The 55,455-nt window shown below is 62.1% G+C and carries 57 protein-coding genes and 1 pseudogene (2 of these 58 running past the window's edge); 31 read left to right on the top strand and 27 right to left on the bottom strand.

Annotation, left to right across the window (positions count from 1 at the left end; genetic code table 11):
* The 3 genes in view from AC1RTP_RS10460 to yjgA are tightly spaced (each overlapping or abutting the next) and all read right to left on the bottom strand, a layout consistent with a single transcriptional unit that may run on beyond the window.
* On the bottom strand, positions 1–394 hold the 5' portion of the coding sequence (locus tag AC1RTP_RS10460; RefSeq protein ID WP_498607262.1) for an alpha/beta hydrolase. Its footprint begins 275 nt before the window's first position; the window shows 394 of its 669 coding nt (coding positions 1–394); it begins with the start codon at positions 392–394; its stop codon lies beyond the left edge, outside the window.
* Positions 391–999, bottom strand: coding sequence for a molybdopterin adenylyltransferase (gene mog, locus AC1RTP_RS10465; RefSeq protein ID WP_498607264.1), 609 nt, complete (start codon positions 997–999; stop codon positions 391–393). Before mog ends, AC1RTP_RS10460 begins: the two co-directional genes overlap by 4 nt.
* On the bottom strand, positions 992–1,600 hold the full coding sequence (gene yjgA, locus AC1RTP_RS10470; protein WP_498607266.1) for a ribosome biogenesis factor YjgA: 609 nt from the start codon (positions 1,598–1,600) through the stop codon (positions 992–994). Before yjgA ends, mog begins: the two co-directional genes overlap by 8 nt.
* 94 nt (positions 1,601–1,694) lie before the next feature.
* Between yjgA and pmbA the strand changes: the two genes are divergently transcribed.
* Together pmbA and AC1RTP_RS10480 are read left to right on the top strand one after the other, a co-directional pair.
* Positions 1,695–3,047, top strand: coding sequence for a metalloprotease PmbA (pmbA, locus tag AC1RTP_RS10475; protein ID WP_498607268.1), 1,353 nt, complete (start codon positions 1,695–1,697; stop codon positions 3,045–3,047).
* 47 nt (positions 3,048–3,094) lie between these two features.
* Positions 3,095–4,183, top strand: a complete 1,089-nt coding sequence (locus AC1RTP_RS10480; RefSeq protein ID WP_498607269.1) for a TRAP transporter substrate-binding protein — start codon at positions 3,095–3,097, stop codon at positions 4,181–4,183.
* Between the two features lie 55 nt (positions 4,184–4,238).
* On the opposite strand, the gene AC1RTP_RS10485 is transcribed toward AC1RTP_RS10480, so the two are convergent.
* From AC1RTP_RS10485 to AC1RTP_RS10495, 3 genes are all read right to left on the bottom strand, one after another.
* Positions 4,239–4,625: a hypothetical protein gene (locus AC1RTP_RS10485; RefSeq protein WP_498607271.1), complete on the bottom strand. Its 387-nt coding sequence runs from the start codon at positions 4,623–4,625 to the stop codon at positions 4,239–4,241.
* 45 nt (positions 4,626–4,670) lie between these two features.
* A complete protein-coding gene (locus AC1RTP_RS10490) occupies positions 4,671–5,117 on the bottom strand; it encodes a hypothetical protein (RefSeq protein ID WP_498607273.1) in 447 nt (148 codons plus the stop codon).
* Positions 5,118–5,413: 296 nt separating this feature from the next.
* Positions 5,414–6,313 (bottom strand): LysR family transcriptional regulator, encoded by a 900-nt coding sequence (locus AC1RTP_RS10495; RefSeq protein WP_498607274.1) that lies wholly within the window; start codon positions 6,311–6,313, stop codon positions 5,414–5,416.
* Between the two features lie 97 nt (positions 6,314–6,410).
* On the opposite strand from AC1RTP_RS10495, the gene AC1RTP_RS10500 reads away from it, so the two are divergent.
* The 4 genes from AC1RTP_RS10500 to AC1RTP_RS10515 all read left to right on the top strand — a co-directional run bounded on the left by AC1RTP_RS10500 (position 6,411) and on the right by AC1RTP_RS10515 (position 8,771).
* A complete protein-coding gene (locus tag AC1RTP_RS10500) occupies positions 6,411–7,250 on the top strand; it encodes a type 1 glutamine amidotransferase domain-containing protein (RefSeq protein WP_498607276.1) in 840 nt (279 codons plus the stop codon).
* A gap of 12 nt (positions 7,251–7,262) precedes the next feature.
* Entirely contained in the window at positions 7,263–7,832 is a 570-nt protein-coding gene (locus tag AC1RTP_RS10505) for a DUF4241 domain-containing protein (RefSeq protein WP_498607277.1), read from the top strand.
* Positions 7,833–7,877: 45 nt separating this feature from the next.
* The gene (locus AC1RTP_RS10510) at positions 7,878–8,435 is read left to right on the top strand and encodes a PH domain-containing protein (RefSeq protein WP_498607279.1); all 558 of its coding nucleotides are present in this window, start codon (positions 7,878–7,880) and stop codon (positions 8,433–8,435) included.
* A gap of 156 nt (positions 8,436–8,591) precedes the next feature.
* Positions 8,592–8,771 carry a hypothetical protein gene (locus tag AC1RTP_RS10515; RefSeq protein WP_498607281.1) on the top strand — a complete coding sequence of 60 codons (180 nt, stop codon included), beginning with the start codon at positions 8,592–8,594 and terminating at the stop codon, positions 8,769–8,771.
* Here the strand turns inward: AC1RTP_RS10515 and AC1RTP_RS10520 are convergent, their stop codons facing one another.
* Positions 8,772–9,548: a DUF2145 domain-containing protein gene (locus AC1RTP_RS10520; RefSeq protein WP_498607283.1), complete on the bottom strand. Its 777-nt coding sequence runs from the start codon at positions 9,546–9,548 to the stop codon at positions 8,772–8,774.
* A gap of 3 nt (positions 9,549–9,551) precedes the next feature.
* Positions 9,552–9,950 (bottom strand): hypothetical protein, encoded by a 399-nt coding sequence (locus AC1RTP_RS10525; RefSeq protein WP_498607285.1) that lies wholly within the window; start codon positions 9,948–9,950, stop codon positions 9,552–9,554.
* Positions 9,951–10,080: 130 nt separating this feature from the next.
* Between AC1RTP_RS10525 and AC1RTP_RS10530 the strand changes: the two genes are divergently transcribed.
* A complete protein-coding gene (locus AC1RTP_RS10530; RefSeq protein WP_498607287.1) occupies positions 10,081–10,815 on the top strand; it encodes a helix-turn-helix domain-containing protein in 735 nt (244 codons plus the stop codon).
* 3 nt (positions 10,816–10,818) lie between these two features.
* Here AC1RTP_RS10530 and AC1RTP_RS10535 read toward each other — a convergent pair whose 3' ends face one another.
* From AC1RTP_RS10535 to paaX, 3 genes are all read right to left on the bottom strand, one after another.
* A complete protein-coding gene (locus tag AC1RTP_RS10535) occupies positions 10,819–11,946 on the bottom strand; it encodes a M14 family metallopeptidase (RefSeq protein ID WP_498607288.1) in 1,128 nt (375 codons plus the stop codon).
* Positions 11,947–12,011: 65 nt separating this feature from the next.
* Positions 12,012–12,998 carry an ABC transporter substrate-binding protein gene (locus AC1RTP_RS10540; protein ID WP_498607290.1) on the bottom strand — a complete coding sequence of 329 codons (987 nt, stop codon included), beginning with the start codon at positions 12,996–12,998 and terminating at the stop codon, positions 12,012–12,014.
* Positions 12,999–13,097: 99 nt separating this feature from the next.
* Positions 13,098–14,030, bottom strand: coding sequence for a phenylacetic acid degradation operon negative regulatory protein PaaX (gene paaX / locus AC1RTP_RS10545; RefSeq protein ID WP_498607291.1), 933 nt, complete (start codon positions 14,028–14,030; stop codon positions 13,098–13,100).
* Between the two features lie 122 nt (positions 14,031–14,152).
* Here paaX and paaA point away from each other — a divergent pair, with 122 nt between their 5' ends.
* From paaA to paaZ, 12 genes are all read left to right on the top strand, one after another.
* The gene (paaA, locus tag AC1RTP_RS10550) at positions 14,153–15,142 is read left to right on the top strand and encodes a 1,2-phenylacetyl-CoA epoxidase subunit PaaA (protein ID WP_498607292.1); all 990 of its coding nucleotides are present in this window, start codon (positions 14,153–14,155) and stop codon (positions 15,140–15,142) included.
* Between the two features lie 11 nt (positions 15,143–15,153).
* Complete coding sequence (paaB, locus tag AC1RTP_RS10555) at positions 15,154–15,438, top strand: 1,2-phenylacetyl-CoA epoxidase subunit PaaB (protein ID WP_028101924.1); 285 nt, start codon at positions 15,154–15,156, stop codon at positions 15,436–15,438.
* Between the two features lie 9 nt (positions 15,439–15,447).
* Positions 15,448–16,200, top strand: a complete 753-nt coding sequence (gene paaC, locus AC1RTP_RS10560) for a 1,2-phenylacetyl-CoA epoxidase subunit PaaC (protein ID WP_498607294.1) — start codon at positions 15,448–15,450, stop codon at positions 16,198–16,200.
* The gene (gene paaD / locus AC1RTP_RS10565; RefSeq protein ID WP_498607296.1) at positions 16,200–16,745 is read left to right on the top strand and encodes a 1,2-phenylacetyl-CoA epoxidase subunit PaaD; all 546 of its coding nucleotides are present in this window, start codon (positions 16,200–16,202) and stop codon (positions 16,743–16,745) included. The genes paaC and paaD overlap by 1 nt, the downstream gene beginning before the upstream one ends.
* A gap of 4 nt (positions 16,746–16,749) precedes the next feature.
* Positions 16,750–17,826: a 1,2-phenylacetyl-CoA epoxidase subunit PaaE gene (gene paaE / locus AC1RTP_RS10570; protein ID WP_498607297.1), complete on the top strand. Its 1,077-nt coding sequence runs from the start codon at positions 16,750–16,752 to the stop codon at positions 17,824–17,826.
* A 116-nt stretch (positions 17,827–17,942) separates the two neighbouring features.
* The gene (gene paaG / locus AC1RTP_RS10575) at positions 17,943–18,734 is read left to right on the top strand and encodes a 2-(1,2-epoxy-1,2-dihydrophenyl)acetyl-CoA isomerase PaaG (RefSeq protein WP_498607299.1); all 792 of its coding nucleotides are present in this window, start codon (positions 17,943–17,945) and stop codon (positions 18,732–18,734) included.
* Between the two features lie 2 nt (positions 18,735–18,736).
* Positions 18,737–20,290: a 3-hydroxyacyl-CoA dehydrogenase PaaH gene (paaH, locus tag AC1RTP_RS10580; protein ID WP_498607301.1), complete on the top strand. Its 1,554-nt coding sequence runs from the start codon at positions 18,737–18,739 to the stop codon at positions 20,288–20,290.
* Positions 20,283–20,729 (top strand): hydroxyphenylacetyl-CoA thioesterase PaaI, encoded by a 447-nt coding sequence (gene paaI / locus AC1RTP_RS10585; RefSeq protein ID WP_498607303.1) that lies wholly within the window; start codon positions 20,283–20,285, stop codon positions 20,727–20,729. The genes paaH and paaI overlap by 8 nt, the downstream gene beginning before the upstream one ends.
* A gap of 18 nt (positions 20,730–20,747) precedes the next feature.
* Positions 20,748–22,064 carry a phenylacetate--CoA ligase PaaK gene (gene paaK, locus AC1RTP_RS10590; RefSeq protein WP_498607304.1) on the top strand — a complete coding sequence of 439 codons (1,317 nt, stop codon included), beginning with the start codon at positions 20,748–20,750 and terminating at the stop codon, positions 22,062–22,064.
* Positions 22,061–23,266: a 3-oxoadipyl-CoA thiolase gene (pcaF, locus tag AC1RTP_RS10595; protein WP_498607306.1), complete on the top strand. Its 1,206-nt coding sequence runs from the start codon at positions 22,061–22,063 to the stop codon at positions 23,264–23,266. Before paaK ends, pcaF begins: the two co-directional genes overlap by 4 nt.
* 2 nt (positions 23,267–23,268) lie before the next feature.
* Positions 23,269–23,883, top strand: coding sequence for a phenylacetic acid degradation protein PaaY (gene paaY, locus AC1RTP_RS10600; protein ID WP_498607308.1), 615 nt, complete (start codon positions 23,269–23,271; stop codon positions 23,881–23,883).
* A 14-nt stretch (positions 23,884–23,897) separates the two neighbouring features.
* Complete coding sequence (gene paaZ, locus AC1RTP_RS10605; RefSeq protein ID WP_498607310.1) at positions 23,898–25,943, top strand: phenylacetic acid degradation bifunctional protein PaaZ; 2,046 nt, start codon at positions 23,898–23,900, stop codon at positions 25,941–25,943.
* Here paaZ and AC1RTP_RS10610 read toward each other — a convergent pair.
* From AC1RTP_RS10610 to AC1RTP_RS10630, 5 genes are all read right to left on the bottom strand, one after another.
* Positions 25,907–26,335, bottom strand: coding sequence for a hypothetical protein (locus AC1RTP_RS10610; RefSeq protein ID WP_498607312.1), 429 nt, complete (start codon positions 26,333–26,335; stop codon positions 25,907–25,909). The genes paaZ and AC1RTP_RS10610 overlap by 37 nt on opposite strands.
* 56 nt (positions 26,336–26,391) lie before the next feature.
* Positions 26,392–26,673, bottom strand: coding sequence for a hypothetical protein (locus AC1RTP_RS10615; protein WP_498607313.1), 282 nt, complete (start codon positions 26,671–26,673; stop codon positions 26,392–26,394).
* Positions 26,648–27,070 carry a hypothetical protein gene (locus tag AC1RTP_RS10620; protein WP_498607315.1) on the bottom strand — a complete coding sequence of 141 codons (423 nt, stop codon included), beginning with the start codon at positions 27,068–27,070 and terminating at the stop codon, positions 26,648–26,650. Before AC1RTP_RS10620 ends, AC1RTP_RS10615 begins: the two co-directional genes overlap by 26 nt.
* Before the next feature lie 67 nt (positions 27,071–27,137).
* On the bottom strand, positions 27,138–28,358 hold the full coding sequence (locus tag AC1RTP_RS10625) for a hypothetical protein (RefSeq protein ID WP_498607317.1): 1,221 nt from the start codon (positions 28,356–28,358) through the stop codon (positions 27,138–27,140).
* Between the two features lie 4 nt (positions 28,359–28,362).
* Positions 28,363–31,179 carry a DUF3857 domain-containing protein gene (locus AC1RTP_RS10630; protein WP_498607319.1) on the bottom strand — a complete coding sequence of 939 codons (2,817 nt, stop codon included), beginning with the start codon at positions 31,177–31,179 and terminating at the stop codon, positions 28,363–28,365.
* Positions 31,180–31,277: 98 nt separating this feature from the next.
* Between AC1RTP_RS10630 and AC1RTP_RS10635 the strand changes: the two genes are divergently transcribed.
* Together AC1RTP_RS10635 and AC1RTP_RS10640 are read left to right on the top strand one after the other, a co-directional pair.
* A complete protein-coding gene (locus AC1RTP_RS10635; protein ID WP_498607321.1) occupies positions 31,278–32,126 on the top strand; it encodes a c-type cytochrome in 849 nt (282 codons plus the stop codon).
* Between the two features lie 61 nt (positions 32,127–32,187).
* A complete protein-coding gene (locus AC1RTP_RS10640) occupies positions 32,188–32,637 on the top strand; it encodes a DUF2846 domain-containing protein (RefSeq protein WP_498607323.1) in 450 nt (149 codons plus the stop codon).
* Position 32,638: 1 nt separating this feature from the next.
* Here the strand turns inward: AC1RTP_RS10640 and AC1RTP_RS10645 are convergent, their stop codons facing one another.
* The 3 genes from AC1RTP_RS10645 to AC1RTP_RS10655 form a co-directional block, all read right to left on the bottom strand.
* A complete protein-coding gene (locus tag AC1RTP_RS10645; RefSeq protein WP_498608045.1) occupies positions 32,639–33,865 on the bottom strand; it encodes a M24 family metallopeptidase in 1,227 nt (408 codons plus the stop codon).
* A 130-nt stretch (positions 33,866–33,995) separates the two neighbouring features.
* Positions 33,996–36,512 carry a M4 family metallopeptidase gene (locus AC1RTP_RS10650; RefSeq protein ID WP_498607325.1) on the bottom strand — a complete coding sequence of 839 codons (2,517 nt, stop codon included), beginning with the start codon at positions 36,510–36,512 and terminating at the stop codon, positions 33,996–33,998.
* A 203-nt stretch (positions 36,513–36,715) separates the two neighbouring features.
* Positions 36,716–39,229, bottom strand: coding sequence for a M4 family metallopeptidase (locus AC1RTP_RS10655; RefSeq protein WP_498607326.1), 2,514 nt, complete (start codon positions 39,227–39,229; stop codon positions 36,716–36,718).
* Positions 39,230–39,577: 348 nt separating this feature from the next.
* Between AC1RTP_RS10655 and AC1RTP_RS10660 the strand changes: the two genes are divergently transcribed.
* Positions 39,578–40,246 (top strand): hypothetical protein, encoded by a 669-nt coding sequence (locus AC1RTP_RS10660; protein ID WP_498607328.1) that lies wholly within the window; start codon positions 39,578–39,580, stop codon positions 40,244–40,246.
* Positions 40,247–40,288: 42 nt separating this feature from the next.
* Here the strand turns inward: AC1RTP_RS10660 and AC1RTP_RS10665 are convergent, their stop codons facing one another.
* Positions 40,289–40,699, bottom strand: a complete 411-nt coding sequence (locus AC1RTP_RS10665) for an STY0301 family protein (protein ID WP_498607330.1) — start codon at positions 40,697–40,699, stop codon at positions 40,289–40,291.
* 3 nt (positions 40,700–40,702) lie between these two features.
* Positions 40,703–41,085: pseudogene (locus AC1RTP_RS10670) on the bottom strand (BPSL0067 family protein).
* A gap of 194 nt (positions 41,086–41,279) precedes the next feature.
* Between AC1RTP_RS10670 and AC1RTP_RS10675 the strand changes: the two are divergent.
* Positions 41,280–41,660 carry a glyoxalase superfamily protein gene (locus AC1RTP_RS10675; protein ID WP_498607332.1) on the top strand — a complete coding sequence of 127 codons (381 nt, stop codon included), beginning with the start codon at positions 41,280–41,282 and terminating at the stop codon, positions 41,658–41,660.
* An 8-nt stretch (positions 41,661–41,668) separates the two neighbouring features.
* A complete protein-coding gene (locus tag AC1RTP_RS10680; RefSeq protein ID WP_498607333.1) occupies positions 41,669–42,154 on the top strand; it encodes a DUF4124 domain-containing protein in 486 nt (161 codons plus the stop codon).
* 36 nt (positions 42,155–42,190) lie between these two features.
* Here the strand turns inward: AC1RTP_RS10680 and AC1RTP_RS10685 are convergent, their stop codons facing one another.
* The 3 genes from AC1RTP_RS10685 to argH all read right to left on the bottom strand — a co-directional run bounded on the left by AC1RTP_RS10685 (position 42,191) and on the right by argH (position 45,972).
* Positions 42,191–43,891 carry a TRAP transporter large permease gene (locus AC1RTP_RS10685; protein WP_498607335.1) on the bottom strand — a complete coding sequence of 567 codons (1,701 nt, stop codon included), beginning with the start codon at positions 43,889–43,891 and terminating at the stop codon, positions 42,191–42,193.
* Positions 43,888–44,430, bottom strand: coding sequence for a TRAP transporter small permease subunit (locus AC1RTP_RS10690; RefSeq protein WP_498607337.1), 543 nt, complete (start codon positions 44,428–44,430; stop codon positions 43,888–43,890). The genes AC1RTP_RS10685 and AC1RTP_RS10690 overlap by 4 nt, the downstream gene beginning before the upstream one ends.
* A 147-nt stretch (positions 44,431–44,577) precedes the next feature.
* Positions 44,578–45,972 (bottom strand): argininosuccinate lyase, encoded by a 1,395-nt coding sequence (gene argH, locus AC1RTP_RS10695; protein WP_498607338.1) that lies wholly within the window; start codon positions 45,970–45,972, stop codon positions 44,578–44,580.
* Positions 45,973–46,034: 62 nt separating this feature from the next.
* Here argH and AC1RTP_RS10700 point away from each other — a divergent pair, with 62 nt between their 5' ends.
* The 6 genes from AC1RTP_RS10700 (at position 46,035) to AC1RTP_RS10725 (ending at position 52,173) form a co-directional block, all read left to right on the top strand.
* Complete coding sequence (locus AC1RTP_RS10700) at positions 46,035–46,550, top strand: hypothetical protein (protein WP_498607339.1); 516 nt, start codon at positions 46,035–46,037, stop codon at positions 46,548–46,550.
* A gap of 124 nt (positions 46,551–46,674) precedes the next feature.
* Entirely contained in the window at positions 46,675–48,102 is a 1,428-nt protein-coding gene (locus AC1RTP_RS10705) for a cyanophycinase (protein ID WP_498607341.1), read from the top strand.
* Positions 48,103–48,168: 66 nt separating this feature from the next.
* Positions 48,169–49,632, top strand: coding sequence for a DUF4331 domain-containing protein (locus AC1RTP_RS10710; RefSeq protein WP_498607343.1), 1,464 nt, complete (start codon positions 48,169–48,171; stop codon positions 49,630–49,632).
* Positions 49,633–49,644: 12 nt separating this feature from the next.
* Positions 49,645–49,902 carry a hypothetical protein gene (locus AC1RTP_RS10715; protein WP_498607345.1) on the top strand — a complete coding sequence of 86 codons (258 nt, stop codon included), beginning with the start codon at positions 49,645–49,647 and terminating at the stop codon, positions 49,900–49,902.
* A gap of 7 nt (positions 49,903–49,909) precedes the next feature.
* Entirely contained in the window at positions 49,910–51,070 is a 1,161-nt protein-coding gene (locus AC1RTP_RS10720) for a hypothetical protein (RefSeq protein ID WP_498607346.1), read from the top strand.
* Positions 51,067–52,173, top strand: a complete 1,107-nt coding sequence (locus AC1RTP_RS10725; RefSeq protein WP_498607348.1) for a HupE/UreJ family protein — start codon at positions 51,067–51,069, stop codon at positions 52,171–52,173. Before AC1RTP_RS10720 ends, AC1RTP_RS10725 begins: the two co-directional genes overlap by 4 nt.
* Here the strand turns inward: AC1RTP_RS10725 and AC1RTP_RS10730 are convergent, their stop codons facing one another.
* The gene (locus tag AC1RTP_RS10730) at positions 52,174–52,860 is read right to left on the bottom strand and encodes an anti-sigma factor (protein ID WP_498607350.1); all 687 of its coding nucleotides are present in this window, start codon (positions 52,858–52,860) and stop codon (positions 52,174–52,176) included.
* Positions 52,857–53,417, bottom strand: a complete 561-nt coding sequence (locus AC1RTP_RS10735; RefSeq protein WP_498607352.1) for a sigma-70 family RNA polymerase sigma factor — start codon at positions 53,415–53,417, stop codon at positions 52,857–52,859. The genes AC1RTP_RS10730 and AC1RTP_RS10735 overlap by 4 nt, the downstream gene beginning before the upstream one ends.
* Before the next feature lie 92 nt (positions 53,418–53,509).
* On the opposite strand from AC1RTP_RS10735, the gene AC1RTP_RS10740 reads away from it, so the two are divergent.
* On the top strand, positions 53,510–54,916 hold the full coding sequence (locus AC1RTP_RS10740; protein WP_498607354.1) for an IgA Peptidase M64: 1,407 nt from the start codon (positions 53,510–53,512) through the stop codon (positions 54,914–54,916).
* A gap of 98 nt (positions 54,917–55,014) precedes the next feature.
* Here AC1RTP_RS10740 and parC read toward each other — a convergent pair whose 3' ends face one another.
* On the bottom strand, positions 55,015–55,455 hold the 3' end of the coding sequence (parC, locus tag AC1RTP_RS10745) for a DNA topoisomerase IV subunit A (protein WP_498607355.1). 1,902 nt of this gene lie beyond the right edge of the window; the window shows 441 of its 2,343 coding nt (coding positions 1,903–2,343); its start codon lies beyond the right edge, outside the window; its stop codon occupies positions 55,015–55,017.

The following is a 55,455-nucleotide window of genomic DNA, read 5'->3' on the forward strand; positions in this document are numbered from 1 at the left end:
GGAAGCGCAGGCCCGCCATCAGCGTCATGGCGCAACCTTGCGAGAAGCCGCCCAGCACGATGCGGTGGGCAGGAACGCCGCGCGCGATTTCACGCTCGATCAGCGCGTCGACCAGGATCTGCGATTCGCGCAGGCCTTTTTCGTCTTCCTGGCGACCCAGGTCGTTATGCACGATGTCGTACCACGAGCGCATGACGTAGCCGCCGTTGATCGACACCGGCATTGTGTTCGCATGCGGGAAGATGAAGCGGATGCCCGGCAGGCCGGCCAAATCCAGCTCGTTGACGATAGGCGCCCAGCCTTCGCCGCTATCGCCCAGGCCGTGCATCCAGATGACGGAAACTTCAGGATTCGGTGCGGTGTCGATGACGATGGAGTCCAGCAGGTGGGTCATGCGTTGTCCTTCTTGCGAATAGCGGATTTAGGGCGGAATGCCTTGCACACCGCATAGTTGGTTTCGGCGTAAGGGCCGCCGATCAAGTCGATGCAGTATGGGACGGCGGCGAAGACGCCGCCGACGATCTGCTTGCCGTCGGCGTCTTTCAGGCCTTCCAGGGTTTCCTTGATGGCTTTCGGCTGGCCGGGCAGGTTGATCACCAGCGCAGCATGATCGGCGCTCTCGCGGATCACGGCGACCTGGCGCGACAGGATGGCGGTCGGCACAAAGGCCAGGCTGACCTGGCGCATTTGCTCGCCGAAGCCCGGCATTTCCTTGGTGGCGATGGCCAGCGTGGCTTCCGGCGTCACGTCGCGGCGCGCCGGGCCGGTGCCGCCGGTGGTCAGCACCAGGTGGCAGTGCGCGTTATCGACCAGGTCCACCAGGGTGGACTCGATTTGCGGGCGTTCGTCGGGGATCAGGCGGGTTTCGAAACGCACCGGCGTCGTCAGGGCGCTGCGCAGCCACTCTTCCAGGGCAGGGATGCCCTGGTCCTGGTACACGCCGCCGCTGGCGCGGTCGGAGATGGAAACCAGGCCAACGACGAGGGTTTCGTCACTCATGGTCTTCGTCGTCCGGAGCGTCGACATCGACTTCTTCGCCTGGCGACGGCTCGGCGGCGGGCGCCTTTTGCAGGTCTTTCAGGATCTGGAAGATTTCGCGGTAAGCTTTCGGCGGCTTGTTCTCGGCCTGCTCCTTGCGGGCATTACGGATCAGGGTGCGCAGGTGCTGCACGTCCAGGTGCGGCGCTTCTTCCAGCAGCACGGTCAGCGCCTTGTCGTCGGCCAGCAGCTTGTCGCGGCGGCGTTCCAGGGCGTGCAGGGCGGCGGTATCGGCCTTGGAGGCGCCTTTCCAGCCCTCGATGGTGCGCTTGATGGCTGCCACTTCCTCTTCCGACAGGGTGCGCATCTTCTTGCCGATGAATTGCATCTGGCGGCGGCGGCCTTCGTGATTGTTGATATTCTGGCATTCCAGAATGACATCGCGCACGTCTTCCGGCATCGGCACGCGCTTGACGCGGTCGCGCGGCGCTTCCACCAGTTCTTTACCCAGCGCCTGCAGGGCGTCGGACTGGCGTTTCAATTCGGTTTTGGAAGGGCGTTCGTATTCTTGTTCGAACTCGCTGGACTGGAAGCCAACTGAGCCACGGTTTGGATTAGGCATGATATAAGGGCAGGGGGTAGGCACACCCTACCTGTAAAAACAGTAAACGGCTGCTATGATAACTGTTTTAATGCCAAGCCTCCCAAAAAGACCCATGAGCGAATCCGCCTTTGCCTATTCCCAGGACCAGCTGAAACAGCTGGCACGCGACGTTTTGAAGTATGCGCGCGAGCAGGGCGGCACCGATGCAGCCGTTGAGATCAGCGAAGGCAGCGGACTCTCGGTGTCGGTCCGCAAGAGCAAGATCGAAACGATCGAGCAAAACCGCGACAAGGGGATCGGCGTTACGGTCTTCATTGGCAAGAAGCGCGGCAATGCCAGCACCTCCGATTTTTCCCAGTCTTCGCTGAAGGCGACGGTGGAAGCGGCCTACAACATCGCCCGCTTCACGGCGGAAGACGATTGCGCCGGCCTGGCGGAAGAAGATCTGCTGGAAAAGAATCCGCAAGACCTGAAACTGTTCTACCCATGGGCGATCTCCACCGAAGAAGCGGTGGCCCTGGCGCAGCGCGCCGAGGCGGCGGCCTTCGCGGTCGATCCGCGCGTGACCAATAGCGAAGGCGCCGGCGTGCATGTGCAACAGTCGCATTTCGTGTCGGCCAACTCGCGCGGCTTCATTGGCGGCTACCCCTATTCGCGCCATACCCTGTCGGTGACCCCGATTGCCGGCAAAGGCGCCAAGATGCAGCGCGACGACTGGTACACGTCGGTGCGCGACCCGAAGAAAATGGCCAGCGCCGAAGCAGTCGGCCGCTACGCCGCTGAACGCTCGCTGGCCCGCCTGAATGCGCGCAAGCTGGCTACCCGTACCTGCCCGGTGCTGTTCGAGGCGCCGCTGGCGGCCGGCCTGCTGGGCGCCTTCGTGCAGGCCACTTCGGGCGGTGCGCTGTACCGCAAGTCCACCTTCCTGCTCGATACGCTGGGCAAGGAAGTCTTCCCATCCCACATCCAGGTCAAGGAAGACCCGCATGTGGTGGGCGCTATCGGCTCCGCCCCGTTCGATGAAGAAGGCGTGCGTACCCACAAGCGCGACGTGGTGAAGAACGGCGTACTGCAAGGCTACTTCCTGTCGACCTACTCGGCGCGCAAGCTGGGTATGAAAACCACCGGCAATGCGGGCGGTTCGCACAACCTGACCATCACTTCCTCGAACACCAGGAAGGACGACGACTTCGCCGCCATGCTGCGCAAGATGGGCACCGGCCTGCTGGTGACCGAGTTGATGGGCCAGGGCACCAACTATGTCACCGGCGATTACAGCCGCGGCGCTTCCGGTTACTGGGTCGAGAATGGCGTGATCCAGTACCCGGTCGAAGAGATCACCATCGCCGGCAATATGAAAGACATGTTCCGCGACATCGTCGGCATCGGCACCGATACCCTGGTGCGCGGCACCAAGAACACCGGCTCGATCTTGATTGAAAAGATGGTGGTTGCTGGAAACTAAATATTTCCATACACTGTTTCCAAACAACCCCTAAGGAGACAGTACGTATGGAACGTCGTTCCTTTATCAAAAAGGCGGCAGCGGGTGCCGGCGCAGGAGTTATCGCCACACCAGCCATCGCTGCCGAACTGCCTGCAATTAACTGGCGCCTGGCATCCAGCTTCCCTAAATCCCTCGACACCATCTACGGCGCGGCCGATACGTTCACCAAGCGCGTATCACAGCTGACCGGAGGTAAATTCAATATCCGCGTGTTCGCGGCCGGCGAAGTAGTGCCTGGCCTGGGCGTGCTGGACGCGGTGCAGTCGGGTACCGTGGAGTGCGGTCATAGCGCCTCTTACTACTACTACGGTAAGGATGCGACGTTCTCCTTCGACTGCGCGGTGCCTTTCGGCCTGACCTCGCGCCAGCAGACTGCCTGGTACGACCAGGGCGGCGGCAAGGAGCTGCTGCGCGCCCACTTCAAGGACTACGGCATCATCAACTTCATCGCCGGTAACTCGGGCACCCAGATGGGCGGCTGGTTCCGCAAGGAAGTCAAATCTGTGGCCGACCTGAAGGGCACCAAGATGCGTATCGCCGGCCTGGCCGGCAAGGTGATGGAGCGCCTGGGCGCCGTGCCGCAGCAGCTGGCTGGCGGCGACATTTACCCTGCGCTGGAAAAAGGCACCATCGATGCGGCGGAATGGGTCGGCCCATACGACGACGAGAAGCTTGGCTTCTACAAGATCGCGCCGTACTACTACTATCCAGGTTGGTGGGAAGCTGGCGCTTCGTTCTCGCTGTACGTGAACATCAAAGAATGGGAAAAGCTGCCGAAGGAATACCAGGCCGCGCTGGAATGCGCTTCCTACGAGGCGCACGTTGTGATGCAGGCCGAGTACGACTTCAAGAACCCGACCGCCCTGGGCCGCCTGCTGAAGAACGGCGTCAAGCTGCGCAACTACTCGCCGGACATCATGGATGCCGCCTACAAGGCGACCATCGAGCAGATGAACGAAGAGGCTTCCAAGAACTCCAAGTTCGCCAAGATCTACGAACCATGGAAGCGCTTCCGCAGCGACCAGAACCAGTGGGCCTCGATCGCCGAGTCCACCATCCAGAACTACCTGATCAAGGCTGGCCGAGGTAAGTAAACCAGCCAAGCGCCGCAGCCGCCATTTGGCGCTGCGGCGTGTAGTTCAGCGTTCGCTATTTCTGCATATGAATTTGCAACCAGTAGCCTTCCCACGGCGCATCTGAAAATCTGATGCTTGCGACGTGCGATCGCACGCATTCTGAATATTTAGTCTCTGGCGAAACCAGAATTTTCAAAGGCACGCCTTGTTTTGACAAATTCACTAACAGTGAGAAATCCTCGTCTATACCTTCCGGTGCAGTTTTCCGGCACTGATTAACGATGGGCGTTAATTTAACTCCACCTTCCTGAGCATTTTTTTCTTCCCAAGCCATGCCGTCGGGTGAGCGTGAATCTCTATTTGATTGTGCGCGCAAGTTTTCGAACGACGGGCCGCTGTCCGCAATTGCACCATTGGCGTAAAGGAACGTCAGGAGGACGAATGAGCTGATTGTTTTCATCAATTTTCACTTTCTCTAATTGACCGAATTCGTGCGGTCCTTCCCCTAATGTAAATTTCCCAGCGCCTTGGTTGTAAGCGGGAAGTGCGCCTTGCTTCCAAAGTTGCGCAAAGGCGAGCTGTACTCGAAACCTACGGCGAGCAAATCACGCAAGTCATGCTGCGATTCACTTTTCATTTGCCTTACCATCACTGAAAACTTTTCATCGCCGACCTGATCAAGGAGTTGCAGCAACACGGCGCCATGATCGTAGCAGCCAGCTCCGCCGCCGCAATGCACCTTTACAAGTAATTCAAGCGCACGCTCGTCTCCCCGCAAAGTCTGTCTAAACCAGTAGCGATAACGAAAATTCTCTATAACCGACTGCCCAGTGAAAAGTGCTCCGCCAAGTTGAATGCCGTGTGAAGTAGCTCGCGGCAAAGCAAAATAAATAACCGAACAAGTGACCAAGGTGAGTATTGCAAACAAGGATCGCTTGAGTAGATGTGGCATACATGAACTCGTTTGAATTAGCCAGAGTGGCTCCTGATGGAGGCCATCCAGGCCAGCATACCATCTTGCCCAAACGAATAGAGGTTGCAGGTGGTTCGCCCAACAGCGTATGTCGTTTCCGCTGAAATGAGCCGCTGTTTTCTGCTGTTTTCCGCTGTTTCGCGCTGTTTTTTTGGAGCAGCTGTGTGATCCACGAAAAAGCAGCGGAAATCAGCGCGTTTCAGCGGAAAACAGCGGCGGAAAACAGCGTGAAAGACATACGGACTATTGGCTATACCCGCCAACACACATCCGCGCTAAGGCTTTCCGAGCAGGCAAGTAAGCAGGGCGCGCGCTGCGGCGGTCATCCGGCGCTGCGGTGTGTAGATCAGCGAGAAGGGCCGGCTGCGGCCCTTCAATTCCGGCAGCACCTCCACTAGCGCGCCGCGCTCCAGGCGCTCCTGTGCGATGAAGCGGAAGGTTTGGCAGATGCCAAGGCCCGCTTCCGCCAGCGATACTGTTCCCAAGGCGTCATCGGTCACTTGCAGCGCAGATTCGGGTGGCCAGTCCAGTTCTTCGCCCTTGCGCATGAATTGCCAGGGAAAGGAGCGGCCCGTGCTGGGCAGCAGGAAGGTCAGGCAGTCGTGCTGCGCCAGCGCTTCGAGGTTGCGGGGCAAACCGCGCCGCTGCACGTACGTGGGTGAGCAGACCAGCACCAGTTCAGCATCTTCCAGTTTGCGGGCGATCATGCCGCTGTCCTTCAACACGCCCTGGCGGATCGCGAAGTCGAAATTTTCGGCCGCCAGGTCGACATTGCGGTTGGTGATATTCAATTCGACGCGCACTGCAGGATAACGTTCGGAGAATTGATGCAGCAGGGCTGGCAGGCGGTAATGGCCGAAGGTAGTGGGAGCGCTGATGCGGATTCGGCCCGTCACTTCGCCCCCCTCGGCCTGCACGGCGCGTTCGGCGTCGTCGATCAGGGACAGCGCGGCGCGGGTCTGCTCCAGGTACAGGCGGCCGGCGTCGGTCAGGCCCAGGCTGCGGGTGGTCCGGCGCAGCAGCTGGGTGCCGAGGCGCTTTTCGAGTCGTGCCAGAGCACGGCTTACCACTGAGGGTGTGGTGGACATGGCGACTGCGGCCGCCGTCAGCGAGCCGCGCTCCACGACCGTCACAAAGGTCTCGACATCGCTCAAATGGTCGTATTTCCGGCTCATTATTGCCTTTAAGGGAAAAATGGTTTGGCTGGCAGGTAGTTTATCGCCGTTGGAGGTTTGAATAAAGTAGCACCATCAAATCACCAAGGAGCACACCATGTTCAAGAAATTCACCGCAATCGCCCTCGCCGCCGCCGCACTGAGCGCCAGCGCCGCCCACGCCGGCAACGTGCTGGTCGTCCTGTCCGACGAGTCCACGCTGGACCTGAAGGCCGGTAAAACCTTCCAGACCGGCTTCTACCTCAATGAGCTGATGCAGCCAGTGAAGATGCTGCTGGACGCCGGCCACACCGTGAGCTTCGCCACCCCGACCGGCAAGGCGCCGACCATGGACAAGGGGTCGGTCAACGCCATGTTCTTCGGTGGCGACCAGGCTGCACTGGAAACGCACCAGAAGCTGCTGGAGCAGCTGCGCCTGACCGACAGCGCCAACTCGCCCGTCATCAGCCTGGCGCGCGTCGAGCAGCAAGGCTACGGCAAGTACGACGCTGTCTATGTCCCGGGCGGCCACGCGCCGATGCAGGACCTGCTGACCAGCCCCGCATTGGGCAAGGTGCTGGCCGCCTTCCACCAGGACGGCAAGACAACCGCCCTGGTCTGCCACGGCCCGATCGCGCTGCTGTCCGCCATGCCGGACGCCAAAGGCTTCGCCATGAAGATGGCGCAAGGCGCCACGCCAACGCAGCCGAAATGGATCTACTCCGGCTACAAAGTGACCGTCTTCACCAACGACGAAGAGGAAGCGTCCAAAGGCCAGCTGGCCGGCGGTGAAATGAAGTTCTACCCGGAGACTGCGCTGGTAAAGGCTGGCCTTAAATTCTCCAAGGCCGCGAACTGGCAGGGCAATATGGTGACCGACCGCGAACTGGTCACCGGCCAGAATCCGGCCTCGGCGCCGCTGGTGGGCAAGGAATTGCTGGCACGCCTTCAAAAGTAATATGATGGGCGCATGAGCTATGCGCCCAACCCCGAAGGACTGCGCTCCGCCTTTGCCGCGGAGCGTTTTACGTTTGACGAGACCACCATTCAGTTCGCGCTGGCCGAAGGCGGCGGGCTAGTCGTCGGCAACGGCAAGATTGCCGCCGGCGATGCGCAGGCCGATCCCGCGCCGGCCCCGTTCACGCAATGCGTACCGAACGGAGAATATCCGGTGACGCTGGCGCTGGCCCGCTTCGACAATGGCGAGGATCGCATTTCGTATGCGCGAGTGCTGCTAGACGATGCGCCCGCTGCCCATTGGTACCCCGCACTCACAGCTGACCAGGACGCGCGCACGCTGAAGGATGATGAAATCTTCGGTTATGCCGTGGAGTCCGGGACCGCCTGCTTCGCCAGCGGCGAGAGCCGCGTCGAATTCGCGGTCGGTGCCGGCAATCGAAACTACGCCTCCTACTTCGCTTACGATTCCGCCGGCCGGGTGGTGGCGCTGGTCACCGATTTCGCCGTGGTACCGGGCATTCGCGATCTGCCAAGCCCCCGCCGCAGCTGGTGGCATCGCCTGCTTTTATTCTGGAAGTGACAATCTGCCAGATTTAAAAGGTATGCCGCCGGATAAAATAGCGGTATGGATAATCTTTCGACCAATGAACGCGTTTTATGGCATGGCGTCCCGCGCCAGGGCCTGATGCTGCGTGGGGCGGACGTGCTGATGATTCCATTCAGCTTGCTATGGGGCGGTTTCAGCGTGTTCCTCGAATACACGGTGATGCGCTCCGATGCACCAATGGTGCTGCGCCTGTGGAGCATTCCCTTCGTGCTGATGGGCGCCCATATGGTCGGCGGCCGTTTCGTGCTCGAGGCCTGGCAGCGCGCCAGGACTGATTACATGGTGACCAACGACCGCATCTTCATCCGTTCCGGGATTTTCCGCCGCCGTGTGCAAACCATTGAGCTGCGCACGATGGGCGAATTCGCGTTAACGGAAAGCGGCAAAGGCGAGGGCACTATTTCGTTCGGTGTTTCGCAGGCGGGCAACCGCTTCAGCGGCCTGGCTGCCTGGCCGGGCGACGACACCATCCCTCGCTTCGACACAATCGCGGATGCGCGCAAGGTGTACGAGATCATTCGCAGCGCGCACTTCGCGGCTGGCCACACGCGACCATTCGGGCAACGTCTGGGTTGAGCGTAGCGCCTGGCCAGCGAGCAAGGCGCAAGCCAGCGCGATAAAAATTAGCTTCATGTTCGCCTCCACAAAGCCGCATGATCGATGCAGATCGCAGCACGGCCTTTGCGGAGGCGCAAAACTGGCAAGTTCAAACGGCCACAACTAACATGAAGCATGGTCAGCAAACGACAAATCGAGCGCCTGCCAGCGCTGAATTTCGAACCGGAAGCCGCCCCGCCGAGCGTGCCGCCGCACCTGCGCGCGCCCGGCCAGCCGGGCTATCCGCAAGCGCGCCAACTGGAGCGGCTGCGTCGCAAGCACGTCACCCGCCTGCGTCAGCTCAACCGCAAATAATCACAGTTCGATGATGTGCGCGCCGCGGTCATGCGTGCGCACGAATTGCTCGATGCCATCCACCGTCACAGTGTCGAAGTGTCCGCGCAGGCGCGGGCCGGTCGGGTGGTCGTCGAATGCGACGTTGGCGCGGAACAGGCGGGCGCCAACGCGCGCGCTCAGGCCAACATCTACGCCGACGGGACGGAAGCCAGCCTCGTTCAACCACTGCTGCGCCTCGGCGCGCGTTTCCACTTTCCCCTGCGGCGCACTGGCTGCGGCCAGCGTCTCCAGCGCCCACTGGTTGGAGTTCTGGTAGCGCGTGGAGAAGGCATAAGCCAGCATGCTGTATTTCGGCTGGTGCAGTCGCTGCGGCGTGCGCGATGCCAGCACCTGCGCCAGGCGTTGCTGCACCTCGGGTGAAGGCAGGATCAATTCCGCTTTGTACTCATACAGGCCACTAAGGAAGAAGTTACCCAGACCGTCGTTGTACATCGCCGAATCGGCCGTGCCGCAATCGTTCAGCAACTGTACCACCACCCAGCGCCCGGCCGGATGATCGCGCCATGCAAAGCCGACGTGGGAATAGCGCAAGCCATACTGCGAAAGATTCTGACCTGCGCGCGCAATGATCGCGACTTGTGCTCCGCTGGCATCCAGTGCTTGCACGCTGCGCTGGGCCAAGTCCAGTGAGCGCTGCACTTCGTCCACCATCATTGGCTTTGGTTCGCAATTCTGGCCTGCCTGCACGGCGCCCGCCGCGGCGCTGAGCAGCATCGCTGCAAGGATTTGCTTCATGGTTTAACTCACGCGGCTATGGTGCATCAAGGCCTTGCCCGCCTCATTCGGGATGAAGGCGATCACCTGGCCTGACACCACCAGCGCGGCGCCAGCCGACATGGCCACTACGCTGACGGTGGTGCCGGCGACCACCGACACGCCTTCCAGCGCCTTGCCGCTGAACTGCACGGTGGCCTTGCTGCCATCGCCGACGGCCTTCACGACGACCACAACGCTTTCGCCCACCACTTCAACGGATTCCACCACCAGCGCACCGGCGCCGGACACCGTCAGCACGGACCCGGCGACCACGACGGCCGACAGGTCGCTCATACCATTACTCATCGTCTGCGAATCGCCTTCCGCCTGGCTGGCGGTGCAGGCCATGGTGAGCATGGCGGCGATCAGGATGCGCTTCATTTCGTACTCCTTGGATGAAAGTGCGGCAATCTTGTCGCTGCCTCGCGCCCAGGGCAATCGTGATCCGCACTGTAGCTCTGGGCCATGCTGGTGGTATCATAATTCGATACTAATTATCGGAATTGCATCCATGTCCAACGTCAGCCGCCTGGTTGAAGCACTCAAACGCCAGCTCAAGGCGCGCGGCATTACCTACGCCGCGCTGGGCCAGAAAATCGGCCTGTCCGAACCGAGCATCAAACGCATGTTCGCCGCCCGTAACTTCACGCTGGAGCGGCTGGAGCAAGTGCTGGCGGTGCTGGACATGGACTTTGCTGAACTGGCGCAAGCGAGCGCCGACACGCCGCAGCTCATATCGCAGCTGACCTACGCGCAGGAAAAGGAAATCATCAGCGACACCAAGCTGCTGGTGGTAGCGGTGCTGGCGTTGAACCAGGTGCCGATCGAAGAAGTCGTGGCCAACTACAAGATCAGCGCGGCCGAAGCGACGGCCTGCTTGCTAAGGCTCGACAAGATCGGCTTCCTGATGCTCAAGCCGAACAACAAGGTCAAGCTGCTGGTGTCGCGCACCTTCAGCTGGCTGCCGAACGGCCCGATCCAGGCATTCTTCCGCGACGAAGCGTATGGCGATTATTTCGACAGCCGTTTCGACGGCCATCATGAAGTGCAGCGGCTGGTGAGTGTAATGCTGTCGCAGCAATCGACGCGCGCCTTGCTGGAACGATTGAAGCAGGTGGCGGACGAATTCTCGCTGCAGCACCAGGATGATGCGCGGCTGCCGTGGGAACAGCGCCGCGCCGTGACCTTCATGCTGGCAGCGCGCCCGTGGATACCGAAGGCATTCCGGGCGCTGCTGCGCGGATAGAGCTTAGAAGTTGCGCAGGGTGCGCAGGACTGGCTGCAGCACGTCCGAACCCAGCTTGGCGGAACGGGCGCCGTTCCAGCCTACCAGTTCGTCCGGGTCGTTGGCGTTGTCCTTGAACGGCAGTTCCAGGGTCAGCGACAGGCAGCCGAACAGGTGGGTGATGTGCGGCGAACCCATGGTCAGCACCTCCGGGGTGTATGGCGAGTCAGGGTAGCCATGCTCGGACTGGAAGTCTGGCGATGCCAGCTTGAAGTCGGCGATGAACTTGTCCTGGGCGGCCTTCTGCTCCTTGGTGAAGTTCGGCAGGGCGTCGCTGCCGGCCACGAAGACGTAAGGCAGGCCTTCGTCGCCGTGCACATCCAGGAACAGGTCGCAGCCGATTTCCTTCATCTTTTCGCGCACCAGGAAGACTTCCGGCGAACGCTCCATGGTTGGCTCGTTCCACTCGCGGTTCAGGTTCGCGCCGGCGGCGTTGGTGCGCAGGTTGCCGCGCACGGAGCCGTCCGGGTTCATGTTCGGCACCACGTAGAAGCAGGCGTCCTGCAGGCACTGGCGGGCGTATGGGTTGGACGCGTCGAGCAGGGCTTCGACCATGCCTTCCACGAACCATTCAGCCATGGTTTCGCCTGGGTGCTGGCGTGCGATGACCCAGACCTTTTTCTCGGCCTGCTGGTCGCCGATGATCAGCAGGTTCATGTCGCGGCCTTCCACGGTGCTGCCCAGGTCCACCAGTTCGGCGTCCGGGTGCAACTGCGCGGAGTCCAGCAGCGACAGGTGGCGTTCCCACGAATACGGCTCGAAGTAGGCGTAGTAGACCGAATCGTGTTCCGGCGCGTGCTCGATGGTCATCACTTCGCCATCGAAGGAGGTCGGGACGCGGAACCAGTTGTCGCGGTCATAGGAGGCGACGGCGTTGTAGCCTTTCCAGCCTTCAGCATAAGCAGCCTTGCCAGCGTTCAGGAAACGGATGGACAGCGGCACGGCTTGCGCGCCCTGCACCCGGAAGTAGAACCACTGGGTGATGTCCGCGTGGGAGTCCTTGCGGATATTGACGTCGATATCGCCTGCGGAGGTAACGCTGACGACATCGATGGCGCCAGCATCGAACTGGCTGCTGATTTTGATAGACATTGTGTGTCCTGTCGGAAAATTTAAAGCGCTGTTGCGCGAAGGCCGACATGATACCAAATTCACTACTAGTCGGTCAGCAAAGCCCCTGCTGACAGGTCGTTGGGCAGTTTCAGGCCCCAACGCTGGAGCTGCTTGCGGCTGAAGTAAAAGCGGCCGCGGTCGGCAGTAACGGGGTAGATGGCGGAGGGCTGGGCGCCGCCCAGGATACGCAGTGCGATATCGCCGGCGGCCTTGCCCTGGTCGTAGCCGTACAGCACCAGGCCGCCGGCAGTCTTGTCGGCGCCGACGGCCCAGTCCCAGAAGCCGAAGGTGGGCACGGGCGCGTGCTCGGAAGTCCAGCGCGCCACCTCGTCGCGCGTGTTGACGCTGCGGCCTTCCTTGTCGTGCAGGGCCTGGTAAAGGCCGATGAAGATCAGGTCGTATTTGTCGCGGGCTGCGACCACCTCGTGCTGCCATTCTTCCCAGTTGGTGATCAGCTTCAGGTCGACCTGGATGCCGGAGACGTCCTGGCTGGTCATGTCGCCAAAAGTTTCCTTGCGCACGACCTGGGAGGTGACGTCGGTATCGAACAGCACCAGCGCGCGCTTGGCTGACGGCAAAAGGCGCCGCACCAGGGCGATGTTGCGCTTCATGTTCGGGCGTTCCAGCACGCCGGTGATGTTGCGATAGCGCTGGGTGTCGAAATATTCGCGCGGATTGTTGTTGATGCCGAGGTAGACCACCGGCGTGGAAGTGGCGCCCAAGCGGTCGCACAGCAGCTTGAGCGCGGCGTCGTCGCCCAGGATCACTATGCCCGGCTTGAGCTGCTCGTAGCGCGCCCAGGCCTGGTCGGCCATGGCGGCGTGCTGGGACTTGGGCAGGCGCTTAGTGTCCATCTGGAAGTACTCGAGCTTGTAATGCTCGCCGAGGGTGTCTTCCAGCGCCTTCTTGTAGGCAACATCCCAAGCCATTTCGACGTTATAGCTCTCCACGACCAGGATCGTATCCGGCCCCGCCCGGCTTGCCAGGGGCAGCAGCAACAATAGACAGGCAAACCAGTTACGCCAGGACATGTTCCCTCCTCAAAATGTCCACCTTGGGGTCAGGAACGAATGTGGACATTTTCGCTCGCGAAATGTCCACATTCGTTCCTGACCCCAAGGTGGACATTTCTAGTTTAGGCCGTCGAAGCGGTGGTAGAAGCTGGACTCGGGCGTCTGGGCGGCTGGGTCTTCGCGCTTCAGGGCGGCGAGGATGTGCTGCTCGGCGGGGGCTTGCAGCTGGCGGTAGAGCTGGCTCGCGAGCTCGTAGGCGCGGGCGCCGGGCCATGGGTCGGGTAGCAGCTCAACAGGCAATTGCGGGTCGTGCAGCTGCACTCGGCGGTAGGCGTGGATCAGTAGGGTGCGCAGCACGAAGGCTTGCTCTGGATCGATGCCTTCCTCAGCTGCTTCGGCCAGCAGGGCGGGCACGCCGTCGAACTGGGCGGTGAACTTTTCGTAGCCGGACATTACTTCGCTGAGGTCCCAGCCTTCGGCCACCATGTCACCCAACGGCCGGGCGCGCAGGCCGGGCACTTCGCTGGCTTGCACTACGTACACTTTTTGCAGCAGGCCAAGGCGGATCAGCAGGGCTTCCAGCGCCTCCATATCGCCGGCTGGATGGCCCGCAATGCCGGGGGCAATCACGCTGTAGCCTTCCCACAACAACTCCTTGCGCAACTGGCTGCGGGCGGGGGCGTCGAGGCCGTCGGCGGCCAGCACCAGGGTCCATTGGCCGTTCCAGTGCACGTTCAGGGGCGCGTAAATGCGGCGGAAGGCGCGGCTGAAGCGGCGCATGGCGTCGGGCGTGATGGCGTAGCTGCTACGGCGGCCGTCGCGCTGGGCGCCCAGCCAACCTTCCTGAGCGAGGCGGAAGACCGAGGTGCGCAACAGGCGGTCGTTCACGCCGAAGGGGGCTAGCAGTTCGATCAGGCTGCCCGTCCACACCATGCCGCCGTGGGGCACGATGGCGTCGCCAAAAATGGTCATCACCAGCGATTTGGAGCGAGGAGGGTCGCTGGCCAGGAATTCTTCAATCCAGCTATTGATTTTCTGGTTTTTTTGCATAGACCGATTTTATACACTGTCATTGATCTGGATACAGAATTTTTAAATGACACACAAAATTCGTTTGCAAAGCTGTTTTTGTATCGTATTATGAGTCTATCCCGAACAAGGAGGCCCTCCTTATGTACGCACAAATGGTGGAAACCGGCCTGAAGAAGGTCCAGACCGCAGAAGATATGGACGCGCAGGAGCGCGAATTCCAGGCGCGCATCGACGCCGGCATCAAGATCGAGCCGAAAGACTGGATGCCGGAGGCTTACCGCAAGACCCTGATTCGCCAGATCTCCCAGCACGCCCACTCCGAAATCGTCGGACAGTTGCCTGAAGGTAACTGGGTGACCCGCGCGCCGACCCTGAAGCGCAAGTCGATCCTGCTGGCCAAGATCCAGGATGAAGCTGGCCATGGCCTTTACCTGTACAGCGCCGCCGAAACCCTGGGCGTGTCGCGCGACGAACTGCTGGCGGCCCTGCATAGCGGCAAAGCCAAGTACTCGTCCATCTTCAATTACCCGACCCTGAGCTGGGCCGACATGGGCGCCATCGGCTGGCTGGTGGATGGCTCGGCCATCATCAACCAGATCCCGCTGTGCCGCTGCTCTTATGGTCCGTATTCGCGCGCCATGATCCGCGTCTGCAAGGAGGAGTCCTTCCACGCTCGCCAGGGCTACGACATCATGATGTCGCTCGCCAAAGGCACGCCGGAGCAAAAGGCGATGGCGCAGGATGCCTTCAACCGCTGGTGGTGGCCTTCGCTGATGATGTTCGGCCCTTCCGACGCTGCTTCCGTCAACAGCGCGCAATCGAGCGCCTGGCGCATCAAGCTGTTCTCGAACGATGAACTGCGCCAGCGCATGGTCGACCAGACCGTGCCCCAAGCCGAATTCCTGGGCCTGACCGTTCCCGACCCTGACCTGAAGTGGAACGAGGAGCGCGGCTCCTACGATTTCGGCGAAATCGATTGGGAAGAATTCCACCAGGTCCTGAAGGGCAACGGCCCTTGCAACCGCGAGCGCCTACGCACCCGAGTCAAAGCCTACGAAGACGGCGAATGGTTCCGCGACGCGCTGGTCGCCTACGCCGACAAACACAATAAGGAGCAGGCTGCGGCCTGAGAGGAGACAAGATGAGCAAAGAATGGCCACTGTGGGAAGTCTTCATTCGCAGCCAGCACGGCCTGGCGCACAAGCATGTGGGCAGCCTGCATGCTCCGGATGCAGAGATGGCAGTCAATAACGCGCGCGATGTCTATACCCGCCGCAATGAAGGTGTGAGCATCTGGGTGGTGCGCGCTTCCGATATCGTCGCGAGCGCACCGGCCGACAAGGGCCCGCTGTTCGAGCCTTCCAACAGCAAGGTGTATCGCCACCCAACCTTCTTCCCGATGCCGGAAGAAGTGAAGAACCTGTAAGGCGTCGACATGGATAACAAGGTCAATTACCTGCTGCGCCTGGGCGACAACGCCATGGTGCTGAGCCAGCGCCTGTGCGAGTTGTGCGGCAAGGGCCCGGCGCTGGAAGAGGATATGGCGCTGTCCAACGTGTCGCTGGACCTGCTGGGCCAGACCCGCATGTGGTACACCTACGCCGCCGAACTGGAAGGCGCGGGCCGCGATGAGGACAAGCTGGCTTACCTGCGCGATGCGCAGGACTACAAGAACGTGCTGCTGGTCGAACAGCCAAACGGCAATTACGCCCACACCATCGTGCGCCAGTTCTTCTTCGACACCTGGCATTACTTCCTAATTGGCGCGCTGACCAAGTGCAGCGACCAGCGCATCGCGGAAATCGCCGAGAAGTCGCTGAAAGAAGTGACCTACCACCTGCGCCGCAGCGGCGACCTGGTGGTGAGACTGGGCGATGGCACCGAAGTCTCTCACCAGTTCACCCAGACCGCGGTTGATGAACTGTGGATGTACACCGGCGAGGTGTTCAACTACGACGCTATCGACGAAGCCATGGTTGCGGAAGGCATCGCACCTGCGGCTGCCATGTTGCGCGAGCAGTGGCTGTCGCACGTGTCCGATATCCTCGGCGAAGCGACGCTGGCCATGCCGCCTTCCGATGCGTGGATGCAGAAGGGCGGCAAGCAAGGCCGCCACACCGAGCACCTGGGCTATCTGTTGGCCGAGATGCAGTTCCTGCAGCGCGCTTACCCAGCTTCGGAGTGGTGATGGACGCGACGCGTGTCTGGTCTCTGCTGGAGCAGGTGTCCGACCCTGAGATCCCGGTGATCTCGGTGGTGGATCTTGGCATCGTGCGCGATGTGCAGGTGACCGGCCCTTCGTCCTGCGCCGTCACGATTACGCCGACTTATTCCGGCTGCCCGGCCATGCAGGTGATTGCCGATGCGGTGCAAGGTGCGCTGCAAGATGCCGGCATCAAGCAGGTCGACATCATCACCCGCCTGTCGCCCGCCTGGACGACTGACTGGATGAGCGATTCCGGCAAGGCCAAGCTGAAAGGCTACGGCATTGCCCCGCCGGCGCAGAAGGTGGTCGACATCAGCGGCCTGCGCACGCCGCGTCCCTCCGCTGCGCCTTTAGATCCGCTCAAGGCAGGCATTGCGCGCGGCGCCGTGCCTGCGCCAAAAGTGATCTGCCCGCACTGCGGCTCCGACCACACAGAAATCACCAGCCAGTTCGGCTCCACGCCCTGCAAGGCGCTGTACAAGTGCCTCGATTGCCGCGAGCCTTTCGACTACTTCAAGTGCCACTGACAATATGAGCAAATTCTATCCACTGTCCGTCGCCAAGGTGCAGCAGGAAACCCGCGATTGCATCGCCGTCACCTTTGCCGTGCCTGCCGAACTGCAGGAAAGCTTCAAGTACCAGCAGGGCCAGCACCTGACCTTGCGCACCAATATCAACGACGAAGACGTGCGCCGCTCGTATTCGATCTGCTCCGCCGTGCAGGACGGCGCGTTGCGCGTGGCGATCAAGCGCACGCAGGGCGGTATGTTCTCCACCTGGGCCAATGAGTCGCTTAAGCCTGGCGCCACCATCGAGGTGATGCCGCCAATGGGCCACTTCAACGTGCCCCTCGATGCTGCGCAGTCGAAGAACTACCTGGCTTTTGCTGCGGGCAGCGGCATCACGCCTATCCTGTCGATCATCAAGACCACGCTGATGACGGAGCCGAACAGCCGCTTCACGCTGTTCTACGGCAACCGCGCCTCGTCGTCGGTGATCTTCAAGACGGAACTGATGGAGCTGAAGGACTCGTATCTGGAGCGCCTGAACATCGTCTACGTGATGTCGCGCGAACAGCAGGATATTGAACTGTTCAACGGCCGCATCACCAAGGAAAAGACCGAACAATTCCTGCAGCACTGGATCGATATCAAGGATTACGACACCGCCTTTATTTGCGGGCCGGAAGACATGATGCTGGGCGTTTCGGCTGCGCTGCAGGAGGGCGGTATGCCTAAATCGAACATCAAGATTGAATTGTTCGCGGCCAGCATTCCGAAGCATACGCACAAGCCGCGTCCACAGGCCGATACGGCGCCGCATCTGACCGAAGTTACCGTGATCATGGATGGCAATGCGTCTTCATTCACCATGGAGAAGGATAAGGAGTCGATCCTGGATGCCGGCCTGCGCGCTGGCCTGGATATGCGCTACTCGTGCAAAGGCGGCGTATGCTCTACCTGCCGCTGCAAGATGGTGGACGGGAAGGTGGATATGGACGTCAACTATGCGCTGGAAGACTACGAAATTGCACGTGGGTTTGTGTTGAGCTGCCAGGCGTTCCCGGTGACTGATAAGGTGATCGTCGATTTCGATCAGGCTGAGTAAAACCGGCAGGTCGGTGTCTGACCCGCAGGGTCAGACACCCGGCTTGCGACTGCCGCGTATCAGTGTCTGACCCTGCGGGTCAGACACTGGGTTACCGGTTCTAAAAGGAGACAAGAGTGACCTACGAGAATATCCAGTTTGAAATCGAAGCAGGTGTCGCCAAACTGACCCTGAACCGTCCCGATAAGCTGAACAGCTTCACCCAGGCCATGCACCTGGAAGTGCGCGAAGCGCTGGCACAACTGCGCGCCGACAAGTCCGTCCGCGTCCTGGTGCTGACCGGCGCTGGCCGAGGCTTCTGCGCCGGCCAGGACTTGGGCGACCGCGCAGTGGCTCCAGGCGGCGCCGCAGTGGACCTCGGCGAATCCGTCGAAAAATTCTACGCCCCGCTGGTGCTGGCACTGCGCGAACTGCCAATGCCGGTGATCTGCGCCGTGAACGGCGTAGCCGCCGGCGCCGGCGCCAACCTGGCCCTGGCTTGCGACATCGTGTTGGCCGCTAAATCCGCCAGCTTCATCGAAGCCTTCTGCAAACTGGGCCTGATCCCGGACACCGGCGGCACCTGGCACTTGCCACGCCTGATAGGTCACGCCCGCGCCACCGGCCTCGCCATGCTGGGCGAAAAACTGTCCGCAGAACGCGCCGAGCAATGGGGCCTGATCTGGAAGGCGGTGCCGGACGAAGAATTGATGAACGAAGCCATGGCCATGGCCAAACACTTCGCCACCGCTCCAACCAAGGGCCTGGCCTTCACCAAGCACGCGCTGCAAGCCAGCTGGGGCAACACCCTGTCCGACCAGCTCAAACTGGAAGGCGAAATGATGCGCGAGCTTGGCTACAGCCACGATTACCGTGAAGGCGTGGACGCCTTCATCAACAAGCGCGCTCCAAACTTCAAAGGGGAATAAGCATGGCGGCTCTGGCGCAAGGCAGTGTCGTTGCCGTCATCGGCAGCGGAGCAATGGGTTCCGGCATCGCACAGGTAGCGGCGGCTTCTGGCTACACGGTCAAGCTGTTCGACACCCGCGCGGAAGCGGTGGCGAAGGCAATCGCCGATATCGGTAAGGTGTACGGCAGGCTGGTTGAAAAAGGCAAGATGAGCGCCGCCGATGCGGACGCCGCGCGGGCCCGCCTGCACGGCGTTGCCGGCCTGGCCGAAGTCGCCGACGCCAAGCTGGTTGTGGAAGCCATCGTCGAGAACCTGGACGTCAAGCGCAGCCTGTTCGCCGACCTGGAAGGCATCGTCGCCGATGACGCCATCCTGGCCACCAACACCTCCTCGATTTCCGTCACCGCCATCGCCGCCAAGCTGCGCAAGCCGCAACGCCTGGTCGGCATGCACTTCTTTAACCCAGTCCCGCTGATGGCGCTGGTGGAAGTGATCAGCGGCCTGGCCACCGACGCCGCCGTCGCAGAAACCGTGTACGACACGTCGATCGCCTGGGGCAAGAATCCGGTGCACGCCAAGTCCACGCCGGGCTTCATCGTCAACCGCGTGGCGCGTCCTTACTACGCCGAAGGCTGGCGCCTGCTGAACGAGCAGGCCGCCGACGCTGCCACCATCGACGCCGTGATGCGCGAAGGCGGCGGCTTCCGCATGGGCCCATTCGAGCTGATGGACCTGATCGGCCACGACGTGAACTATTCCGTCACCGAGTCCGTGTTCCGCGCCTACTACAACGACCCGCGCTTCACACCGTCCGTGCTGCAGCAGGAGATGGTCAATGCCGGCTTCCTCGGTCGCAAATCGGGCCGCGGCTTCTACGACTACAGCGAAGGCGCAGCCGCCCCGCAGCCGCGCGCGGAAGCGCCGCAGCCAACGCCTGAATACATCGGCTACAGCTTCGAGCCGGGCGACCACACTTCGATTGCCACGTCCATTATCGAGCGCCTGAAAGAGCGCGGCGTCGCCGTCACCAAGCGCAATTCCGCAGAAGGCCACCGCTCGTCCGAGGCGCCGGCCTTCCACTGCAACGGTGCGGCAATCTACCTGACCGACGGCCGCACCGCGACCCAGCGTGCACGCGACGACAAGCACGACGATATGGTGGTGTACGACCTGGTGTTCGACTTCGGCAAATCGCCGCGCATCGCCATTGCCTGCTCCGACCAGTGCAACCCGCGCGCCATGACCGCGGCAATCGGCATGTTCCAGGCCGCCGGCTTCACCGTCACCCGTCTGGACGACGTGCCTGGCCTGGCCGTGATGCGCACCGTCGCCATGCTGGCCAATGAGGCAGCCGATGCCGTCAACCAGGGCGTGTGCAGCGCGCAGGCGGCCGACGTGGCGATGCAGAAGGGCGTCAACTATCCGCGCGGCCCGCTGGCCTGGGCGGACATGGTGGGCGTGCCGCACATCGTCAGCGTGCTGGAAAACCTGGCAAGCAGCTATGGCGAGGACCGCTACCGCGTGTCGCCGCTGCTGCGACGCCGCCAACTGAGCGGAGCCAGGATACATGCATAACCCCAAGATGAACCCGCAGGCCCTGGCCGAAGCGGCCGGCGCGTCCATGTACGCGCGCGACGCCGCCAGCCAGGCCATGGGAATGAAGTTGGTAGAAATCCGCCCCGGTTATGCGCGCATGACCATGCCGGTGCGGACCGATATGCTGAACGGGCACCAGACTTGCCACGGCGGCTTTATCTTTGCGTTGGCCGATAGCGCTTTCGCATTTGCGTGCAACAGCCATAACCACACGACGGTAGGCGCGGGCTGCACGATCGACTACCTCGCCCCTGGGCGGTTGGACGACTTGCTGACGGCGGAAGCGATTGAGCGCACGCTGGCCGGCAAGACCGGCATCTACGATGTCAACGTCACCAACCAGGAGGGCAAGATGATCGCCACCTTCCGCGGCAAGTCGCACCGCGTGGCCGGAGAGGTGGTTCCAACCCATAGCTAGTTGATGGAGGTAGTACCGATGGTCCAACGCACCCCCGCACCGAACGACCTGGAGCCGATCGAGCGCGCCAGCCGCGATGAATTGCAAGCGCTGCAGCTGGAGCGCTTGAAATGGTCGCTGAAGCACGCCTATGAGAACGTCAAGCATTACCGCGACGCCTTTGACGCGAAAGGCGTGCATCCGGACGACCTGAAATCGCTGTCCGACCTGGCGAAGTTCCCCTTCACCGACAAGAAGACCTTGCGCGACAACTACCCCTTTAACCTGTTCGCCGTGCCGCGCGAGAAAGTAGTGCGCGTGCATGCTTCCAGCGGCACTACCGGCAAGCCTACCGTTGTCGGCTACACGCAGAAGGACGTCGACATGTGGGCCGACGTGGTGGCCCGTTCCATCCGCGCAGCGGGCGGGCGCGCCGGCGACATGGTGCACATCTCCTACGGCTACGGCCTGTTCACCGGCGGCCTTGGTGCGCATTACGGCGCCGAGCGCCTGGGCTGCACCGTGATTCCGATGTCGGGCGGCCAGACCGAAAAGCAGGTGCAGCTGATCCAGGACTTCAAGCCTTCGATCATCATGGTCACGCCTTCCTACATGCTGAACATCGTGGAAGAATTCCAGCGCCAGGGCCTTGATTGCGCCAAGTCCTCGCTGCAGGTTGGCATCTTCGGCGCCGAGCCGTGGACCAATGCCATGCGCGGCGAGATCGAGCAGCGGGCCGGTATCGATGCGGTCGATATCTACGGCCTGTCGGAAGTGATCGGCCCGGGCGTGGCCAGCGAATGCATCGAATCGAAGGACGGTCCGGTCATCTGGGAAGATCATTTCTACCCCGAGATCATCGACCCGGAAACGGGCGAGGTGCTGCCGGACGGCGAAGAGGGCGAGCTGGTATTCACCTCCCTGAGCAAGGAAGCCATGCCGGTCGTGCGCTACCGCACGCGCGACCTCACGCGCCTGCTGCCGCCGACTTCGCGCTCCATGCGCCGCATCGGCAAGATCACCGGCCGTTCGGACGATATGCTGATCATCCGCGGCGTGAACGTTTTCCCGACCCAGATCGAGGAACAGATCTGCAAGCTGTCCAAGCTCGAACCGCAATACCAGCTGGTGGTAAGCCGCGACGGCCACCTCGACAAGCTGGAAGTGCTGGTGGAGCTGCGCGCCGGCATTGCCCGCAGCGACGCGGGCGACGTGGCGCGCGAACTGGAACAACGCATCAAGACCAATGTCGGCGTCAGCACGACCGTCACGCTGCTGGACGTGGGCGGCATCGAACGCACCGCGACCGGCAAGGCCAAACGAGTAATCGATAAACGACCAAAGGAACAACAATGACCGAAGCATTCATCTGCGACGCAGTTCGCACCCCATTCGGCCGCTACGGCGGCGCACTGGCAGGCGTGCGCGCAGACGACCTGGCGGCGATCCCGATTGCCGCCCTGGTGGCGCGCAATCCATCCGTGGACTGGAAGCAGGTGGACGACGTCTACTACGGCTGCGCCAACGGCGCGGGCGAAGACAACCGCAACGTGGGGCGCATGGCTGGCCTACTGGCCGGCCTGCCTGTGGAAGTGCCGGGCAACACCATCAACCGCCTGTGCGGCTCCTCGCTGGACGCGGTGGGCATGGCGGCGCGCGCCATCAAATCGGGCGAAGCGCAGCTGATCATCGCGGGCGGCGTGGAAAGCATGACCCGCGCGCCTTTCGTGATGGGCAAGGCCGACAGCGCCTTCTCGCGCAGCGCCAAGATCGAAGACACCACCATCGGCTGGCGTTTCGTCAACCCGCTGATGAAGCAGCAGTACGGCATCGACTCCATGCCGGAGACGGCGGAAAACGTGGCCGATCAATGGGCCGTGGCGCGCGCCGACCAGGATGCTTTCGCGATCCGCAGCCAGCAGCGCTGGGCTGCTGCCAATGCGGCCGGCTTCTTCAAAGGCGAGATCGTGCCGGTCACCATCCCGCAAAAGAAAGGCGATCCTAAGGTCATCGACACCGACGAACATCCGCGTCCTGATACCACTATCGAAGCGCTGGCCAAGCTGAAAGGCGTGGTCAAGCCGGACGGCACGGTCACCGCAGGCAATGCCTCCGGCGTCAACGACGGCGCTTGCGCGCTGCTGCTGGCGTCCAGCGCTGCCGTCGACAAGTTCGGCCTCAAGCCGCGGGCCAAGGTGCTGGGCATGGCCACTGCCGGCCTGGCGCCGCGCATCATGGGCTTCGGCCCATCGCCGGCCAGCAAGAAGGTGCTGGAGCAAGTGGGTCTTAGCATCGAGCAGATGGACGTGATCGAGCTGAACGAAGCCTTTGCTGCACAAGGCCTGGCAGTGACCCGCGACCTGGGCCTGGCGGACGACGACGCGCGCGTCAATCCGAACGGCGGCGCCATCGCCATCGGCCACCCGCTGGGCGCATCGGGCGCGCGCCTGGTGACGACGGCGCTGAACCAGCTGGAACGCACCGGCGGCCGCTATGCACTGTGCACCATGTGCATCGGTGTCGGCCAGGGCATCGCTCTGGTGATTGAGCGAGTCTGACCATGCCCTGCTACGAAATCAATGGCGTAAGGCCGGTGGTCCATCCCACCGCCTACGTGCACCCGAGTGCAGTGCTGATCGGCGACGTGATCGTCGGGCCGCGCTGCTACGTCGCGCCGCTGGCATCGCTGCGCGGCGACTTCGGCCGCCTGATCCTGGAGGAGGGCGCCAACGTGCAGGACACCTGCGTAATGCACGGCTTCCCTGGCGGCGACACCGTCGTTGAGCAGGATGGCCACATCGGACATGGCGCCGTGCTGCACGGCTGCCGCATCGGCCGCAACGCGCTGGTCGGCATGAATGCGGTCGTGATGGACAACGCCATTGTCGGTGCTGAGTGCATTATCGGCGCGGCCGCCTTCGTCAAGGCCGGCATGGAAATCCCGCCGCGCAGCATGGTGGTCGGCGCGCCGGCCAAGATCCTGCGCCAGGTCAGCGATAGCGAGATTGCGTGGAAGACGCTGGGCACCGGCCAGTACCACGAGCTGGCCGTGCGTTCGATGCAGACGATGGTGGAGTGCCAGCCCGACACCGAGGCTGCGCCGGGCCGCCAGCGCATGCAATGGGATACATCGCTGCCTATGCACCTGCACAAGCAAGCATTCGAGAAAAAATAAACGGAGAACACGAAATGGTACACACCCTGCAAAGCTTTATCGGCGGTCGTTGGCAAGGCAAGGAAGCAGCGAGCGCGCTGCACAGCGCCCTGGATAACCGCGTCATCTATCACACCCACGCCGAGCAGATCGACTTCGCCGAAGCCGTGCACTACGGCCGCAAGACCGGCATCCCGGCCCTGATGAAGCTGGACTTCCAGACCCGCGCCCAGCGCCTGAAAGCCCTGGCGGCGTACCTGATGGAGCGCAAGGAAGAACTGTATGCGATCTCCCACCTGACCGGCGCTACCCGTCCGGACAGCTGGGTCGACGTGGAAGGCGGCATCGGCACCTTGTTTGCCTACGCCAGCATGGGCAGCCGCGAGCTGCCGTCGTCGAACGTGCTGCATGAAGGCCCGGCCATGGCGCTGGGAAAGCGCGGCGGCTTCTCCGGCACCCACATCCTGGTGCCGCGCGGCGGCATCGCGGTGCACATCAACGCCTTCAACTTCCCGATCTGGGGCTTGCTGGAAAAGTTCGCGCCATCCTTCCTGGCCGCCATGCCTTGTATCGGCAAGCCTGCCAGCGCCACGTCCTACCTGACCGAAGCCCTCATCCGCATGATCAACGATTCCGGCCTGCTGCCGGAAGGCTCGCTGCAACTGGTGATCGGCAGCACGGGCGACCTGCTGGACCGTCTGGGCGGCGCCGACGTGGTGACCTTCACCGGTTCCGCCGACACGGCCGCCAAGCTGCGCTCCAACCGCAACCTGATCGCCAATTCCGTGCCATTCACTGCCGAAGCGGACTCGCTGAATTGCGCAATCCTGGCGCCGGACGTCACGCCTGACGATCCTGAGTTCGACTTGTTCGTGAAAGAAGTACAGCGCGAAATGACTACCAAGGCCGGCCAGAAATGTACCGCCGTGCGCCGTATCATCGTGCCGCGCCAGCATGCCGACGCGGTGGCCGAAAAGCTGCGCGAACGCCTGGCAAAGGTCGTGGTGGGCGATCCATCGGTGGAAGGCGTGCGCATGGGCGCACTGGCTTCCAAAGACCAGCAGCGCGACGTGGCGGAACGTGTGGCGCAACTGGCGCAAGGCAACGAGATCGTATTCGGCGGCGCAGGCGCACTGAAGCTGGTGGGCCAGGGTGTTGAAAATGGGTCCTTCTTCTCGCCGACCCTGCTGTTGTGCCGCGACGCGATGAACAACGACGCCGTGCATAACGTTGAAGCCTTCGGCCCGGTCAGCACCATGATGACCTACGACAGCATCGACGAAGCGCTGGAACTGGCCGCACGCGGCAAGGGTTCCCTGGTATCCTCGCTGATCACCAAGGACCCTGTCATTGCCGCCTACGCGGTGCCTATCGCCGCAGCTTCGCACGGTCGCGTTCACGTGCTGGACCGCGAATCGTCGGTCGACTCCACTGGCCACGGCTCGCCGTTGCCGCAGCTGAAACACGGCGGCCCTGGCCGCGCCGGCGGCGGTGAAGAACTGGGCGGCATCCGCGCCGTGCGTCACTTCCTGCAGCGCGCAGCGGTGCAAGGCTCGCCGACCATGCTGACCGCCATCACCGGCGAATATGTACGCGGCGGCGCCGTCAAGGAAAGCGACGTCCACCCGTTCCGCAAGTGCTTCGAAGACCTGGAGATCAGCGATTCCCTGCTGACCCATCGCCGCACCGTGAGCGAAGCCGACATCGTCAATTTCGGCGGCATCTCGGGCGACTTCTTCTACATGCACTTCGACGAGATCGCGGCCAAGGACACCCAGTTCGGCAAGCGAATCGCCCACGGCTACTTCGTGCTGTCGGCGGCTGCGGGTCTGTTCGTGTCGCCGGCGCCGGGCCCTGTGCTGGCCAACTACGGCCTGGACAACCTGCGCTTCATCACCCCGGTGGCGATCGGCGACACCATTCGCGCCCGCCTGACCTGCAAGCGCAAGGTCGACCGCAACCGCACGGATGACAAAGGCCGCGGCCAGGGCGTCGTGGCTTGGGACGTGCAGGTGACCAACCAGAACGACGAACTGGTGGCCAGCTACGACATCCTGACGCTGGTGTCCAAGCGCGCCTGAATGCGCAGCGCAAGCCAGCAAGCGGTTCCGCCAGCGGCGCCGCTTGCTGCCAGAAGCAGGAGCATGCCCGATAGATCCGAGGAGCTTTCGGCGTCTTCACAGGCAAGAGCACTTGCGCCCACCAGCACCACGGCAGCCGCAAGCGCTGCCACGGTACCGCTGCCTGCAAAATATGCCCAGCTTCGTGTCCCCGACTTGTTGGCCCGCTGGATCGTCAGCACAAAGGGCAGCAGGCCGCCGAGGAAAGCTGCGAGCCAGGCCATGCCTAGCACCTGCAAAACTAGCGAGGCCGGGGCGGCGAGCAAGGCAGGGGATGCGCCGCAGACTGCGGCAGCAGAGACGGCGGCGAGGTATGCCACGCATGCGTGGCGGAGGGAGATTTTGTTTTCCATGGCCAGCACTGTAGCGAGCCATTGTGCGTCCAGTATGAAGCCGTGATGAAGTGCCGCTAAATCATCAAATACACTACGCCGGCAAACGCCAGGACTATCAGCAGCACGGCCGTCCACTTCACCCTGTAGTGGACGGCATGGCATCGCTGGCAAACCCGCATCTTCGCGCCACCGCCACTGGCGAGCGGCAGTTCCTCGTAATTATTCCATCTGATTTCGGCGCAACAGAGCGCACACTTGCTAAGTTGATTACGCCGTCCACCGCGCCACTGGCGCAGACGGTCCGTCACCAGCGCCAACACTAGCAGCGCACTAAATAGCAGGAACAGTATCTTCATTGTGTGCTGACTTTAGCACAAGCCAGCACGAGCCCCCGGCGGCCAAGCCGGCCAGTACCAGCATGGGGACGAGCCGCAGCAGGTGGTGCGGCGAATAGGCGCATGCCAGCAAAGGGATGCATGCAATCGCAGTGCCTACTGCGCCGCCAACGAAATAGCCCACGCTGCCAAAGCCGTAGCGGATCGACAGCGCGATGGATGCCCCAAACGGCAGCAAGGAAATGACAAATGCCATGATCCAGGCCAGCACCAGTGTGGCGAGCGGGAAGCGTAGAGTCGCGTCGCCGTTGGCGAAGAAGTCCCACAGCTCGTTACCGCAGACGAAGGTGAGCGTCGCGCAGCTGACGGCAAACAGGTAGGCGTACGTGACGCGTTCGAGGGAAGTGTTGGTGTCCATGGCCCGCACTGTAGCGGGCCTATATGTGCTGGTTATGAAGCGACGGTGAAGCCGCTTCCAGTTGCCATCACGGTTTCTTCAGGGACTTGCGCGCTTTATCCAATTGCGCGGTTTCCTGTTCGCTCTGGCGGTTGACGAGGGCTTCCACCTCGTTTGCCGCAGCGACGATCCGATCGAGCAGGTCATTCACTGCTGCGACATTGTCATCGTCTTGGAAAATGATGGTCTCGCCGTCAAGCTTGGCCAGCCCCTTGCGTTCCTGCAGAAATGCGATCAGTTGCCGCTGCGCGGAAAACATCTTGCGATAGGTCTCGCCAAGGTCTCCGGCGAAGGTGAACAGGTTGGCCGTTACCGCATCCAGTTTGGCGCGGAACATTGGCTGGCCCGCAAATTCGCTTTTACCGATTTCCTGCTCGCGTTCGTGGATCGCGCCGTCCAGGCCTTTCAGCGCAACTGCCAGCGCATCTTCCGCTTTGTCCACCACGCCAGCCGCTTCAGCGTAGTTCTGTTTTTCGACAATGCCCCCAGGCTTGGTCTGTTCAAAGAAGTCCATCGCGTCCAGCTCGGTGTTCATGCGATGGAAGGTCAGCGCCATCTTTTGCGTGCTGTTGCCAACAGCCAGGATGAGCTGGTCCCACGGGCCGAAGCCGATGGTGCGGATCTCGATAGGGCGCCCGGTGCCGCTCACTTTCGCCAATTCCGCCTGCGTTTCCTCGATGGTCTTCAAGGCTTGCGTCGCCAGCTTGACGTCCAGCTCTTCGCGCACGCCGGCCATGGTGGAGGTCATCAACTCCGAAATCTTCGGCATCAATTCCGCGAATTTCTTGCTCGAAGGCTCAAAGTCGATCCGTTTCAGTACCTGGGTTTCTTCTGGCGTGAGTGGCGCGACTTTTTCACCGGTTTCGCCCAGGTTGGCGATGTAGCCCTGGATGCGGTGCCGGTAAGCCGGGTGGCGCACGGATGCTGCCACGCTGGCGGCCAGTTCCTGCGGGACGATTTTCGCCAGGCCAGGCAGCATCTTGGTGTTGAGGTCTTTCTTGCTAACCTTGCGCATGAAGTAGTCACGCATGGCACGGTTGTAGTTATCGGGTATCTTGACAAACTCCATGGCTTCGTAGAACGGCAGTCCGTCCAGGATGTCGTTCAGGTCTTTGGCGTATGCCGGGGACAGGGTTGCCGCAGGCGCAGCGGGTGCCGCAATTGCTGGCGATGCCACGGTGCCGCTGATGGCAAGGGAGAGCAGCAGCGCGCGGGCGATGGTCGTCAGGTTCATAGGAGGTTGAATCATTCGTTCACAGGCGCGACAGCTCGTGCTGCGCCGCTACATGGTATGGGTTGTCCAGAAGGCGCTTGTTCACGGCGCGCTGGAAGTAAGTCTTGGCTTTGACCTTTTGTCCGCTCGCCAGCCAATGGCGCCCGATGTAGAAATAGGTTTCGACAAGCCGCGCGTCGATGCCGCTGCCGGCGTTGCGCGTGGCGCGCGTGATCATCTGTTCCGGGTCGGTTTTGCCGTCCAACATGGCGCTGACATCGCCCAGCCAGGCCGCATCGGGGTCGCCGGCCTTGCCTGCGGCTGCGGGTTTGCCGCCGGCGATCTGCAGCCAGAGCGCGGCGCGCGCCTTTTCGGTGCGGTCTTCAAAGCGCGTTATCGCATCGCGGAAATCGGCTTGCGCGGGCGCCGCCTTGTCCTGGTACAGGATTGCCATTCCGCGCGCCAGGTAGATCTCCGCTTCGTCGCCGCCGCGTGCGATCACCTTGTTGTAATCGGCCTCGCTTTCCTTGAAGCGGCCGAGCGTGAAATTCACTTCGGCACGGCAGCGCAGCGCGGCGCTGGAACTTGGCTGCAGCTGCACCGCGCGCGACGCGTCCTTCAAGGCCTCGTCCTTGCGGCCCAGCCAGGCCAGGGCGACTGCGCGCTCGCACAGTGGCGGTACTGGATCGCGCCCGCTCGCCTCTGCGTTTGCGATGGCGCGGCTGGTGTTCGTCACCAGCACGGCGATGCGCTGTTCCTCGGTTTGCAGCGGAGGCGCGGCGGCGGGCGAAGGTGCGGGGGCCGGCGCGGCCGCCCCTATCATGTCGGCCTTGAACGCGTTGAGTCCTCCGGTCACAATTTCGTTGTACTGCTGGATATTCTTCACGTGCTGCGGCATGTCTGACGGCTGCACGCGGTCTCCCTTGATCGACAGCTTCAGGTTCACGTGCACATTGTTGCGGTCGGCTTCCAGCTTTCGCTGCAGCTGGAAGGCGCTGTCGTCGATGTCACGCGCAGCCTTGCCTGGCGTGATATTGAACGTCTCGGGCAGGCGCAGCGTGATGTCGTATTCGGCGTCGCCCGGGAAGGCCGGCACCGCCAGCGGATTCTTGCGGCGCGACGTTCCAGGCGGCGCGAAGATTTCCGTCATATTGCCCGGAGAGTAGGACATACTCCAGCCTTCTCCCGTTCGCATTTCGGAGAACAGGTTGGATACGCTGTAGCGCAGTTCCACCTTAAGCATATTGTTGACGCGGTCGTCCGTGACCTTTGGATCTCCCAGCAGCTGCGCTTCGGCATAGCGGCGCGCCATCACGGTCTCGTATGCTTTGCGGATTTCCTGCTTGCTCATGCCGGCCAGCGCTACGCGCATTTCTTCCGCTGCGGCGCCATGCAGCTCGCTCTCCTGCACCAGGCTGGCCGGCTTGTCGAAAGACGGCGTATCGAAACGTTCGCTGAGGCGGTGCTGTAAAGTTTGCGGCGCCGGCTGCGGAATCACGCTGAGAGTCGTGGTGCCCGGTTTGACCACCAGTACCTGGCGTCCCGCATGCGTCTGCCCCATGGTTTCGAGCTTGCCGTACTGGCCGCGGCGCGTCGGGTCCAGGTAGTACTCCTTGCCGTTCAAGGAAACGTGGACGATGGCATGGTTGAAGATGATGGGCGAGGGCAGCACGTTCGCCAGGCCCTTGTGCGTGCCCGTGTTCACCAGCACCGGGTTCGCATCGATGCCCAGGGCGCGCAGCATGGACACCGCCAGCAGGCTCTTGTCCTTGCAGTCGCCGTAGCGTCGTTCCAGCACCTGTGCAGGCGGAAATGGACGGTGCGAATTCTCGCCCATGGACACCGACAGGTAGCGGATCTCGTTCTGCACGTACTCCAGCACCTTGGCAACCTGTTCCTCCCTGGATTTTGCGGCGCGGGCGGCGCGCAAAGGCCCATCCAGTACGCCCGGCGCGGTGCGGGTGCTGAACAGGTCGAGCGCCCAGTCGTTCACCGTCCCCCAGTCATTGAAGTCGGAGAACTGCATCCAGCGAACCTGCTCCACGTCATCCGGCACGTACTGCTCCGGCAGCACGCCTTCCAGGCCCTTCTCCTCGAAGCGCATGATGCGGCGGCCGTCCTTGTACTCGGCCGACTGGTGCGGCATTTTCCCCTCGGTGGCGCCGACCAGGCGGTAATTGACGAAGCGCTCGGCCGGCATATTCAGGATGATGCGGCGATAGGCGGAAGGGAAAGCATTGTCCCAATGCCCATCCTGCAGCACGTGCTGGCCGAATACCGGGTTCTGGCCGCTAACGGAGTATTCGTATTCCATCGTGTCGCCCACGCGCAGGTCGTTCACCACGATTTGCGCGCTCACCGAGCCATCGTAAATGCCGTGCTCCAGGTTACGCTCTCGCTGCAGGAAACGGATGTCAGCGCTGGCCGTCTGGTCGATCACCTGGCCGCCACGATGGACTGCGACCTTATGCAGGTACAGGCGCTGGTAATCCGGCTGGAAATCGATAGGAATCTGCGCCAGGCCATCCAGCCCGGAAGGCTGGTGCGCGATCGCCGCCCGGCGTACGTAGTAGCTGGTGGTACCGCCCACATAAATCTGCAGGTCGGCAAAGCGCATGCTTGCCGTACCGTCCTTGAGCGGGGCTGGCAAGGCAGCCAGGCGCTCGACCCATACGGGAATCGGCGCGCCGCGCTCGAAGGAACGCTCGGCTTGCGGCGCGCTTTGCTGCGCGAGCGGGGCCTGTCCCTGGGCTTGGGCGGCGGAGATGAAAGGCGTGAAAGGGGCGAAGGGCGCGGCGCATAAGGCCGCAGCAAGGGCCAGGCGGACGGCCTTGGCGGCCGGTGAGAGTCGGGACATCGTTTGCGTGCTCGGGTAAATTTTGCAACAGTTGAGTAAATAGTATTGCAATAACGGAATCCTGTGCAAGCATGAATGCTTCTCAAGGGGAGGCGAAAATGAAAACAGGCGGCTGGATGCTCGCTTGCGCCTTGCTGTCGGCGCAGGCTGCGGTTGCGGGAGACTTGAAACTGGTGCGCGGCAAATACCTGGTGGAGGGCGTGCTGGCCTGCGCCAACTGCCATGCGGTGCGCGACAAGAATGGTGCGGTGATCGCCGAGAAGGGCATGGCGGGCGGTTTCGAGTTTGCCGACGCGATGTTCAAATCGTATGCGGCCAATATCACGCCTGACCGCGAAACCGGCATTGGCAAATGGACGGACGTCCAGTTGGGCAAGGCGATCCGCGAAGGCATACGGCCCGATGGCAGCCTGATTGGCCCGCCCATGCCTATCCACTTCTACCGCAACCTCTCCGATTCGGACTTGGCGGCCACTATCAAATACCTGCGCGCCCGGCCGGCAGTGTCGAACGTGGTGCCCAAGTCCACGTTCAATTTCCCGCTGCCGCCCAATTACGGCCCGCCGCTGAAAAAGGTTGCGGCGCCGCCGATGAAGGACAGGGTGGCATACGGCGGCTACCTCGTCGCCATCGCGCATTGCATGGAATGCCATACGCCACGCGATGAGAAGGGGATGCTGGTCATGGCCAGCCTGGGCGCTGGCGGACAGAATATCAAAGGCCCCTGGGGCGACAGCATCTCGCGCAACCTGACGCCGCATGCCGAGGGCCTGCGCGATTGGAGCGACGACGAGATCGCGTCGGCGATCCGTACCGGCAAGGACCGCAGCGGCCAGCCCTACAAGCCGCCGATGGCCTTCAATTGGTACCACAACATCAGCGACCCTGACGTCCTGGCCATCGTGGCTTACCTGCGCACCCTGCCGCCGCGAGCCGGGGCCAATTGAGGCTAAATGGCGCTGCAGGCGTTATCATTGCCGCGCCATTCCCAACTCTTTCAGGTATTTCATGAAATTTGTATCCAAGGCGGCGATTGCCGCCGCGGTCGTGCTCACGGCTTGCGCTTCGGTCTCCGGCACAAAATTCGTCCAGCAGGAAAGCGCGATGCCGAAATTGGCGGCCGACCAGGGCCGCGTGTATTTTTACCGTGTCGATGCCTTGACCGGCGGTGGCCTGAATGCCCCGGTCAAGCTTGACGGAGCAGTGGTCGGAGATTCGGTGTCGGGCGGCTATTTCTTCGTCGATGCCGCCGCCGGCCGTCATCAAGCTTCCGCCGCCACGAAGTTCGTTACCAAAGAACTGTCCTTTGTCCTGGAACGCGGGGAAACCAAGTATGTGCGCACCAAGGCGCAATTCGTCGGGAAGATCGCCAGGGTTGTTCCCGAGCTGGTGAGCGCCGACGTCGCCCTGAAGGAACTGCCTTCGCTGGGCTACATCGGCGCGCCAAAGCCTAACTGATTCAGGCTTCCAGGCCGAAAGGATCGTCGATGGAGTGGGACGGCTGCGTGAACCAGCGCGGGCCGTCTTCCGCCATGTAGAAGTGGTCTTCCAGGCGCACGCCGAATTCGCCAGGCGCCACGATCATCGGTTCGTTCGAGAAGCTCATGCCCACGTCGAGCGGGGTCTTGTCGCCGCCCACCAGGTAAGGCCATTCGTGGATGTCCAGGCCGATGCCGTGGCCGGTGCGGTGCGGCAGGCCCGGCAGCTTGTATTCCGGGCCGAAGCCGTTGGACAGCAGCGAACGGCGCGCGGCCAGGTCCACCTCTTCGCACGGCACGCCCAGCTGCGCGGCTTCGAAGGCGGCCTGTTGCGCCGCCTTCTCGGCATTCCACACTTCGCGCTGGCGCGCGCTCGGCTCGCCGTACACATAGGTGCGGGTGATGTCGGAAATGTAGTTGTGCAGCTTGCAGCCGGTGTCGATCAGCACCGTGTCGCCCTTTTTCAGCGTCTGTATATACGACACGCCGTGCGGGAAGGAGCTGGCCACGCCGAACAGTACGATCACGAAATAGGAGCCGGCCGGCGCGCCCACCTTGCGGTGCGCTTTGTCGATAAAGTCGGCCACCTCGGTGGTGGTGATGCCTTCGCGCAGGATGCTGGCGGTGGCGATATGCACGGCCATGGTCATGTCTTTGGCGCGCTGCATCAGGGCGATTTCCGCCTTGGACTTGCGGGTGCGGCAATGGGCCGTCACAGGACGCGCGTTTTCCAGCGTATAGCCTTCGGCCAGCGGGCGGATGCCGTCGAAGATGAAGAAGGCGCTGCTTTCGTCCAGGCCGATGCGCGGCGGCTGTGCGGCATTCGGCACAATGCCCATTTTCTTCAGCACCCCGATGAAGAGCGCGTAAGGGCTTTCATGCTCATGCCAGCAGTTGACCGCGCCTTCCACCAGCATGAAGTCCTTCAGCGTATCTTCTTCGAAGGCGGGGGCGATGTATTCCACCGGGCCGCTGGCAGGCAGGATGGCGCCGACCATGCGTTCGCTCGGGTGCCACTTGGTGCCGGTGAAGTAGAGCAGGCCGGAACCGGCATTGATGTAGATGGCGGCGATGCCTTGCTGGCGCATGAAAGCCTGCGCCTTTTCGATGCGCGCCAGGTGTTCGCTTTTGCCGATCGGGGTAGCGCCCGCTGTCATGTCCGACAGGGATGCCAGTGCCTCTTCCATAGTCTTGCCGCCAATACCAATGCCCATGTTGCCTCCTTAAAAACAAGGAAAACATCATAGCACCGCAGGGGCGTAAAAAAGCCGGCTATGCAGCTATCGTACTTGGGGATGACGATAGCCGCATACCGGCCAAGCTGCTGCTTACTCGAACTTATTGAACTTGCACGCTTACCTTATCGACCACGAAGGAAGTCTGCAGCGAGTAGTCTTCCGTCATGTTGAAGTGGATGCGCACGGTCTGGCCTTTGTACGGCAACAGGTTGAACGTGCGGATCTGGTAACCGCTGGCAGGCATGGCGTTGGTATAGGTCGCCAGGGTGCCCAGGGTAGTGCCGGAGCTGTTCTTCACGGACACGACCATCTTGTCGTACACGGTGCTGCCCGATTCCGCGGTGTCGATATGCAGCGCGAACGACAGGGTTGCCGCCGTTGCGGTCGATGGGATGGTGATGGTCTGGTACAGGGTTTCGGTAGCGGTGGTGCCGTTACCGCCCAGCCATGCGAAGCGGCTGCCTTCGTACGCAGTCTGGCCGCTGTAGTTGCCGATCACGCCGGTGGTGCCGGCCCATGGCGAAGTGCCCGACTCGAAGCCGCCGTTGACGATCAGCTCCGACTGTGGAGGCGTGGTGCCCACGGTCAGGGTGGCGTTGTTCGAGGTGGCGGTCTTCACCGGCGACGAGGAGTCGCTGACCACGGCCTTGAACACGGCGCCGTTGTCGGCGCTTTGCGCTACGAAGGAGTAGGTAGCCGAAGTGGCGCCGGAAATCTGGGCGCCGTTGCGGTACCACGCGTAGCTGTAAGGAGCGCTGCCGCCCGCTGCGCCTACGGTGAAGGAGGCGGTGCCGCCTGGAGCAACGGTCACGTTGTTCGGCTGGGTAGTGATCGAGACGGTGCCTGGATTGGCCTCGTCCACGTCGGCGCCGACGTTGATGGCGGCGTATGCACGCTTGACTGCGGTCGATTCAGGGCTGCCTACGCCATACAGCTGTTCCGCCGATTCGATCATCTTCAGGCGTGCGTTCGCATAGTTGGTGGACGCGGTGAACTTGGTGGTGTTCGCCTTGAACCAGATGCGGAACGCCTTGTCGTTGCCGATACCGGTCATCGCCAGCGGCTGTTTGTTCAGGTAGGAGCTGTACATCTCGCTGGAGGACGAGGAGTTCGAACCCTGCGACAGGAAGTAGAACATGCGGTTGTTCGGCCCCGAGGAGTAGTGCACGTCGATATTGCCCAGGGTGCTACTCCAGGCATCGCGCGATGCGCCATCCTTGGACGGCTTCCACATCCAGCGCAGCGGCTGGCCGGACTTGCTGATCTCCTTGCCCATCATCCAGTCGTTGCCGCCCGGGACGGTGGTACCGGTGCCGCCGTTGCGGGCATAGGCTTCCACCATGTCGCCGGTGATGTCGGAGTTCGATTCGTTCAGGCCGCCCGATTCGCCGGAGTAGGTCAGATTGGAGGTGGCGTCGGTCACGCCGTGGCCCATTTCGTGGCCGATCACGTCGATCGAGCCAAGGCTGTAGAAGCTCGAACCGTCGCCGATATACATGCACTTGCAACCGGAATCGAAGAAGGCGTTGTCGTAGTTGTTGTCGACGTGGACGGCGATATAGGTTGCGGTGTTGTTGCCGTCCAGGGACGACCAGCCCATCACGTTTTTCAGCGTGTCATAGGTGTTCATCAGGCCCCACAGCGCATTCACTGCAGCGGTCTGGCCGTTGGCGTTGGTGGTGCTGCCGCCGCTCACGTATTGCTGGCCATCGCCCCAGGTATTGGTGGTGTTGGTGTAGATCGAACCGGCGCTTGGGTTGTTGGCCGAGGAGTGGTTGGCGTTGGTGATGGCCATGCCGCCGAAGGTACCGCCGGTGCCGCGGGTCGAATCCAGCATTTTGTAGGTGGAGCCGGACAGGGTGGTCTGGATAGGCACGTCGCCGTTGTACTGGCTGTGGCCTACGCCGACTGCGGTTTGCAGGGCGTTCCACTGCTTGATCACGGAGCCGTTCTGGGCGTTGATCACGGTGTCGCGGAAGACCGGACGGCCGTCTTTGTTCATGCGGGTTTTGACCAGGTAGGCCAGCTCGTAGTGGTCGACCACTTCTTCCACGTCCAGCGCATTCAGTGCGCTTTCGGCCTTGTTGGCGGCGGCTGCGGTGCGCACGGTCTTGACCACTGGCCAGATCAGCAGTTCGGCGTCCGGCTTGACGCGGTGCTCGCTGCCTGGAGTGCGGGAGACGGCGACACGGATCGCTTCTTCGGAACTGAAGGCGGCGTGGGTGTCAGGAGCGCCCTTGCCGGCGGCCTTGGCGGAACGCGAAGCGTCCAGGCCATTGCGCCGGTCGGAGGCGGATTCACTGATGATTTCACCACGTTCGTCGGTGACCACGACGGATTCGGAACCGAATACGCGCAGGCCCTGGAAGGTGTGGTCGGCGCGCACGATACGCTCGCCGTGCACGCCCGGCTGCTGTTCGCGCAGCTTATATCCGTGTTCGCTATCAAGGCCGGCGGCAGCGCGGCGGGAGTCCAGGCGGGAGACCAGGCTGGCCTTGGCGTCTGCGCTCATAGGCTGCGCTGGAGAGGCCATCAAGGTGTCTGGCAGGACGCCTGCAAATGCAGGGGCGAACGAGGCGGCAACGGCTGCGGCCAACAGGCTTTTGCGAAGTTTCATCGACTCTCCTAGGGGAACTTGGGTTGGTGGGAGAGTCGAAGTTATGCCTGTTTTTTGTGCAAGTCAAAAATCTTGCAAAATAAGTCATTTCAATCGTGTTTGTTAATTTCTAGACAATGAATTGCGTGACGCTAGCCGCAAAAAAAACGGGGGCCAGTCCCTCAGGACCGGCCCCCGCAAAACTGGGTTAGCTAATTATTGGATTATTGAACTTGCAGGCTGACCTTATCCACCACGAACGAAGTTTGCAGCGACGAATCTTCGGTCATGTTGAAGTGCAGGCGCACGGTTTGGCCCTTGTATGCCAGCAGGTTGAAGCTGCGGATCTGGTAGCCGGCAGCAGCGTTGACGTTGCTGTAGGTTGCCAGGGTGCCCAGGGTAGTGCCTGCACTGTTCTTCACGGTCACAACCAGCTTGTCGTAGGCGGTGCTGCCCGATTCCGCAGTATCGATATGCAGGGCGAACGAGAAGTTAGCGCTGGTTGCAGTCGAAGGGATGGTCACGGTCTGGTACAGCGATTCGGTCGCGGTGGCGCCGTTACCGCCCAGCCATGCGAAGCGGGTGCCTTCGTAAGCGGTCTGGCCGCTGTAGTTGCCGATCACGCCGGTGGTGCCTGCCCATGGGGTGGTGCCGGACTCGAAGCCGCCGTTGGACACCAGCTCGGTCTGCTGGGTGGTGCCTACGGTCAGGGTCGCGTTGTTCGAGGTCGCGGTCTTCACCGGCGACGAGGAGTCGCTGACGATGGCCTTGAACACAGCGCCGTTGTCGGCGGTTTGCGCGGTGAACGAGTAGGTAGCCGAGGTGGCGCCCGAGATCTGGGTGCCGTTGCGGTACCAGGCGTAGCTGTAAGGCGAGGTGCCGCCCGACGCTGCCACGGAGAAGGACGCGGTGCCGCCAGCTGCAACGGTGACGTTGTTAGGCTGGGTGGTGATCGACACGCCGCTTGCGCCGATTTCGTCGACGTCGGTGCCAACGTTAATTGCAGCGTATGCGCGCTTCACAGCGATCGATTCTGCGCTGCCTACGCCGTACAGTTCTTCAGCGGACTGAATCATCTTGGTACGTGCATCGGCGTAGGTGGAGGACGCGGTCAGCTTGGTGGTGTTGGTCTTGAACCAGATGCGGTACGCCTTGTCGTTACCGATACCGTGCATCGCCAGCGGCTGCTTGTTCAGGTAGGAGCTGTACATCTCGCTGGAGGACGAGGAGTTCGAGCCTTGCGACAGGAAGTAGAACATGCGGTTGTTCGGGCCCGAGGAGTAGTGCGGGTTCAGGCTGCCCAGGGTGCTGCTCCAGGCGTCCTTCGATGCGCCATCCTTCGAAGGCTTCCACAGCCAGCGCAGTGGTTGGCCGGACTTGCTGATTTCCTTGCCCATCATCCAGTCATTGCCGGAAGGGACGACGGTGCCGGTGCCGCCGTTGCGGGCGTAGGCTTCCACCATTTCACCGTTGATGTCGGAGGAGGATTCGTTCAGGCCGCCCGATTCGCCGGAGTAGGTCAGGTTGGAGGTGGCGTCGGTCACGCCGTGGCCCATTTCGTGGCCGATCACGTCGATCGAACCCAGGCTGTAGAAGCTGGAACCGTCGCCGATGTACATGCATTTGCAACCGGACTCGTAGAAGGCGTTGTCGTAGTTGTTGTCGACGTGGACCGCGATGTAGGTAGCGGTGTTGTTGCCGTCAAGCGACTTCCAGCCCAGCACGTTGTTCATCGTGTCGTAGGTGTTCATCAGGCCCCACAGCGCATTCACTGCAGCGGTCTGGCCGTTGGCGTTGGTGGTGCTGCCGCCGCTGATGTAGTTCTGGCCGTCACCCCAGGTGTTGGTGGTGTTGGTGTAGATCGAACCGGCTTGCGGGTTGGACTCTGGCGAGTGGTTGGCGTTGGTGATGGCCATGCCGCCGAAGGTGCCGCCGGTGCCGCGGGTCGAGTCCAGCATCTTGTAGGTGGAGCCGGACAGGGTGGTCTGGATCGGCACGTCGCCGTTGTATTGGCTGTGGCCAACGCCGGTCACGGTCTGCAGAGAATCCCATTGCTTGAGCACGGTGCCGGTCTGGGCGCTGATCACGGTGTCGCGCGAGGTGGCGTGGCCGTCCTTGACCATACGGGTCTTGACCATGTAGGCCAGCTCGTAATGGTCGACAACTTCTTCCACGTCCATCGCGTTCAGTGCGCTTTCAGCCTTGTTGGCGGCGGCGGCGACGCGCTGGGTCTTGACCACTGGCCAGATCAGCAGTTCGGCTTCTGGTTTGAAGCGGTGGGTATTGCCTGGGGTGCGCGAAACAGCGATGCGGATCGCTTCTTCAGCGGAGAAGGCGGCGTTGGTGTCAGGGGCGCCCTTGCCGCTGGCTTTGGCGGCGCGGTGTGCGTCCAGGCCATTGCGGCGGTCGGAGGCGTGCTCGCTGACGATCTCGCCATGCTCATCGGTCACTACGACGGATTCGGAACCGAACACGCGCAGGCCCTGGAAGGTGTGGTCGGCGCGGGTGATGCGCTCGCCGCGCTCGCCAGGTTGCTGGCTGCGCAGCTTGTAACCATGTTCTTGATCGAGGCCAGCGGCGGCGCGGCGTGCATCCAGGCGCGCGGTCAGGTTGGCTTTTGCTTCAACACTCATCTGCTGGCCAGGGGCGACCATCAGGTTATCAGGCAGAACACCAGCGAATGCAGGTGCGAACGAAGCTGCGACGGCTGCGGCTAGCAGGCTTTTGCGAAGTTTCATGTCTCTCCTTGTGGGATTTGGTGATTATTGGGAGAGCCGGAAGTTATGCCTCTTTTTTCAGCGAGTCAAAAAATTTGCAAAAAAAGTCGTTTCGACAAATTTTGTTCAATTTGAGACATTTGAATACATATTCATGAACAATCGCTTAGCGCGGCTTTCTTTCAGATGGCGCACGATTGCTGTTTTTTGTAGGGAAGATGCAACGAAATAGAAGGGTTTTTCTAGTTTCGTGTTCGACGCAACACAAATATGTATCAAATTGTCACGCGGTTGTTGCACTAGTTGAATTTTGCGTTTTACACTACCCCACCGTTCAGTTGAGGTACTACTAGTGAGGGCGCATCACTCATGTTGTCTATATCTACAAAAGTCGAAAGGATCGTCACGGAGTCGCCCTTCCTGAGCGAAGGTCTGCGTCGTGGCCTGATCAATTTGTCGGAACTGGCGCGCCAGCTGCAACCGCAGCTCCAGAACGACCTGTGGAAGCCTGTTGGCCAGGCAGCCGTTGTGATGGCATTGCGCCGCGTGGCGGGCCGTTTGCCGGATAGGGACGCACAGGAGCTTGTGCTGGCCCAGCAATCCGGCCAGCTGACCGCGCGCACCGACCTGGTGGAATTCACCTTCCGCCGCTCGGATCACATCGACGACTGCCACCGCCAGCTGCTGGAGCGCGCGGGTACCGGCCATGGCCTGTACCTGACAGTTACCCGCGGCAGCGAAGAAGTGGTGGTGATTTGCAGCCGGCCGCTCATCGGCATGGTGGAGCAGATATTCGCCAATGAACGCCTGCTGGCGCGGCTGGAGAACCTGAACGCCGTCACGCTGCAGCTGACGGCCGATTCCTGGCGCACGCCGGGCATCTACCACGCCATCCTCAAGAAGCTGGCGTGGGACAAGGTCAACCTGATCAACCTGATCTCGACCCACACCGAGCTCACGCTGCTGCTGGAGAAGGAACATACGGGCGCCGCCTTCAGTGTCCTCTCCAACATGATCGCCTCGCACAAGCAACACTGACCCGCCCAGCGGCCGCCCACCCGGACGGCCGCCGTCGCATTGCTAACGGCACTCGATTTTGATTGAGCGCTGGCCGGCCTTTGCGCCCTTGCGGTAAGTGAATGTGCAGACTTTGGCCGATTCTGCCAACGGCTGTGACAGCGTCACCTCATTGTGCGTACCATACCCGCATTCAAGCCATTTCCCGTCAGGGAAAGGGCGGTCCAGGCCATAGGTCTCGGTCCAACCATCCTTCTTTTGCTGCCGCGTGAAGTTGGTCAGGTCGCCATGTCGATCTGGCGGCCCACTGGTCGGCGTGGCCGAGTTAAGGAAAAGCTCGGCGGTAGCCGGGCTTGTCCAGCCAGCCACAGGTGGTACGGCGACGGCGACTGAGTCGGGGCAGGAAATGGGCCCCGCCACGGCCGTTAGCTCCAATAGAGCGAGCAAAGCGAACATCATCCAATTGAGCTTCATGGTTCACTTAATGACAAAGAATGCGTCTGCGTTGTCACTCGGCGAAACGTAGTTGCCTTGCTTGTCTTTGCCCAGCGCTGGGATGAAGCGTGAGCTGACCTGGTGGCTCTTCTTGCTTGCCCATTGGTCCATCACATGTATGCCGCCTATCCCTTGCCTGAGGTAGAGTGCCGCGTGATTTCCATGCGGCTTGTTAGGGCGGCCGTTGACGAACGTGGCTATTGCGTACCTTTCTTAAGCAGACGGTTGCCGACTACAGGCTCTCCCTGGCGCCAGTTGGCGGTAACAGGCGCCCCGGCAAAGACCTGAACAAGTGCCACGCATTGCTGGTTTCCAACTAATTCGTGCTTTTCAAGGTCGTCAACGTTCTCGTAACGGTATGGCATGATGGGCCTCCAGTGGATGATCGGGTACTGGAAGCGTAATTTGAATTTAAGAGGCGCTTTTTGAGTATGAGCAACGGATTCGACAAAGTTGTTGTTCCTTTGCCGTAAAATTGACCGCGCACGATTGGATTTTTGCCGTACGGCCCTGCCTTACATTATCATTGCCGTCCAGCAACACAACCGGGAGTCGGACTATGGGCGTGAAGCGCGATATGCAGCGGGTAGTGCCGGCATTGCGGGTGGCGAGCTATGCAGCCAGCAAGCCGTTCTATGAGTCGCTTGGCTTCCGCGAGGAATGGACCCACCATTTCGAGCCCGGTATGCCGACCTTCGCTTCAATGGTCTTCGACGGGATGGAAGTCTTCCTGACCGAACATACCGGCGACTGCCAACCCGGCGGGCTGGTGCATTTTTATGTAGCGGACGTTGATGCGCTGTACGATGATTTCCTCGAGTACGGCGTGAAGGTAGACGAGGCGCCGAATAATGGCCTGGGCCCCGACTTGCGTGTCATGTCGGTGCTTGACCCAGACCAGAACCGGCTCAAATTCTTGACCCAGACCCATTGGGAGTGAGCGCAAAAATGAAGAAAGCGCTGATGTTCGCAGTCCTCGGTATCGCAGCCGTATCTCAGGCCGGTGCGCAAGGGCTGTACAAATGCAAGGCCGACGGCAAGGTGACCTACCAGTCCATGCCATGCGCCAAAGGCGGTGAAGTACTGGAAGTGCCGCCACCGCCAACTCCGGCCCAGGTCAAAGCGGCACAGGATCGCATGAAGGAAGACCGCGACCGCGCCAACCAGCTGGCTGAGCGCAATCGCGAGGAGCGCGAGCGCAAGGCGAAGGAAGAGAAGGACGAGGCGAAGGATAAAGAAGCCAAGGATGCCAAGGCCGGCAAGTCCCTGGCTAAAACCGATTGCGACAAAATGCGTACGCGCCGCGAAGAACTGTACGGCCAGCGCAACGACAACCGCCGCAATTCCCAGCTCGATGCCATGGCCAAGACCCAGGACGAAATCGACAAGCTGGAATCGAGCTTCACCAAGGCTGCCTGCGGCCCGCTCAATTAAGCGCGCCGCATCGCGCAGGGGGCAGCCCCCCGGCGCTTATTTCTTCTTCTCTTCTTCCGGCTGGGAGAAGTTCAGTTCCGGCTGTTGTTCCTCATCGGGCTTTTGCGCTGGCAGCGCGTCTGGAATGGACGGCTGCTCGATGCGCAAGTCGCCCGCCTCCACCTTGCCTGCTACGCCGCGATCGAGGAACACGGTCACGGTCTGCGGCAGCAGGACCACCAGCAGGACCATCAGCATTTGCAGGCCGACCCAGGGCAGGGCGCCCCAGTAGATGTCCGAGGACTTCACTTCCTTAGGCGCCACGCCGCGCAGGTAGAACAGCGCAAAGCCGAATGGCGGGTGCATGAAGGAGGTCTGCATATTCACGCACAGCATCACGCCGAACCATACCAGCGACGCTGAAGCCGCCGCTTCCGGGCTGCCCATGATGCCTTCCAGCTGCGGCGCCAGCACCTTTTGCGCCACCGGCGCCAGCATCGGCACCACGATGAAGGCGATCTCAAAGAAATCGAGGAAGAAGGCCAGGAAGAACACGAACAGGTTCACTACCAGCACGAAGCCGATCCAGCCGCCCGGGATGCCGTTGAACAGGTGCTCGACCCACAGCCCGCCATCCACGCCCTGGAACACCACCGAGAAGCAGGTGGAGCCGATCAGGATGAAGACCACCATCGCGGTCAGGCGCATGGTGGACTGGTAGCTCAGCTGGATCAGTTCGCGCAGCTCCCTGATATGGCTGGCGCGGAACACGATCCACGCCACGCAGACGTACAGCACGGCCAGCGTCGCCTGCACGGCGCGCTTAGCTTCCGGCACCAGGGCGCCGACCAGCGCAGCGCCCAGCAGGGCCACCATGCCGATGCGGAAGAAGATCTTGTCCTTGCCCTGGAATTCAGGACGGCGGATCGCCGCCAGGATCACCGCACCCAGCGCACCCATGGCGCCCGATTCGGTCGGCGTGGCCACGCCCAGCATCATCGTGCCCAAGACCATGAAGATCAGCACCGCGGCCGGCACGATACCTTCCAGGCATTGCTTCCACAGAGCCCAGCCGCGTGGGCCAAGTTCGTTCTGCGGCGCCGCCGGCAGCCATTCCGGCCGCACGCGCGAGACCACGAAGGTGTACAGCGCGAACAGGGCAATCTGCACCAGCGATGGGCCCCAGGCGCCCAGGTACATGCTGCCCACGTCGGCGGCGGCGGTCTGGGTTTTCAGCTGGTCGGCCAGCACCACCAGCACCAGGGATGGCGGCACCAGCTGGGTGATGGTGCCGGAGGCGGCCAGCACGCCGGTTGCGTAGCGCATGTGATAGCCGTAGCGCATCATCACCGGCAGCGAAATCATGGCCATGGCGATCACCTGCGCCGCTACGGTGCCGGTGATGGCGCCCAGGATGAAGCCGACGATGATCACCGAGTAGCCCAGGCCTCCGCGGATGCTGCCGAACAGGCGGCCCATGGAGTCGAGCATGTCTTCCGCGAGCCGGCACTTTTCAAGGATCGCGCCCATGAAGGTGAAGAAGGGGATGGCCAGCAGCAGGTCATTGGCCAGCACGCTGCCGAAAATCCTTTGCGGCACCGCCTGCAGGAAGGGCACGCCGAAAAAGCCTTCCCAGATCGCGATGAAGCCGAAGAACAGGCCAACGGCCAGCAGCGAGAACGCTACCGGGAAACCGACCAGCATGAACACCACCAGGCCGCCGAACATCAGCGGCGGCATCAAATCCAAGGCAATCATTGCACTGGCCTTTCGTATTTGCTATCCAGGATCGCTTGGCCGGTGAGGTGGGCGATGCGTTTGATCAGTTCCGATACGCCTTGTAGCGTGAGCAGGGCAAAGCCGACGGGCACGATGAATTTGATCGGCCAGCGCGGCAGGCCGCCGGCATTGCTCGATTGCTCCAAGATGGCCCAGGAAGGCAGGAACAGCGATTCCCAGGACAGCCAGGCAAACAGGATGCAGGCGGGGAAGAGGAAGAAGATGATGCCGAAGATATCAATCCACAGCTGTTTGCGTTCGGAGACGTGGCCGTAGATCAGGTCGACACGTACGTGCTCATTGCGCTGGAAGGTGTAGCTGGCGCCCAGCATGACGGCGGCGCCAAACAGGTACCACTGCATTTCGAGCAGGGAGTTGGAGCTCCAGTCGAAGCCATAGCGGATCATGGCGTTGGAAGCGCTGATGAAACAGGACGCTAGTATCATCAGGTTGGCCAACTGGCCGCAGCGGTAGCCGATGCGATCCAGCCAGCCGGAGAGGCGGAGGAATCCTTGCATTACTTGTCTCCATTAGTTATTGCAAGGATATTATCTGCTTTGCGAAAACCGGTAAACCAATGTCTGACCCGCAGGGTCAGACACTTGGCCTGCGGCTGCCGCGTGTCGGTGCCTGACCCTGCGGGTCAGGCACCGGGTTACCGGTTTTCAGCCCAGCTGCGAGCGCACGCGAGCGATGGCGGCACGCACCTGGTTCGGTGCGGTGCCGCCAACGTGATCACGTGCCGCTACCGAGCCTTCCAGCGTCAGCACTGCAAACACGTCTTCGCCAACCAGCGGCGAGAATGCGCGCAGCTGTTCCAGCGACATCTCCGCCAAGTCGATCTTCAAGTCGTCGCAAGCACGCACCGCGTGCGCCACCGCTTCGTGCGCGTCACGGAATGGCAGGCCTTTCTTGACCAGGTAGTCGGCCAGGTCGGTCGCAGTGGCGTAGCCCTGCAGCGCAGCCGAACGCATCGCTTCTGGCTTGACGGTGATACCGCCCGCCATGTCAGCGAAGATACGCAGCGTATCAACCACGGTGTCGACGGTGTCGAACAGCGGCTCTTTATCTTCCTGGTTGTCCTTGTTGTAAGCCAGCGGCTGGCCCTTCATCAGGGTCAGAAGGCCCATCAAATGGCCGAACACGCGGCCAGTCTTGCCGCGCGCCAGTTCCGGCACGTCCGGGTTTTTCTTCTGAGGCATGATCGAGGAGCCGGTGCAGAAGCGGTCGGCGATATCGATAAAGCCAACGCGTGGGCTCATCCAGATAATCAGTTCTTCCGACATGCGCGACACGTGCATCATCAGCAGCGAAGCGGCGGCGGTGAATTCGATTGCGAAGTCGCGGTCCGACACCGCATCCAGCGAGTTATGGCAAACGTCGTCGAAGCCCAGGGTCTTGGCAACGCGCAGGCGGTCGATAGGGAAGGTGGTACCGGCGAGTGCGGCGGCGCCCAGCGGCAGGCGGTTCACGCGCTTGCGGCAATCCTGCATGCGCTCGACGTCGCGGCCGAACATTTCAACGTAGGCCAGCATGTGGTGGCCGAAGGTGATCGGCTGCGCTACTTGCATGTGGGTGAAGCCAGGCAGGATCACGTCTGCATTCTTTTCTGCCAGGTCGACCAGGGCGCCGCGCAGCTGCTGCAGCAGGCCGGTGATGTCGTCGATGGCGGAGCGCACGTACAGGCGGATGTCGGTCGCCACCTGGTCGTTACGGGAGCGGCCGGTGTGCAGGCGCTTGCCGGCGTCGCCAACCAGCTCGGTCAGGCGTTTTTCGATATTCAGGTGGACGTCTTCCAGGTCCAGCTGCCATTCGAACTGGCCGCCGTCGATTTCGGCGCTGACTTGCGCCAGGCCTTTCTGGATCGCGGTCAGGTCGGCTGCCGGGATGATGCCCTGGGCTGCCAGCATGTCGGCGTGGGCCAGGGAGCCCTGGATATCGGCCTTGGCCATGCGCTTGTCAAAAAACACCGAGGCGGTGTAACGTTTCACGAGGTCGGAAACAGGTTCGGAAAAACGTGCGGACCAGGCTTCCGCCTTCTTGGAGAATTGATCTGTCATGGTGTTTTTGCTATGAGATTGGTACGTTGAATTCAAACGATTATAAATTAGTAGGAGAACTAATGAAGAAGTTAGCAACTTTGCTACTGTTGGTGCTGGCCAGCGGTAGCGCATTGGCAGCGGGCGCGCGCCCGGCCGACGTGGCCACGGTGGACGGTATCGTGGGCGCCCTGTACGACACCATTTCCGGCCCCGCCGGCAAGGTGCGCGACTGGGACCGTCTGCGTTCCCTGTTCCGCAACGATGGCCGCATGGTGGTGCATAGCGCCGGCAAGGACGGTGTGATCCACACCCGCGTGCTGTCGCTGGAGGACTACATCACCCGCGTTACGCCGGTATTTGCCAAGGAAGGCTTCTACGAATCCGAACTGGCGCGCAAAGGCGAGGAATTCGGCCAGATCGCCCAGGTGTTCAGCACCTACGAGGCGCGCCATGCGCCGGCGGAGGCGCCTTTCGTGCGCGGCATCAATTCCATCCAGCTGGTGAACGATGGCCAGCGCTGGTGGATTTCGCAACTTCTGTGGCAGCCGGAAGGGGAGAAGACCCCTCTGCCGGAGCGTTACCTGAAGGCGCGCTGATATTTAGTAAGAACGGGTGCACGATAGCGTTTTACTCCACCGTTGCGCCCGGCTACACTGTTGAAAAGGTCTTTCCCCGATGTCTAGCAGCGATGCCAGTGAGCAAGTAGAACAGGAGGCCATCGTGAAGCTGTACTCCCCCGCCGGCCTGGCCCGTTTGGGCCTGGCCTTGCTAGCCGCCTGCGGCCTCCCGATACACGCAAGGGAAGCGCCGCCCACGAAACCTGTTCCCGCCAGCAGCGGGCGCACCAGCACAACGCCGCCGCCCGAGTCGCCGTCCAAGTCGCCCGGTGCTCCTCCCAGCCTGCCCCCCCAACTTCCCGACACGGCGGCGCCGGTACGCATCGTAGCGGGCGCCAGCGCCACGCTGAGCGGCGGCGGGGCTGCGATTGCGCCTTCGCCTGTAGCGGCGCACCAGGGATCGCTGGTCATCATCGGCGGCGGCCTGCGCGGGGATAACGCGGACGTCTGGCAAAGGATTGTGAAACTGGCCGGCGGCAAGGGCTCGCGCATCGCGGTCTTCCCTTCAGCGGCGGGCAATCCGGAGCGTTCGGCCCAGACCATCATCGGCTACCTGCGCAAATGGGGCGCCGACGCCTTCCTGGTGCCGGTGGCGGTGCGCCTGACAGGCAGCGACTACAAGAAAAATGCGGACGATGCCGTGCTGGCGAAGAAGATCCGCGAGTCCGACGGCATCTATTTTGCCGGCGGTGACCAGGGCCGTATTACTAAAGCGCTGCTGCGCGAAGACGGCACCCAGACTGCGGCGCTGGAGGCTGTGTGGGACGTGTACCGCCGCGGCGGCGTGATCGCCGGTACTTCGGCCGGAGCCGCCATCATGAGCAGCACCATGTTCGCCAACCCGAAGGCGGTGCTGTCCATGCTGCAGACCGGCATTGCGGATGGCCGCGAACTGGGCCCGGGCCTGGGCTTCATCGGCGACGACGTGTTCGTGGACCAGCACCTGCTAGTGCGCGGCCGCTTTGCGCGCATGATCCCCGCCATGCTGGCCAAGGGCTACCAGATTGGCCTGGGCATCGACGAGGACAGCGCGATGGTGGTGAACGCGCAGCGCGAGGTGGAAGTCATCGGCTACAAGGGCGCGCTGCTGATCGACCTGTCGCGCGCCGAGTGGGACAAGGACTCGCCGCACTTCAGCGTGCGCAATGCGGTGATCAGTTACCTGGACCGTGGCGACAAGTTCAATATCGGCACCCATATGTTCCTGCCGTCCACCGACAAGGCGGGCGGCCGCATCGACCCCACGCGTACCCTGGGCCGGGGCGAGGTCTTCAGCAATGACGTGCTGGGCAACAGCGCCGTGATCGATTTGATGGAGCGCCTGATCGACAGCAACCAGAATGAGGCAATCGGCATCGCCAGCGGCAACCCGCGCGCCAGCGGCACCGAGGTGGGCTTCGAATTCCGCTTCACCAAGACGCCCGATAGCGTGGGCTATGTGTCGAGCCTGGCGGAGGCATATTCAGTGCTGAATATCCGCCTTGATATCCGGCCTATCGAAATCACGCGGCCCCTCTACAAATATAAGTGAGGATTTGAATCCGGCGGCGCCGCCGCTGCGTATATGCCATGGCAACCAACCACACGGGAGGAAACCATGGCACTCATCAAGCACGCTGCTGTCCAGTTAGCCCTGCTGTCGGCCCTGGCGTCGGCAGCGCAGGCGTCCAGCCACCGCGAAGCACCTTTCATCACACGCCAGCCCAAGGTCGACGGGACTGATTTCTATATATTCCGCAGCTACGAGCCCGGGCGCGAGCAATTCGTTACCCTGATCGCCAATTACGTGCCCTTGCAGGATGCGTACGGCGGGCCGAATTATTTCAGCATGGATCCGGACGCGATGTACGAGATCCATATCGACAATAATGGCGATGCGCGGGAGGACCTGACCTTCCAGTTCCGCTTCACCAATACCTTCAAGAATGCCGCCTTCAATGTCGGCGGCAAGAGCGTGCCGATCCCGCTGGTGATCAACGGCGGCCCGATCAACGACGTCAATCCGGCCGGCTTGAATGTGCGTGAAACCTATACCGTGGACGTGGTGCGCGGTGATCGCCGCAGTGCGCGGCAGGCGGTGCGCATGGCGGGCAGCGGCGCTACCGTGTTTGACAAGCCGATCGACAATATCGGCAACAAGTCGATTCCCGATTACGCGGGCTATGCGGGCAAGCATGTGTACACGGTGAACATTCCCGGTTGCTCGGTGCCGGCGCGCATGTTCGTTGGGCAGCGCAAGGATCCATTCGTGGTCAACCTGGGCGAGACATTTGACCTGATCAACATCAAGGCGCCCGCTGTGGAATTCCTGGCGAATGCGGAGAAGAATGCCCGCGATGACCTGGACGACAAGAACGTGACCTCGATTGAACTGGAGGTGGCGGCTTCCTGCCTCACGGCGGGCGGTGAGCCGGTGATCGGTGCCTGGACAACGGCCAGCTTGCGGCAGGGGCGCTTGCTCAATCCGAACGGCGGCTCGAAGGAGGGTGGGGCGTGGACGCAGGTGTCGCGGCTCGGCATGCCGCTGGTGAATGAGGTGGTGATTGGCTTGAAGGACAAGGACCGCTTCAACCATAGCAAGCCTATGCAGGACGGGCAGTTTGCGGATTACGTCACCAACCCGACCTTGCCGGCGCTGGTGGAGGTGCTGTTCGGCAGCGCCGGAGCAAAAGCGCCGACCAATTTCCCGCGCAATGACCTGGTGAAGGTCTTCCTCACCGGCGTGCAGGGGTTGAACCAGCCGGCCAATGTGAAGGCCTCCGAGATGCTGCGGCTGAATACTTCGATTGCGCCGGTGGCTAAGGGGGCGCAGAAGCGGTTGGGGGTGATCGATGGCGACAATGCAGGCTTCCCCAACGGCCGTCGCCCTGGCGATGATGTGGTGGATATCGCCTTGCGCGTGGTAATGGGCAAACTGTGCACGCTGAATATCGGCTGCGCGCCGGGCGATGCGCCGGCGGGGGCGATCCGCTTCACCGATGGCGCTTACCTGGATGACAGCTTCTTCGGCGCTGCCTTCCCTTACCTTAAAACGCCGATTGCCGGCTCGCCGCAGCAATAGGAGGGCCAAGCCATGAAACGTATCATTCATGTGTTCACCGCTACGATATTGGCCGGGCTACTGACCGCTTGCGGCGGTGGCGGAGGGGGGAGCGATGGATCGGCGATGGGCACCCCCGTGCCGCCTGTCGCTCCAGCGACTGCGGGAGATGCCTTTACCGCCGCCTTAGTGGCGCTGGTCCGTAGCGCCCCTGACGACGCCGAGCCCTCCGACGTGGAGGGCACAGCGCTCACGAAGCCGGATGGCAGCGAACCGGTGGCGGTGGAGTGAGGCGGCAATGCAGCGCCACGTCCTCTTCGCAATCGCATTGGCGGCCGCCATGGCTGCCGATGCGGCGCCATTTGTCCCTCGCCTCGGCTCCGAAGTGCTGGAAACGCTGCCGCGCCGCACGACCGCACCCACGGCGGAATTGCGCCGGGCAAGTACGCGCGATCCGGCCGCCGCCGCAGCACTGGCCCAGTACTACATTGAGCTTGGCCGGGCAGCGAGCGATCCTCGCTACTTCGGCTATGCGCAGTCAGTGCTGGCGCCATGGTGGAGGGCGCCTACGCCGCCGGTCCAGGTCCTGTTGCTACGCGCAACGCTGCTGCAATCGAGCCACCGCTTCGAAGAGGCGATGCGCGACCTGGATGCGGTGACGAGCGCCGATCCGTTAAACGCCCAGGCCTGGCTGACGCTGGCCACTGTGCAAGTGGTGCGCGGCGAATACGATGCCGCCGTTCGCAGTTGCGGACGGTTGTCGTCACTTGCCAGCGGCTTGGCCGGCATGACCTGCCTTGCCAATGCACGCGCCGCCAGCGGACAGATCGCAGCCAGCGAGCGCTTGCTGGCGCTGGCAGTCGAACGAAGCGGCGCCGAGCCCGCGCAGACGGGCCTGCGCACCTGGGCATTGACCTTGCTTGGTGAGCTGGCAGCGCGGCGTGGCAATGCCGACGTCGCCGAAGCGCGTTTCCGCCAGGCGCTTGCCATCGCGCCGGACGACAGCTACCTGCTCGGCGCTTACGCGGACTTGCTGCTGGACCGGCGCCGCTACACTGATGTGCAAGCACTGCTCGGCAGCCGCATGAGGGTCGACAGCCTGTTGCTGCGCTACGCACTGGCCCTCCAGGCCACGGCCGCGCCGTCGGCGGCCGCCACGGTCGCCGAGCTGCAGGCGCGTTTCGATGCTGCATCGCGCCGCGGCGACGCCATTCACCAACGCGAGCAGGCACGCTTTGAACTGTACTTGCGGGGCGACGCGCAGGCTGCTTTGCGGCTAGCGCTGGCCAACTGGCAAGTCCAGAAGGAGCCCGCCGACCTGCGCATCCTGCTGGAAGCGGCGCTCGCGGCACATGCCCCAGCCGCCGCCCGGCCTGCACTCGCATGGCGCCGCAAGTCCGGCATCGAAGACAGCGTCATCGCCATGCTGGCGCAAAAGCTGGAAGGAGGCCCGGCATGAAAGGCCGAACCCTCACCGTGCGCCGCCTGGCCGCGCTGTTCCTTTTGCCCCTGCTGCTCGCTGCCGGCGCAGCCCGTGCCCACAAGCCCAGCGACAGCTACCTTACTTTGCGCGTCTCAGCGGCCACCATCGATGGCCGCTGGGACATCGCCTTGCGCGACCTCGACTTCGCCCTAGGCCTCGATACCGATGGTGACGGTAAGCTGACCTGGGACGAAGTCCGTTCCCGCCACAGCGACATCGCCAATTACGCCATATCGCGCCTCGGCCTCGTGCCGGGCTGCCGGCTGCAGGTGGTTGCCAATCAAATCGACCGCCACACCGACGGCGCCTATGCCGTCCTCATTCTGCGCGGTGAATGCCAGCCCGGCGCCTCCTTCGCCATCGACTACCAACTGTTCGCCGATCTCGACGCGCAGCACCGCGGCATGGCCAGCATCACGGTCGACGGACAGCTGCAATCGCTGGTGCTGGGCGGCGACAGCACACGCTTCGCGGCGGGTAATCGTGGCAGCGAGGCCGCCACTGGCCTGTGGCGCCAGGCCACCGGCTACCTGCGCCACGGCGTCTGGCACATCTGGACCGGTTACGACCACATCCTCTTCCTGCTATCTCTCCTGCTGCCCGCCGTGCTGGCGAAAAGCTGGCGCCCCGCGGGCGCCGACGTGCTGCGCGTGGTCACAGCCTTCACGCTCGCCCACTCCGTCACACTCTCACTGGCAGCGCTTCATGTGGTCGCACTCCCAAGCCGCCTGGTCGAATCCGCCATCGCCGCTTCCGTCGCCATCGCAGCACTGAACAACATCTGGCCGCTGGTACAGGGTAAGCGTTGGCTGGCAGCTTTCGTATTTGGCCTGCTGCACGGCTTTGGCTTTGCTGGAGTTCTGGGCGACCTTGGCCTGCCGAAAGGCGCCGCCGCCATTGCGCTGGCGGGTTTCAATATCGGCGTGGAATTGGGACAGCTGGCGATCGTCGCAGCCTTCGTCCCATTGGCATACGCCATGCGCAGCACATGGCTTTACCGGCAAGTCATGGTGAAAGGCGGCTCGGCATGCATTGCACTGCTGGCGACCGTGTGGCTCATTGAGCGAGCAACCGCCTGATTACATGGCCTGTACCCAAGGGCCTTTGTACAGGACCGGCCCGGTCGGGCCATTCGGATCGGGCGACCCGCCGCGTGGCTCGAGCGAAATCGCCAGCACCACCACATCAGTGCCCACCGCGCCTGCCGCCAACGAGAACGTCGCCCGTCCGTCATCACCGAGCACGCCCAGCGAACGTGGCGGACCGGCCTTTGGTATCGCCCACAGTTGCAGCGAGCGGTCGAGCGGCACCGATGCCGCGCCCACCATATGGACTTGCAGCACGCGCTTGCCAGTATCGGCCTTGACCAGCAAGGCGGGCTGCGCCTGCTCGTCGGTCAGCGTTGCCACCAGGTCGTAAGAAGGTTCGCGTAGATGCTGCACGCTGATCGACACCACTAGCGCCGCCACCGCAGCGGCCGACGCCATGCCAAGCCCGAAACCGCGCCAGAAATACCAGCGGCTGCGTTCCGGCTTCAGGCGCAGGCGCATTTCGATATTGCTCCAGACCTGGGGGGAGGGGGCCTGTCCCTGCACGAATTCGTACATGGGCAGCAGGCGCTGTTCCCATCCTTTGACCAATAAGCGCAGGGCGGCATCGCTGTACATCCAGCCCTCGAAACGCCGCCGCGCGCCGCCACGCAGGCTTCCCAGCACATATTCGGCCGCCAGCTTGTCGCGCAGGGCGTCGTTGCCACGGATGTTCATGACGCGCCTCCCTGCGAGAGGCAATTCTTCAATTTCTCCATGCCGCGGCGGATCCAGGTCTTGATGGTGCCGACCGGCAGCGACATGCGTTGCGCAACTTCGGTGTGGGACAGGTCGTGGAAGAAGGCCAGCCCGATCGCCAGCCGGTGCAGATTCTCCAGCCGCGACATGCAGCCGGCCAGCGCGCGCGCATCGCTGCTCATTTCGCTCGCCTCGGCGGGCGTGCTGGCATCGTCCCGAAGTAGTGAATCCATTGTGACATCCAGTTCCAGCGTGTTGTCCGTGCGGCGCAGGATATCCAGCGCCTTGTTGCGGACAATGGCCGCCATCCACGTCAGCGGCGCTGAGAGGCCGGCCTGGTAATCCGGCGCTGCGTGCCAGATCGACACGAAGCCTTCCTGCAGCGCCTCTTCGGCCAGTTCCCGCTTACGTAATATACGCATGGCGAAGCCAAACAGTTTCGGCGCGGCTGCGTCATACAGCGCGCGGAAGGCTGCTGCATCCTGGCGGCCGGCTGCCGCCAGCCAGGCGCGTAGCTGATCGGGTTCGATTGTCATGGGGCCATCTTATGCCTGCCTTTTTTTGTGGTCTACAGTATTCAGCAAAGCAAAGCTACAATATCCGCCATCAAAACCACACTGGAGACTTCATGCCGTATCTGAATCGACTGCTGGCGGGAGCCGCGCTGAGCGCCGTTGCCGGCCTGGCGCTGGCCGCGCAGCCTGCGACCGTACGCCTGGACTATATGCACACTGGTAACGCGCTAAACGAAAGCTACGCGATCGAGCAAGTTGTGATTGAGCCGCTGCCGTGGCCGGGCGATATGTCCAAGACAATCGACACCACCAACCGTGGCGTGAACAAGGTGGAAGTGGCGGATGCCAAGACCGGCAAGCTGCTGTACGCCCGCACCTTCTCCACCATTTTCGTTGAATGGAAGTCGACCGAAGAAGCGAGCAAGCTGACGCGCGGCTTCCACGAGTCGGTGCGATTCCCTAAGCCGGACCGTCCGGTCAAGGTTCGAATCCTGAAGCGCGACGAGCGCAATGAGTTCTCCGTGGTGTGGAGCCTGGACGTCGATACCGATGCGATGGACGTGGTGCGCAAGCAGGATACTGCGCCTGCCAAGCCGATCCCGATCCGCGTGAATGGCCCAAGCGAGAAGAAAGTGGACTTGCTGATCCTGGGCGACGGTTACACCAAGGCGGATATGGCCAAGTTCGAAGCCCGCGCGCGCAAGCTGTCCGATTACCTGTTCACGGTCTCGCCGTTCAAGGAGCGCGCCAAGGACTTCAACGTGTGGGCGATGGCGGTGCCTACGCAGGAGTCGGGTGTGTCGCGTCCTTCGACCAATACCCACCATGCGTCGAAGCTGGGTACGCGCTACGACATCTTCGGCAGCGAGCGTTATGTGCTGACCATCGATAACCGTGCGTTGCGTGAGATCGCGCAGCATGCGCCGTATGAATTCATCGAGATCCTGGTTAACAACGACACCTATGGCGGTGGCGGTATTTACGGGCAATTTAGCACGGCGGCGGCGGATAATGATTGGGCAAACTACCTGTTCGTGCATGAATTCGGCCACCACTTCGCGGGGCTGGCGGATGAGTATTACACCTCGCCGGTGGCATATGCGACGGGCGGTGCACGCATGGAGCCTTGGGAGCCGAATGTGACGGCTTTGCTTGATCCTGCGAATGTGAAGTGGAAGAAGTTTGTGACGCCGGGGACGGTGCTGCCAACGGCGTGGCCGAAGGCGGAGTATGAAGCGCATTCGCGCGAGTACCAGAAGATTCGTGCGCAGCTGCGCAAGGATAATCGTCCGGAGTCGGAGATGAGCAAGCTGTTTAAGGAGGACCTGGCGTGGACTAATGCGCTGTTCTCGAAGGCGCCTAACAGCAAGGCGGTGGGGGCTTTCGAGGGGGCGAATTATGAGGCGACTGGCTACTATCGTTCGCAGCAGCAGTGCTTGATGTTTGATCGGAGTGAGGCGTTTTGTGCGGTTTGTAGTGATGCGGTGCAGGAGACGATTGATCTTTATGCACCACGCTAAACCGGTAATTCAATGTCAGACCCGCAGGGTCTGACACTTGGCCTGCGGAAGCCGCGTATCGGTGTCTGACCCTGCGGGTCAGACACCGGGTTACCGGTTTAGGTGTTCGGCAGCAAACCCGTAGGCTTAATCCGCACCGGCATCGGCTTACCCTTGCGCGCACGCTTGCCAAAGTGCGGCCCCAGAGCCGTCGGCCCCATACGGTCTTCCTTAGCCTTCTGCGCATTCCCAATTCCCAGCACGGTCACACCCTTATCGGTGATCGCGCAAGCGGCAACCAGCTTCTCCTTATCACCCAGGTCCATCAGGATCACGCCACGGCCGCCGTTGGACAGCACCTTCATCTCGTCCATTCCGAACACCAGCAGGTTTGACTTCTCCGAGATCACTGCCACCGCGCTCGAGCCCTCGGTCACCACGGTAGGCGGCAGGGGCTTGTCGCCTTCATCCAGCGTAATGAACGCCTTGCCGCCCTTCAGGCGCGACACCATATCGCCAGCCTTGGCGATAAAGCCGTAGCCCGCATCGGACGCCAGCAG

The sequence above is a fragment of the Pseudoduganella sp. GW821-FHT11H04 genome, assembly GCF_058807935.1.

Coding starts and splice junctions, on each gene's coding strand:
- AC1RTP_RS10505 (WP_498607277.1), top strand. CDS start 7,263: ATGAGCTATGCGCCCAACCCCGAAGGACTGCGCTCCGCCTTTGCCGCG.
- AC1RTP_RS10685 (WP_498607335.1), bottom strand. CDS start 43,891: ATGATTGCCTTGGATTTGATGCCGCCGCTGATGTTCGGCGGCCTGGTG.
- pcaF (WP_498607306.1), top strand. CDS start 22,061: ATGACCGAAGCATTCATCTGCGACGCAGTTCGCACCCCATTCGGCCGC.
- argH (WP_498607338.1), bottom strand. CDS start 45,972: ATGACAGATCAATTCTCCAAGAAGGCGGAAGCCTGGTCCGCACGTTTT.
- AC1RTP_RS10720 (WP_498607346.1), top strand. CDS start 49,910: ATGCAGCGCCACGTCCTCTTCGCAATCGCATTGGCGGCCGCCATGGCT.
- AC1RTP_RS10490 (WP_498607273.1), bottom strand. CDS start 5,117: ATGCCACATCTACTCAAGCGATCCTTGTTTGCAATACTCACCTTGGTC.
- AC1RTP_RS10690 (WP_498607337.1), bottom strand. CDS start 44,430: ATGCAAGGATTCCTCCGCCTCTCCGGCTGGCTGGATCGCATCGGCTAC.
- AC1RTP_RS10730 (WP_498607350.1), bottom strand. CDS start 52,860: ATGAACATCCGTGGCAACGACGCCCTGCGCGACAAGCTGGCGGCCGAA.
- AC1RTP_RS10495 (WP_498607274.1), bottom strand. CDS start 6,313: ATGAGCCGGAAATACGACCATTTGAGCGATGTCGAGACCTTTGTGACG.
- paaK (WP_498607304.1), top strand. CDS start 20,748: ATGGTCCAACGCACCCCCGCACCGAACGACCTGGAGCCGATCGAGCGC.
- AC1RTP_RS10510 (WP_498607279.1), top strand. CDS start 7,878: ATGGATAATCTTTCGACCAATGAACGCGTTTTATGGCATGGCGTCCCG.
- AC1RTP_RS10650 (WP_498607325.1), bottom strand. CDS start 36,512: ATGAAACTTCGCAAAAGCCTGTTGGCCGCAGCCGTTGCCGCCTCGTTC.
- AC1RTP_RS10535 (WP_498607288.1), bottom strand. CDS start 11,946: ATGTCTATCAAAATCAGCAGCCAGTTCGATGCTGGCGCCATCGATGTC.
- paaE (WP_498607297.1), top strand. CDS start 16,750: ATGAGCAAATTCTATCCACTGTCCGTCGCCAAGGTGCAGCAGGAAACC.
- paaD (WP_498607296.1), top strand. CDS start 16,200: ATGGACGCGACGCGTGTCTGGTCTCTGCTGGAGCAGGTGTCCGACCCT.
- paaC (WP_498607294.1), top strand. CDS start 15,448: ATGGATAACAAGGTCAATTACCTGCTGCGCCTGGGCGACAACGCCATG.
- AC1RTP_RS10665 (WP_498607330.1), bottom strand. CDS start 40,699: ATGAAGCTCAATTGGATGATGTTCGCTTTGCTCGCTCTATTGGAGCTA.
- AC1RTP_RS10710 (WP_498607343.1), top strand. CDS start 48,169: ATGGCACTCATCAAGCACGCTGCTGTCCAGTTAGCCCTGCTGTCGGCC.
- paaH (WP_498607301.1), top strand. CDS start 18,737: ATGGCGGCTCTGGCGCAAGGCAGTGTCGTTGCCGTCATCGGCAGCGGA.
- AC1RTP_RS10610 (WP_498607312.1), bottom strand. CDS start 26,335: ATGGAAAACAAAATCTCCCTCCGCCACGCATGCGTGGCATACCTCGCC.
- paaB (WP_028101924.1), top strand. CDS start 15,154: ATGAGCAAAGAATGGCCACTGTGGGAAGTCTTCATTCGCAGCCAGCAC.
- mog (WP_498607264.1), bottom strand. CDS start 999: ATGAGTGACGAAACCCTCGTCGTTGGCCTGGTTTCCATCTCCGACCGC.
- AC1RTP_RS10715 (WP_498607345.1), top strand. CDS start 49,645: ATGAAACGTATCATTCATGTGTTCACCGCTACGATATTGGCCGGGCTA.
- AC1RTP_RS10740 (WP_498607354.1), top strand. CDS start 53,510: ATGCCGTATCTGAATCGACTGCTGGCGGGAGCCGCGCTGAGCGCCGTT.
- AC1RTP_RS10480 (WP_498607269.1), top strand. CDS start 3,095: ATGGAACGTCGTTCCTTTATCAAAAAGGCGGCAGCGGGTGCCGGCGCA.
- AC1RTP_RS10540 (WP_498607290.1), bottom strand. CDS start 12,998: ATGTCCTGGCGTAACTGGTTTGCCTGTCTATTGTTGCTGCTGCCCCTG.
- AC1RTP_RS10620 (WP_498607315.1), bottom strand. CDS start 27,070: ATGGACACCAACACTTCCCTCGAACGCGTCACGTACGCCTACCTGTTT.
- AC1RTP_RS10630 (WP_498607319.1), bottom strand. CDS start 31,179: ATGTCCCGACTCTCACCGGCCGCCAAGGCCGTCCGCCTGGCCCTTGCT.
- AC1RTP_RS10635 (WP_498607321.1), top strand. CDS start 31,278: ATGAAAACAGGCGGCTGGATGCTCGCTTGCGCCTTGCTGTCGGCGCAG.
- paaI (WP_498607303.1), top strand. CDS start 20,283: ATGCATAACCCCAAGATGAACCCGCAGGCCCTGGCCGAAGCGGCCGGC.
- AC1RTP_RS10485 (WP_498607271.1), bottom strand. CDS start 4,625: ATGAAAACAATCAGCTCATTCGTCCTCCTGACGTTCCTTTACGCCAAT.
- AC1RTP_RS10680 (WP_498607333.1), top strand. CDS start 41,669: ATGAAGAAAGCGCTGATGTTCGCAGTCCTCGGTATCGCAGCCGTATCT.
- AC1RTP_RS10530 (WP_498607287.1), top strand. CDS start 10,081: ATGTCCAACGTCAGCCGCCTGGTTGAAGCACTCAAACGCCAGCTCAAG.
- AC1RTP_RS10660 (WP_498607328.1), top strand. CDS start 39,578: ATGTTGTCTATATCTACAAAAGTCGAAAGGATCGTCACGGAGTCGCCC.
- AC1RTP_RS10500 (WP_498607276.1), top strand. CDS start 6,411: ATGTTCAAGAAATTCACCGCAATCGCCCTCGCCGCCGCCGCACTGAGC.
- pmbA (WP_498607268.1), top strand. CDS start 1,695: ATGAGCGAATCCGCCTTTGCCTATTCCCAGGACCAGCTGAAACAGCTG.
- AC1RTP_RS10725 (WP_498607348.1), top strand. CDS start 51,067: ATGAAAGGCCGAACCCTCACCGTGCGCCGCCTGGCCGCGCTGTTCCTT.
- AC1RTP_RS10700 (WP_498607339.1), top strand. CDS start 46,035: ATGAAGAAGTTAGCAACTTTGCTACTGTTGGTGCTGGCCAGCGGTAGC.
- AC1RTP_RS10675 (WP_498607332.1), top strand. CDS start 41,280: ATGGGCGTGAAGCGCGATATGCAGCGGGTAGTGCCGGCATTGCGGGTG.
- paaA (WP_498607292.1), top strand. CDS start 14,153: ATGTACGCACAAATGGTGGAAACCGGCCTGAAGAAGGTCCAGACCGCA.
- AC1RTP_RS10520 (WP_498607283.1), bottom strand. CDS start 9,548: ATGAAGCAAATCCTTGCAGCGATGCTGCTCAGCGCCGCGGCGGGCGCC.
- AC1RTP_RS10515 (WP_498607281.1), top strand. CDS start 8,592: ATGGTCAGCAAACGACAAATCGAGCGCCTGCCAGCGCTGAATTTCGAA.
- paaZ (WP_498607310.1), top strand. CDS start 23,898: ATGGTACACACCCTGCAAAGCTTTATCGGCGGTCGTTGGCAAGGCAAG.
- AC1RTP_RS10625 (WP_498607317.1), bottom strand. CDS start 28,358: ATGATTCAACCTCCTATGAACCTGACGACCATCGCCCGCGCGCTGCTG.
- AC1RTP_RS10735 (WP_498607352.1), bottom strand. CDS start 53,417: ATGACAATCGAACCCGATCAGCTACGCGCCTGGCTGGCGGCAGCCGGC.
- AC1RTP_RS10640 (WP_498607323.1), top strand. CDS start 32,188: ATGAAATTTGTATCCAAGGCGGCGATTGCCGCCGCGGTCGTGCTCACG.
- AC1RTP_RS10655 (WP_498607326.1), bottom strand. CDS start 39,229: ATGAAACTTCGCAAAAGCCTGCTAGCCGCAGCCGTCGCAGCTTCGTTC.
- yjgA (WP_498607266.1), bottom strand. CDS start 1,600: ATGCCTAATCCAAACCGTGGCTCAGTTGGCTTCCAGTCCAGCGAGTTC.
- paaX (WP_498607291.1), bottom strand. CDS start 14,030: ATGCAAAAAAACCAGAAAATCAATAGCTGGATTGAAGAATTCCTGGCC.
- AC1RTP_RS10615 (WP_498607313.1), bottom strand. CDS start 26,673: ATGAAGATACTGTTCCTGCTATTTAGTGCGCTGCTAGTGTTGGCGCTG.
- AC1RTP_RS10525 (WP_498607285.1), bottom strand. CDS start 9,950: ATGAAGCGCATCCTGATCGCCGCCATGCTCACCATGGCCTGCACCGCC.
- paaY (WP_498607308.1), top strand. CDS start 23,269: ATGCCCTGCTACGAAATCAATGGCGTAAGGCCGGTGGTCCATCCCACC.